The 43,921-nt window shown below is 44.4% G+C and carries 36 protein-coding genes, 2 tRNA genes and 1 other RNA gene; 12 read left to right on the top strand and 27 right to left on the bottom strand.

Annotated elements, in window-relative coordinates; genetic code table 11:
* Positions 1 to 77: 77 nt before the first annotated feature.
* Positions 78 to 151 (bottom strand) — tRNA-Arg (locus JXL83_00595).
* An 87-nt stretch (positions 152 to 238) separates the two neighbouring features.
* Here JXL83_00595 and rnpB point away from each other — a divergent pair.
* An RNA gene (gene rnpB, locus JXL83_00590) (RNase P RNA component class A) lies at positions 239 to 589 on the top strand.
* Here rnpB and JXL83_00585 read toward each other — a convergent pair.
* Positions 588 to 2,081: an FAD-binding oxidoreductase gene (locus tag JXL83_00585; GenBank protein MBN2362609.1), complete on the bottom strand. Its 1,494-nt coding sequence runs from the start codon at positions 2,079 to 2,081 to the stop codon at positions 588 to 590. The two genes, rnpB and JXL83_00585, sit on opposite strands and share 2 nt — an antisense overlap.
* 52 nt (positions 2,082 to 2,133) lie before the next feature.
* Between JXL83_00585 and JXL83_00580 the strand changes: the two genes are divergently transcribed.
* Entirely contained in the window at positions 2,134 to 3,462 is a 1,329-nt protein-coding gene (locus tag JXL83_00580) for an MBL fold metallo-hydrolase (GenBank protein ID MBN2362608.1), read from the top strand.
* Here JXL83_00580 and JXL83_00575 read toward each other — a convergent pair.
* From JXL83_00575 to JXL83_00485, 19 genes are all read right to left on the bottom strand, one after another.
* Positions 3,455 to 4,423 carry a hypothetical protein gene (locus tag JXL83_00575; protein ID MBN2362607.1) on the bottom strand — a complete coding sequence of 323 codons (969 nt, stop codon included), beginning with the start codon at positions 4,421 to 4,423 and terminating at the stop codon, positions 3,455 to 3,457. The two genes, JXL83_00580 and JXL83_00575, sit on opposite strands and share 8 nt — an antisense overlap.
* Positions 4,420 to 5,424 (bottom strand): UbiA family prenyltransferase, encoded by a 1,005-nt coding sequence (locus JXL83_00570; protein MBN2362606.1) that lies wholly within the window; start codon positions 5,422 to 5,424, stop codon positions 4,420 to 4,422. The genes JXL83_00575 and JXL83_00570 overlap by 4 nt, the downstream gene beginning before the upstream one ends.
* Positions 5,409 to 6,269, bottom strand: a complete 861-nt coding sequence (locus JXL83_00565; GenBank protein ID MBN2362605.1) for a polysaccharide deacetylase family protein — start codon at positions 6,267 to 6,269, stop codon at positions 5,409 to 5,411. The genes JXL83_00570 and JXL83_00565 overlap by 16 nt, the downstream gene beginning before the upstream one ends.
* Positions 6,235 to 7,482 (bottom strand): glycosyltransferase family 4 protein, encoded by a 1,248-nt coding sequence (locus JXL83_00560; protein ID MBN2362604.1) that lies wholly within the window; start codon positions 7,480 to 7,482, stop codon positions 6,235 to 6,237. Before JXL83_00560 ends, JXL83_00565 begins: the two co-directional genes overlap by 35 nt.
* Positions 7,449 to 8,303 carry a lysophospholipid acyltransferase family protein gene (locus tag JXL83_00555; GenBank protein MBN2362603.1) on the bottom strand — a complete coding sequence of 285 codons (855 nt, stop codon included), beginning with the start codon at positions 8,301 to 8,303 and terminating at the stop codon, positions 7,449 to 7,451. Before JXL83_00555 ends, JXL83_00560 begins: the two co-directional genes overlap by 34 nt.
* On the bottom strand, positions 8,282 to 9,346 hold the full coding sequence (locus JXL83_00550) for a glycosyltransferase family 9 protein (protein ID MBN2362602.1): 1,065 nt from the start codon (positions 9,344 to 9,346) through the stop codon (positions 8,282 to 8,284). The genes JXL83_00555 and JXL83_00550 overlap by 22 nt, the downstream gene beginning before the upstream one ends.
* Positions 9,315 to 9,752, bottom strand: coding sequence for a dUTP diphosphatase (dut, locus tag JXL83_00545; GenBank protein MBN2362601.1), 438 nt, complete (start codon positions 9,750 to 9,752; stop codon positions 9,315 to 9,317). The genes JXL83_00550 and dut overlap by 32 nt, the downstream gene beginning before the upstream one ends.
* Entirely contained in the window at positions 9,737 to 10,900 is a 1,164-nt protein-coding gene (locus JXL83_00540) for a pyridoxal phosphate-dependent aminotransferase (protein ID MBN2362600.1), read from the bottom strand. Before JXL83_00540 ends, dut begins: the two co-directional genes overlap by 16 nt.
* A gap of 38 nt (positions 10,901 to 10,938) precedes the next feature.
* Positions 10,939 to 12,204 carry an insulinase family protein gene (locus JXL83_00535; protein ID MBN2362599.1) on the bottom strand — a complete coding sequence of 422 codons (1,266 nt, stop codon included), beginning with the start codon at positions 12,202 to 12,204 and terminating at the stop codon, positions 10,939 to 10,941.
* Positions 12,205 to 12,223: 19 nt separating this feature from the next.
* Positions 12,224 to 14,323, bottom strand: coding sequence for a polyribonucleotide nucleotidyltransferase (locus tag JXL83_00530; protein ID MBN2362598.1), 2,100 nt, complete (start codon positions 14,321 to 14,323; stop codon positions 12,224 to 12,226).
* A gap of 45 nt (positions 14,324 to 14,368) precedes the next feature.
* Positions 14,369 to 14,638: a 30S ribosomal protein S15 gene (gene rpsO, locus JXL83_00525; GenBank protein MBN2362597.1), complete on the bottom strand. Its 270-nt coding sequence runs from the start codon at positions 14,636 to 14,638 to the stop codon at positions 14,369 to 14,371.
* Complete coding sequence (gene ribF / locus JXL83_00520) at positions 14,629 to 15,537, bottom strand: riboflavin biosynthesis protein RibF (protein MBN2362596.1); 909 nt, start codon at positions 15,535 to 15,537, stop codon at positions 14,629 to 14,631. Before ribF ends, rpsO begins: the two co-directional genes overlap by 10 nt.
* 24 nt (positions 15,538 to 15,561) lie before the next feature.
* Entirely contained in the window at positions 15,562 to 16,392 is an 831-nt protein-coding gene (gene truB, locus JXL83_00515; GenBank protein MBN2362595.1) for a tRNA pseudouridine(55) synthase TruB, read from the bottom strand.
* Positions 16,393 to 16,407: 15 nt separating this feature from the next.
* Positions 16,408 to 17,448 (bottom strand): PorV/PorQ family protein, encoded by a 1,041-nt coding sequence (locus JXL83_00510; GenBank protein MBN2362594.1) that lies wholly within the window; start codon positions 17,446 to 17,448, stop codon positions 16,408 to 16,410.
* Between the two features lie 95 nt (positions 17,449 to 17,543).
* Positions 17,544 to 21,617 carry a T9SS type A sorting domain-containing protein gene (locus tag JXL83_00505; protein ID MBN2362593.1) on the bottom strand — a complete coding sequence of 1,358 codons (4,074 nt, stop codon included), beginning with the start codon at positions 21,615 to 21,617 and terminating at the stop codon, positions 17,544 to 17,546.
* Positions 21,607 to 21,792: a Trm112 family protein gene (locus JXL83_00500; GenBank protein MBN2362592.1), complete on the bottom strand. Its 186-nt coding sequence runs from the start codon at positions 21,790 to 21,792 to the stop codon at positions 21,607 to 21,609. Before JXL83_00500 ends, JXL83_00505 begins: the two co-directional genes overlap by 11 nt.
* 175 nt (positions 21,793 to 21,967) lie before the next feature.
* On the bottom strand, positions 21,968 to 23,272 hold the full coding sequence (locus JXL83_00495) for a hypothetical protein (GenBank protein ID MBN2362591.1): 1,305 nt from the start codon (positions 23,270 to 23,272) through the stop codon (positions 21,968 to 21,970).
* Complete coding sequence (gene cdd / locus JXL83_00490; GenBank protein MBN2362590.1) at positions 23,215 to 24,414, bottom strand: cytidine deaminase; 1,200 nt, start codon at positions 24,412 to 24,414, stop codon at positions 23,215 to 23,217. The genes JXL83_00495 and cdd overlap by 58 nt, the downstream gene beginning before the upstream one ends.
* Positions 24,408 to 24,809 carry a hypothetical protein gene (locus tag JXL83_00485; GenBank protein ID MBN2362589.1) on the bottom strand — a complete coding sequence of 134 codons (402 nt, stop codon included), beginning with the start codon at positions 24,807 to 24,809 and terminating at the stop codon, positions 24,408 to 24,410. The genes cdd and JXL83_00485 overlap by 7 nt, the downstream gene beginning before the upstream one ends.
* A 112-nt stretch (positions 24,810 to 24,921) precedes the next feature.
* On the opposite strand from JXL83_00485, the gene buk reads away from it, so the two are divergent.
* From buk to mtnA, 8 genes are all read left to right on the top strand, one after another.
* Positions 24,922 to 25,989, top strand: a complete 1,068-nt coding sequence (gene buk / locus JXL83_00480) for a butyrate kinase (GenBank protein MBN2362588.1) — start codon at positions 24,922 to 24,924, stop codon at positions 25,987 to 25,989.
* A 133-nt stretch (positions 25,990 to 26,122) separates the two neighbouring features.
* Positions 26,123 to 26,473 (top strand): hypothetical protein, encoded by a 351-nt coding sequence (locus tag JXL83_00475; protein MBN2362587.1) that lies wholly within the window; start codon positions 26,123 to 26,125, stop codon positions 26,471 to 26,473.
* 84 nt (positions 26,474 to 26,557) lie between these two features.
* Complete coding sequence (gene rocD / locus JXL83_00470) at positions 26,558 to 27,751, top strand: ornithine--oxo-acid transaminase (GenBank protein ID MBN2362586.1); 1,194 nt, start codon at positions 26,558 to 26,560, stop codon at positions 27,749 to 27,751.
* A 15-nt stretch (positions 27,752 to 27,766) separates the two neighbouring features.
* Positions 27,767 to 29,002, top strand: a complete 1,236-nt coding sequence (locus tag JXL83_00465) for a glucose-1-phosphate adenylyltransferase (protein MBN2362585.1) — start codon at positions 27,767 to 27,769, stop codon at positions 29,000 to 29,002.
* Between the two features lie 11 nt (positions 29,003 to 29,013).
* Positions 29,014 to 30,300 (top strand): tyrosine--tRNA ligase, encoded by a 1,287-nt coding sequence (locus tag JXL83_00460; protein MBN2362584.1) that lies wholly within the window; start codon positions 29,014 to 29,016, stop codon positions 30,298 to 30,300.
* A 25-nt stretch (positions 30,301 to 30,325) separates the two neighbouring features.
* Positions 30,326 to 31,351 carry a glycosyltransferase gene (locus tag JXL83_00455; GenBank protein ID MBN2362583.1) on the top strand — a complete coding sequence of 342 codons (1,026 nt, stop codon included), beginning with the start codon at positions 30,326 to 30,328 and terminating at the stop codon, positions 31,349 to 31,351.
* Entirely contained in the window at positions 31,348 to 32,406 is a 1,059-nt protein-coding gene (locus tag JXL83_00450; protein ID MBN2362582.1) for a glycosyltransferase family 4 protein, read from the top strand. The genes JXL83_00455 and JXL83_00450 overlap by 4 nt, the downstream gene beginning before the upstream one ends.
* Complete coding sequence (gene mtnA / locus JXL83_00445) at positions 32,403 to 33,371, top strand: S-methyl-5-thioribose-1-phosphate isomerase (GenBank protein MBN2362581.1); 969 nt, start codon at positions 32,403 to 32,405, stop codon at positions 33,369 to 33,371. Before JXL83_00450 ends, mtnA begins: the two co-directional genes overlap by 4 nt.
* A 29-nt stretch (positions 33,372 to 33,400) precedes the next feature.
* Here mtnA and JXL83_00440 read toward each other — a convergent pair whose 3' ends face one another.
* The 5 genes from JXL83_00440 to JXL83_00420 all read right to left on the bottom strand — a co-directional run bounded on the left by JXL83_00440 (position 33,401) and on the right by JXL83_00420 (position 41,351).
* On the bottom strand, positions 33,401 to 34,096 hold the full coding sequence (locus JXL83_00440; protein ID MBN2362580.1) for a hypothetical protein: 696 nt from the start codon (positions 34,094 to 34,096) through the stop codon (positions 33,401 to 33,403).
* 4 nt (positions 34,097 to 34,100) lie between these two features.
* Positions 34,101 to 35,594, bottom strand: a complete 1,494-nt coding sequence (locus tag JXL83_00435; protein ID MBN2362579.1) for a trypsin-like peptidase domain-containing protein — start codon at positions 35,592 to 35,594, stop codon at positions 34,101 to 34,103.
* 214 nt (positions 35,595 to 35,808) lie between these two features.
* Positions 35,809 to 37,182: a nucleotide sugar dehydrogenase gene (locus tag JXL83_00430; GenBank protein ID MBN2362578.1), complete on the bottom strand. Its 1,374-nt coding sequence runs from the start codon at positions 37,180 to 37,182 to the stop codon at positions 35,809 to 35,811.
* A gap of 76 nt (positions 37,183 to 37,258) precedes the next feature.
* Positions 37,259 to 40,414: a pyruvate, phosphate dikinase gene (locus JXL83_00425; protein ID MBN2362577.1), complete on the bottom strand. Its 3,156-nt coding sequence runs from the start codon at positions 40,412 to 40,414 to the stop codon at positions 37,259 to 37,261.
* A gap of 19 nt (positions 40,415 to 40,433) precedes the next feature.
* A complete protein-coding gene (locus JXL83_00420; GenBank protein ID MBN2362576.1) occupies positions 40,434 to 41,351 on the bottom strand; it encodes a PorV/PorQ family protein in 918 nt (305 codons plus the stop codon).
* A gap of 158 nt (positions 41,352 to 41,509) precedes the next feature.
* Here JXL83_00420 and iorA point away from each other — a divergent pair, with 158 nt between their 5' ends.
* Positions 41,510 to 43,264, top strand: a complete 1,755-nt coding sequence (gene iorA / locus JXL83_00415; protein MBN2362575.1) for an indolepyruvate ferredoxin oxidoreductase subunit alpha — start codon at positions 41,510 to 41,512, stop codon at positions 43,262 to 43,264.
* Positions 43,251 to 43,838: an indolepyruvate oxidoreductase subunit beta gene (locus tag JXL83_00410; GenBank protein MBN2362574.1), complete on the top strand. Its 588-nt coding sequence runs from the start codon at positions 43,251 to 43,253 to the stop codon at positions 43,836 to 43,838. Before iorA ends, JXL83_00410 begins: the two co-directional genes overlap by 14 nt.
* Before the next feature lie 6 nt (positions 43,839 to 43,844).
* On the opposite strand, the gene JXL83_00405 is transcribed toward JXL83_00410, so the two are convergent.
* Positions 43,845 to 43,919 (bottom strand) — tRNA-Met (locus tag JXL83_00405).
* Between the last annotated feature and the right edge of the window lie 2 nt (positions 43,920 to 43,921).

The following is a 43,921-nucleotide window of genomic DNA, read 5'->3' as shown; positions in this document are numbered from 1 at the left end:
TGAGGGGACTTGAACCCCCAACCCCTGGAACCACAATCCAGTGCTCTAACCAGTTGAGCTACACCCACCATAGTATTCGCGCCTGGAGGGATTTGAACCCGCGGCCCTCGGATTAGAAATCCGATGCTCTATCCAACTGAGCTACAGGCGCGTAATAGAAAACTAAATTATATTTTATATTCCGTTCTGTCAAGAAAGATTATACATTTTTTATCCGGAAAAAGTATAATTGAGACAGCGAGAAGGAGAAGCGGCCGCCGGTTATGAGAAATAACCGGAGGAAAGTCCGGACACCGCAGAGCGGGATGCTGGGTAACGCCCAGGAAGCGCGAGCTTACAGAAAGTGCGACAGAAAAAAACCGCCGATGGCCGCAAGGCTCAGGCAAGGGTGAAAAGGTGCGGTAAGAGCGCACCAGATTTCCGGGCAACCGGGGATGCTGAGTAAACCTCATCCGGTGCAATGCCGAGTAGGAGAGAAGAAACTGCTCGTTTCGCCAGACTCTCGGGTAGGCAGCTCGAGGCAGACGGCAACGTCTGTCCCAGATCGATGGCCGCATAAACAGAATCCGGCTTATCTCCTTCTCGCTTTATACCTCGTCGAAAAGGACTCCCCTGCCGAGAAGATTTTCAGGATCGAAAGCTTTTTTCACCCGCTTCATGTCTTTTAGAATTTTGTCGTCATACATTATTTTCATGTAGTCTTTTTTAAGTCTGCCGAGACCGTGTTCCGCGCTGAGTGAACCTCCCATAGACACTACTTCTTTAGCAATTTCAGAGTAAATCGCTTTCGCTTTTTTAAGTTCATCCGGATTTTTGGGTATCACGTTTACATGAGGATGCCCGTCGCCTACGTGGCCGAAAATGAGGTATTGAAGGCCTGATCCGCCGAGTGACTCTTTGAAAAGACTCAAAAGACGTTCTGTTTTGTCGGGTGGTACAGACATGTCTGATCCCACCTTGTGGATTTCGGGATGTTCCCTTTTAATTTCTTTTATTCTGTGATTTACAGCTTCAGGAAGCGAATGCCTTATGTTGTTTACTGTCTCCGCCTCTTTTTTGGTGTCTCCGCCGAACACTTTGTCCATGTCAATACCTGTCTCTGACGCCGTCTCTTCAAGCTTTTCGTAAAACAGGTCGGTGTCTTCATCTGAAGCCTCAAAGTCCGCAAACAGCACATCGCAGTTATACACGGGTAGATAAGCCGTCAGTTCTTTTCTGTCGGCGTAAAATTTACGCAAGAATTCAATTGAGTAAGAATCCAGATATTCGACGCTTCTCAAAACCTCAGGCATTTTTGCTTCGAAAATTTTTATGAAATCGAGAAGTTTTCGTGTTTCGTCGAAAAAAAACATGCCGGAAAATACGAAATCGGGTATTTTTCTCATAATAATTTCAGCTTCCGTGACTACTGCGAGCGTCCCTTCGTTGCCGCAGAGAACGTCTATTAAATCAACGTTGCTCCAAAGATTGTAGCCGACGTTGTTCTTCCTCATTTTCCTCGGAAAACTGCCTTCGAGTTTAATAATTCCTCTTCCCGGAACGTTCATTTCGAAATCGTCGCTTAAAACGTGTTGCCCTCTTTTTATGTCGAAAAAAGTACCGTCGAAAAAATAACCTTTCAGCCCCGTTACGAATTTTTTTGCTGAGCCGTATTTAAAACTTCTCGAACCGGAAGCGTCCGTGGCTATTATCCCTCCCATGGAAGCACTGCTCTCCGTCGGATTAGGCACAAAATAAGCGTTTTCTTTCGCAGCGGAGACTTGAAGTTCATCCAAAGTTACGGGCGAGCTTACAAGGCTTCTTATTTCTTTTTTTTCAGTGAAGAATTCGATAGATTTTTTCATCTTGGCAAACGTCAAAAGGGCGCCGCCGAAAGGCAGGGCACCGCCGACCAGACCTGTCCTCGCTGAAGAAACAGTCACGGGAACACCTTTTCCGGAGGACGCTTTAAGCGCTTCACCCACCTCTTCACTTGTTTCCGGCATGTAGACGATATCGCACCAGGAACCGGGCATGTTAGATTCGTCAAAAAGAAGATCCGGATCAGACTTACTCAATTCGGAACCCGCTATAATTATCATGTGCCTCCCAAAATAGCTTGATGTTTTGAACTCGTGGCTTTTTAATAATAACATGGATAATGATTACTTAAAAGTATTCGGAAGCGGAAACGAAATAGGAGCAAGTTGTTTTCTTCTTTCCCTCAACGGAACCGGCATTCTCCTCGACTGCGGCATGCACCCTAAAAAGACAGGCAGTGAAGCTCTTCCGGCAGTAGATTTTTTCTCATCTTATCCCGACGTCGGTTTGATAACCCATTCACATCTCGACCATATTGGTTCCCTGCCTCTATTTTACAGACAAATCCAGTTTTACGCGAGTAAGCCGACTATAGCCATAAGCAGATTCATGCTTGAAGACTCGGCGTCTGTTCAGGAAAGACGCTATTACGAAGATCCTGAAAATTCTCCCGAACCTTTTTTCACTGAAAAAGAAGCAAAAAAAGCCGTAAAGTCCATAAAACCTTTCAATAAATCGCAATGCCTCAGGCTCAGAGGCAACGTAAATATCTTCGCGTATCCGGCCGGACATATACTCGGAGCCAGGTCTTTTTTCATCGAATCTCCGAAACTGTCCGTCCTTTATACGGGTGACATATCTCTTTTCGATCAGCTGACTGTACCCTCTGCTGAAATCGAATCATTGAAGCCTGACGTCATGATCATGGAAGGCACTCTTGGTCTGGAGAGCGACGCCGCGTCGAGACGGAACAAAGAGATAAAAATATTCGCCTCAGAATTGTCAAAAATTCTTCTCGAAAGACAATCCGTCCTATGCCCCACTTTCGCTCTCGGAAAAACGCAGGAAATTTTATGCATCTGCGACAAACTCATGTCGGAAGGTAAAATTCCCTATGTCCCCATAGTTCTGGCAGGTCTCGGCAAGAGGATAAAAAGAATATATTCGAGATTTCTGGGAGGTTCGTTCAGGACAAACAGCGCGGTGGAAATTGACCTCAGAGGAAACACTTCTTTAGACAAAATCCTCGAATACGGTCCGGCGATTTTCCTTATGACGAGCGGAATGGCCGTTCCTGGAACGCCTTCGTACAAACTCGCGAAAAGAATAATGCAGAGGGAGGAAAACGCCATTTTCTTCGTAGGATACATCGATCCCGAATCGCCTGCTCACAAAATATTAAATTCAGAAATCGGCGAAATCGTAGAACTGGACGGAAAAGGCGATCACGCCGCAAAACTGAACCCGAATATAAAATCCTTCAGAATAACTTCTCATTCCGACAAAACACAGTTGATAGAACTTGTGGAAAAAATATCTCCGTCAAAACTTATTCTCGTACACGGCGACGAATCAGCCCTCGACAGTCTCAAATCAGAATTTTCAAAGAAATTTGACGTGAGCAAGCCATGCCGAGGAGAGACAGTCGGTATATCTAACTGATTTCACTCAGTTTATTAAGTATGGATTCTTTAGCCCCTTTACCGCAGAAAGCGTAATTCGCGGTTTGTTTGGAGATGGAAGTGATTTCTTCGACCGAGAGTCCGAACGAGGATTTGAGGAGGACTATCTCGTTTTCTATCGAAGAGTCTGTCAGTTCAGGATAACCGCTCGACACTACAGTCTTGTACCCTTTTCTGAAGTATTCGACAAATGGATAATCGACAAGGGAAAAATTCGAAAAAAAAGCGAGATCTGACGCTGGTGATATCTGAACGGCTATTTTGTTTTTCCTGAGATCTCCGAGAATATCTTCGAGTCTGGCGTTGTAGTGAATTCTTCTTACTCCATCCATGTGTATTTCGTCTAAAAATCTACTTTTTTCGATTTTACTCGTGAAGTCGAGAACAAATAAAAGTCCTGATTCTGAAAGCCTTTTGGCGTAAGAAGTTATTGATGATTCACCTTTCCTAATTAAACTCGAGCCTTTTATCCAGCCTTTATCCATAATTTCGCAAGCATAGTCGAGAGCTCTTAAAAATACAGTTTCTTCGACCGATGTGTCCAGTTCGGGCACTATTGAAAAAAAACCGCCAGTCCTTTCCGACGCCTCCATCAGCGAGTAATAAGATGAAGTGATAACGTCTTCGAAACTTTTCTGATCCTGTGTCGCGTTGGTGAAATTTATTACAAATTCGGTGTATATAACGTGATGAAGAGTCTGATACGCGAGAATTTTTGAAAGGGTCACTGGCAGGTTTCCTTCTTTGATCATTTTAGGAAAAATCTTTTTTTTAAAAGCGAGCAAGTCCCTGCACGAGTCGATATGTTTGTCCGTCTCGTCAGTAAATTCGCCGAACACAGCTTCGACGTGCATGCCTATGTCGAGCAGATACGGCCATCCATGGCGTTTTGAAATGCCTCCTTCTCTTAGAACGAGTTTTCTGTCATTTCTGTTGTTCATTTGGTAAGCGACGGGTAATTAATGCCGAATCTTTTCAAATAGAATATTTTTGTAATTGTAAAAACTGTCAGAAAAGCCGCTGTCAGGACGGGAAACAAAACGAATGAAATCAGGACAAGACCGGCGTTGCTTATCCGCATGGTGACGAGAGCTGATTTTTTTGTTTTTTTTAAGAGTCCGAATAAATGAGCCGGAATAGCGATCGCCGAGGCGAAAATACAGGGAATGTTTCTGAAAATAATTGAAATCACGAGGGCGGCACAATAAAGAACTATGGAAATTATGTAAGTTCCGGTTTCTCCCAGAAAAACGCCTATTGAATTCTTGCCGTCTTTTCTGTCGCCTTCGATGTCCGCTATTGTAGTAGATCCGAATCCCGCAAGACCTATGAGAACTATAGGAACTGCGGATTTTATAAGAAAACCGTCGAAAAGCGATACGGTCAGAAATCCTGCGGCGAGATTGAGAAAACCGTACCCGAAGGCGTTGGCAATCATATCCGCCCCGGGTCTCGCGTTTAGCCTGAAAGGTTTGACTGAATACATGAGCCCGAGGGCTACTGACGACAGGATTACATAAAAATAAGCCATTCCTCCCGCGAAAATTTGTGCAAATGAGAAATAGAAGGCCGCACAAAGAACAATAAAATAAATTACAGAGGCTTCAAAAACAGCTGACCACGTAGAAATGTGCCCGTCTGAGACGAAAAAATTCTTTCTGTTAATAAGATCCGATTTTTTATCGGCTATCTGATTTATTATGTACGTCCCGCCCATCAACAGATAAAACAGCAGGTACGATACAAGTATTTTCCAGTTGAAAGCGTTGGCTTTAATAAAAACCGCCCAAAAGCCTCCATCGCCTTCCCTCTGCACCCCGTAATGATAACCGAGCATAAGTATACCGGAAAAAGGAAAATGCATGAAAATTCTCATGACAAAAATTCTGTCCAAAAATTTTTCAAAAAAGCTTTTTGGAGCTCTGGTCAGTTCCTGAGGCATTTTTCTATTTTTTCTTTGTAAATGCCCACTCCGCCGGCAAAGAAATTTATGTTCCTTCCGACAAAATCGTACGGCAGATTTTTCCATCGTGATCTTTCAACCCTGCGAAGAACGTCATAAGCGCTGTCGAAAAGATAAACGGGCCTTCTCCCCGCTCTGAACGGATCGAAAAGCGGGTTTTCGGGAGAATAGGACGAAAACGCACACTCGTATCCGGATTTCCGGATTATCTCTGAAATTTTACAATTTGCCCTTCCGAACGGATAACTGAAAAATGACGTTTTTATTCCTGTTTTTTCAAAAATAGTCTCTCGTGATCTTTCAGCTTCTTCGCTTATCTCGTTTGCTCTCAGTCTCGTCAGGTCCCTGTGAGTGCATGAGTGGGACCCTATGGTCCAGCCATTTTCAGCGAGGAAAGCGATTTCGTCCCAATTCATGTGCCGTTTAACTTTACCTCCCAAGTTCACGTCCCAATCGCTCAATTTTCCTGCGTAATCCGTGACGACAAAAACCGCAGCCTTGAATCCGCACTCTTCGAGCACAGGAAAGGCATTTTTGACAACAGAGATCAAAGCGTCGTCAAAAGTTATTGAAAAAGTCGGTTCGCCGGATACTGGAGCGGATATTTGGCGCAGATGTACAAAATGGTAACTTTTATTCGCCAGAAGCTTCATTTGATTTTTAAACATCCGAGTCGTCGATCTTGAAAGAGTCCAGTAAAATTCATCAGTGATGTCATGATAAAGAAGAACGGGCAATGAATTGGGATCAAAAAATCCTTTCCGCATCAGATATAATGAAAAAGAGGCGCTAAGAATTGCCGCCGCGGCACGATTTTTGTTCATTTGATTTTTTTTCAAGCACTTCGTAATAGTAATCCTCGATGGAGTCTGTCACCTTGTCCCAGGAATATTTTTCAAGCACTTTTTTTCTTCCGTTTTCACCCATTTTTTTCCGCAATTGGCGGTCTTTTGCAAGGGTAACAACTTTTCTCGCCAGGTCTTTTATGTCTCTTGGTTTGAACAACAATCCGTCTTTGTTATCCGAAACCACCTCTTTGTATCCCGCTATGTTCGAAGCGACAACAGGCGTTCCGCAGGCCATTGCCTCTATGAGGACTATGCCGAAACTTTCTCCGCCTATAGCAGGCGAGCAGAATATGTCGGCGCTGGCGAAATACCGTGGTAATTCCGCGTAAGGAATGAATTTGAGGTATTCTACCCTTGAGGCTATGACGGGATTTTTAGCTTTGAGCCTCGACATAATGAAGTCCAGACCGAGTTTTCTGTACTTGTCTCCGCCGCCAATCCAAAGCTTTGCATCTGGCACAAACTTCAATATGAAATAAAAACCCTTGACCAGATAAGTGACGCCCTTCCTCGGGTCAAACCTGCCGGCAAAAAATATGTTGAAGTCATTTTCACTGAATTTATCCACTCTCGGAAGGTCAGGATTAAAATAATTCGAATCCACCCCGTTGGGAATTATCCTAAAATTTCCTTTAAGATATTTCTCTACGCTTTCTTTTGCCTCTTCGCTGACTGCTATGAGGCCGTCTATTTTTGAAAACGGCTTCTGCAGAAAAGCCTTAAATATTTCATAAGGCAAAACTCTTCTGTAGCTGGCGTGAAAAGTGGCGATTTTTGCCGTTACGTGATCCCCCAGCAAAGCGGACCTGCAGTTGAATTTTTGACCGAGATACGGCAAGACCGGAGCGTACGGTCCGTGAGTGTGTATGATGTCCCAGTTTTCCGATCTGACAATGTCTTTTACTTCCCAGTACAATCTCGCGCCTACCGTGACCTTTGCAACGCTTTTGTTTGCTCTTACCGGAACGGCTTTTCCGGCTCTGAGTACGTCAAAATCGTGTTCGGGGGATTTTTTGCGGGAGACTTTCGGCGCAACAATAACGACTTTGTGGCCTCTTTGCCGCATGTTTTTCGCGAAATTGTATATGTGCTCGCTGACTCCGCCGGGAGTGGGATAATATACGTCCGAAAGAATAAGAATTTTCAGTTTTTTTCTCATTTTATCCACGGCGGGTAAAACATGATCCACTGATCCGGATTTTCCCTTATTATTTTTTCCAATTTAATTTTTATTTTTTCAAAATACATTTCAGCTAAAATTTCCATTCCGAATTGACGGTCTGCCATAAAGAACGGTTCCGAGATGTAAGCTCTGTAATTCCAAGCTTTCGTTCTGACAAGGTACCCTATAAATACAGGTATGTCAAGGCGGGCGGCCAAATGAGCCGGTCCTTTCGGCAGGAATGATTTTCTTCCGAAAAAAAGGGTCTCTTTTCCGCTTCCGGAAATGTCCCTGTCGCCTATCAAAGCGATTATTCCTTTAGTCTTCAACGCGAATTTTGCCAATTTCAAAGATGTTGAAGGACTTTCGAGAGGCAGTATTTCTACGGATCCCGAACCTCTGACTTTTTCCATGAGTTCGTAGTGAAAGGGGCTGACATTTTTGAATTCAGCGACCGCGCAGACTTTACGGGCCAAGTAATGAGTGAGGAACCTTGCCGCGAGGTCCCATAAACCCAAGTGGCATGTCATCACAATACAGCCTTTGTCCTGCGGGAGTTTATCTAAATGCCTTAATCCGACTACTTTTGTCCGGGACAAAACTTCGTCCATCCCTTTTTCAACAGTTCTGAAAAAGATTACAATGTTGAAAATCATGTTGTAAAAAGTTTTGTAGACCAGCCGATTACAGGGTTTCAAACCCATCGCTTTTAAATTGTCTTTAACCGTGTTTCTCTTTCTAGAGTTGAACAAAACGAAAAATATTGCAAAAACGGATACCGCGGCTTCAATTATCCAGGGATCGGTTTTTGAGCACAGATAATATGCTATCTTGAGTTTTTCGGCCATTTCTCAAGTGCTTCCTTTATCGCAGTGACTACATCTTCCACACCTATGGTGTCCATGGCGGGACAATAATTGAACCATCTCAGCCTGAGACCCCAAAAAATACTCATGTAACCGGGAAAATGGAAACAGGGCGAACATCGTGTTTTGGGTCTGACTATCACCGCTTTTTCAGTCAGCGGCCTGAAATTCGCCGGATTTGACGAGGCGAATATTGCCACAACAGGTGAAAATATTGAAGCCAGGTGCGTTGGGCCGGAGTCGTGACCCAAATAAAGATCGGACTCGGAAAAAACAGCCGCCGTCTCGCGCAGATTTGTTTTTCCTACAAGATTTACGTTTTTGTGTTTTAGAGCCGATTCGATTAATGAAGCGTTCTTTTTGTCCTCGGCTCCGCCGATTGTTATTATAACGCAGTCGTACATTTCGGCGATTCTGTGCAAAACATCTATGATTTTATTTATGTCCCATCTTTTATTTTTATTGCATCTCGCTCCGGGGTGGACAGCAATTTTTATTTTTCCTTCAAAATCCTTTAAAATTTCTTTTGCCCGGTTTTTCTCGTCTTCCGACAGAAAAAGGTCGTAGCCCTTGCCGTCTCTGAGTTTTTTTCCGTCTATCTTGTCTATCGCGAGAAGGTATTGTTCACTTGCGTGCAGAAGCGCGTTCTTTTTATCTGAAAAATGTCCGAGCCACCAGAATAAATTGTCGGCAAAACTGACTGATTTTTTCACGTTTATAAGCTTGAAAAACCAGCAAACAGGAAAGGATTGCTCTATACCTAGATCGAAATTCTCCCTTTTCAGCCTTTTTGCCAATTGAAAGATTTCTTTGGGACCGGAAAAAATCACATCGTCTATGTAAGGGTTCAATTCGAGAAGTTTTCTGCCTGCTCCTCCCCAAAGACTGATTACTGTTATACGGGCTTCAGGTTTTTTTTTTCTTAAAATTCTCAGTGAAGGTGTCGAAAAAAGAATGTCACCGAGTCCGGGCCAGATGCTGAAAATTATTTTTTCAGTTGATTCCCGTGTGGCCGAATCCGCCATCACCCCTCCCTGTCGATGTCAGCGAATCGCACCTGATGAAAACTCCCTTTTGTGATTCCGATATAACCATTTGAGCTATTCTGTCGCCTCTTTTGACTTGAAAATCCTCGTCGGAAAAATTTATGAGAATGACTTTTACTTCTCCCCTGTAATCCGAGTCTATCGTTCCGGGCGAGTTCAAAACAGTTATGCCGTTATTTAGAGCCAATCCGGACCTAGGTCTTATCTCAGCATGAAAACCCGGCGGTATCTCCAGAGCCAGGCCTGTCCTCACCTGTGCCCATTTTCCTGAAGGGATGAGCAGATTTTCACAGCTTCTCAGGTCGGCTCCCGCCGCCTGATCCGTTTTGTATTCCGGAGGAAAAGCGGACGGGTCGAGAAAGGTGAATTTTACCTCGAATTGAATTCTTCTATACCTTTACTCAAAACGTGAACGGCGGTTTTAAGACGGGCTTCTTCGAGGACGTATGCAATACGAATCTCATCCCTTCCCTTACCTTTTGTCGCGTAAAAACCGTTTGCAGGAGCTACCATTGTAGTCTGTCCGTCTAATGTGAAATCAGTTAGCATGAATTTTGAAAATTCGTCGGCGTCTGAGACTGGAAGTTTTACGACGCAATAAAACGCTCCCTCGGGTTTTAAAGTGAAAGCGTTGTCGATTTTCCCGATTTCACCGAAAACGACGTCTCTGCGTTTTTCGTACTCTTTTATCATTCCGGGTATAAATTCATCGTAATGCTGAAATCCCGCAAGAGCGCCAATCTGTTCCATCGTCGCGGGACAAAGTCTTGCCTGGGAAAATCTCAGAAAAGCGTCGGCGAGCTTCGGATTTTTTGTAGCGAGGAAACCGATTCTGGCTCCGCACATCGAAAAACGCTTCGAAACGCTGTCCATTACTATCGCTCTGTCGGAAATTTCTTCAAAGTCCATTATCCCGACGTGTTTCTTTTTGTCAAAAACAAATTCCCTGTACACTTCGTCAGACAAAATGAACAAATCGTGTTTTTTAGCCAAAAAAACTATGCGCGACATCTCTTCGCGAGTGTAAACAGTTCCCGTCGGATTGTTTGGGGAACAGATAATGATCCCTCTTGTCTTCGGAGTAATTTTTTCATCTATTACCTTGTCTGCGGGAATCCTGAAACCGTCCGCGACTGAAGTCTCAATTGGCACAAGTTCGACATCAGCCATCTTAGAAAATCCCAGATAATTGGTGTAAAAAGGTTCAAAAACGATTATCTCTTCGCCCGGGTTGCATATTGACTGCATGGCAAATACTATTGCTTCGCTTCCACCCTGGGTTATCACTACCTGAGACGGTAAAAAACTGTAATCGAACCTTTCAAAATAGTCGCAGACTGCTTTCCTGAGTTCAACTATTCCATTTGAAGGACCGTAAGCGAGGACTTTACTTTCCCAATTGTGCATTGCTTCGAATATGCAATGTGGTGTTTGTATGTCCGGTTGTCCTATATTCAGATGATAAACACCTACACCCCTCGATTTGGCGTCGTCCGAAAAAGACTGAAGTTTTCTGATAGGCGACGCAGGCATTTCAACGGCTTTTTTTGACAACCTGTCCAAACTCACGACTACCTCGCTTTCGGAGTTAAATAAGTCCTCATGATATTATTATCTGAAAAGAATTTTTGCGCCTCTTTATTTATGTCGTCGAGATTAATTGAAGAAATTGCGGTGTCTATATCGTCCAGTGATATCCATTTTCCTCTGTATATCTGGTCGTTTAGAAGTTTATTAACTCTCGCCCTGCTGGATTCGAGACCGAGAATGATGTTTCCCTTTAACTGCTCCTTTGAAAATTCGACCTCCGACCGTGAAATGTCCCCTTCGAGAATTTTTTTAATTTCTTCATTTAAAAGCTTTTCGACTTTGTTCAAATTGTCCGGAGTTACGGACAGATAGAGACCTCCCACTCCCACATCGGAATATGGATAGTAAAATGAAGAAACATTGTAAACAAGAGGGTTGACTTCTCTAAGAAGCTGAAAAAACCTGCTGCTCAGACCTCCGCCTAAAAGATTCATGAGTATCTGGAATTTGTAACGATCCAGACTCGAAGCGTCCGGAGCAATTCCGCCCAAAACTAAATTTATCTGCTTTGTTCCACTTTTACAATATGTTTTTTCACCACTGTAAGCCATTTTAAATGGAACTCTTGATGGAGGCGTTCTTCTTTCAAGCTTGAAGTTTTTATTTATAATTATCGGTAAATCGAGGCATATATTTCCGACAACACCTACGTAAGTATTTTCGTTAGTGTAATTAAATGTAAAATGATCGAGAATTTTTTTTCTTGTCACGTTTTTTATTGATTTAAAATTTCCGAGAACCGAGCGTCCCAAAGGGTGTCTCGCAAAGATGTCTTTGAAAAAATGGTCAAAAACAATCTCCTCCGGACAATCCAAATTACTTTTTATTTCCTGTCTTATTACTTCTTTTTCATCTTCAATGCTCTTTTTTCCGAAAAGAGAATTTGACAGCATATCACCTACGAGTTCAATGACCTCAGGAAGCTGGTAGTCTATACATTTTGCTTCTATCCATGTGTTCTCGTAACCGGTCATGGCGTTCAGATAACCGCCTTTTTTCTCGAGAGTCGAGGCAATAGTATAAGCTTTTCTCTTTGCCGTACCTTTAAACAGCATGTGTTCTATGAAATGAGAATAACCCCAGGAATCTGAAACTTCATCTCTGGCGCCTGTGTTTACAGCGACAGCTAGCGAACAAGACCTGATGTGCTTGAGTGGTTCCCAACAAACAGTAAGGCCGGCGTTTAATACAGCCTTTTCGCATTTCAGTTCCTGTTCCTGACAAAAATGAAAGTTTTTTACCGGCATCTTATAGCCGAATTTTCCGTTATTTAGAAGGTTTTGGAAGCAGCTTTTTTCTCGATAAACTTATTTTTCCCATCTTGGGATCATAGTTTATGCATTCGACTTCGACTTTGTCTCCTGCCTTGAGAACGTCTTCGACATTTTCAACTCTTTTCCAGTCGATTTCGGAGATATGAAGAAGACCTTCCTTTCCTGGAAATATTTCGACAAACGCGCCAAAATCAGTGGTTTTAGTTACTTTTCCGGAATAGATCTCACCGACCTTCGCCTCTCTTGTCATTCCCTTTATGGCTTCCACTGCCTCTAGGGCAGATTTTTCATCTACAGCTGTGACAACAACCTTGCCGTCGTCGTTCAATGAAATCGTCGCTCCCGTCTGGTCTTGTAAACCTCTTACAGTTTTTCCGCTGGGACCTATTACAAAACCAATTTTCTCTTTGGGGATAAAAAACGTGTACATTCTCGGGGCGTTTGGCGAAAGGTTTTCTCTCGGAGCGGGAATTACCTGTTCCATTTTATCGAGAATCTTGTCCCTTGCGTTTTTAGCTTTTAGAAAAGCCACTTTCAAAAGTTCCACGGATATACCTTCGATCTTAGTGTCCATCTGAAGTGAATTTATGCCGCTTTTAGTTCCTGCGACTTTGAGGTCCATGTCTCCCTCGTGATCTTCCTCTCCGGCTATATCGACCAGAATGATATCTTTGTCGCCTTGGCTTCCCGCACTTATCAAACCGAGAGCTATTCCCGCTACGTGACTTTTAATGGGGACTCCAGCGTCCATCAAAGCGAGAGAAGATGAACACACCGAAGCCATCGACGATGAACCGTTAGATTCGAGGATTTCAGATACTATCCGTATGGTATACGGAAATTTATCTTCGGGCGGCACTATGTTGGCGACAGCTTTTTCAGCTAAATTTCCGTGTCCAATTTCCCTTCTTCCCGGCCCTCTCTGAGGTCCGACTTCACCTACAGAGAACTGTGGAAAATTGTAGTGAAGCATGAAGCTCTTTGTCATGTCTCCTTCTATATCTTCTATGCGCTGTTCATCGGAGGGGGAGCCCAGTGTAATAACGGCGAGAGACTGGGTTTGGCCCCTTTTAAAAACAGCTGATCCGTGGACCCTGGGCAGAACACCGAGTTTTATATCAATATTCCTTATGTCATCTTCTTTCCTGTCGTCGGGGCGCAAACCTTCATGCCTTAATCTTTCATGCCAGGCATCGCTCCAAAAAGATGATATCATGTCTTTTATCAAAACTTCGTCATCAGGTCTCGTTTCTTTATAAGCTTCCCATGCTTCCTCTCTCAACATTTCGAAGGCTTCCGCACGTTCCTCTTTTGTTTTCATAGTGTCCGAAGCCTGCTTAACTTTAAGCCTGAATTTTCCGTCAATCTCCTTGGCCAACTCTTGCGGTAGTTCAGCAGGTTTTTCCAGAGTAATTTTTTCTATTTTCACTTCTTTTAAAAATTCTTCCTGACGCGAAATCAATTCTTTTATAGGATTCTGCGCAAATTTTATAGCCTCCAAGATGTCTTCTTCTTTTATCTCTAGAGCGGATCCTTCGAGCATCGTTATTTTGTCCTTGTTTCCGGCGACGACCAGAGACAAGTCGCTGTTCACTATCTGAGAATACGTCGGGTTTACAATGAACTGCCCGTCTACCCTGCTCAACCTTACAGCAGCTATCGGACCCATAAAAGGAATCGGACTCAGGCAAAGAGCCAGGCTCGCGCCGTTGAGACCGAGAATGTCCGGGTCCATTTCAGGGTCAGCCGAAAGAACCGTGGCAATTATCTGAGTTTCATTTTTGTAATGCTCAGGGAAAAGAGGTCTTATAGGCCTGTCTATCAACCTGCTGGTTAAAACTTCCTTGTCGCGGGATTTTGCCTCTCTTCTCGAATAACCACCCGGTATTCTTCCGAAAGAATAACTTCTCTCTCTGTAGTCAACCATCAGCGGGAAATAATCTCCTTCGAACTTTTGTTTAGAAAAACAAGCCGTGACAAGCACGACAGAGTCTCCATATCCAAGCCATATACTGCCGTGACTCTGTGTTGCGTAATTACCTGTGTCAAAAACCATTTTCCGGGAATAGAAATCAAATTCAAATACGGGCATTTTTATCTCCAAACAATATTAATGAAAAAACCAATCAAAAAAAGCTTATCTCCTCAAGCCCAGTGTCTTAATTACATCCGCGTATCTGTCGTAGTCTTTTTTAAGAAGATAGTCAAGATGTTTTCTTCTTCTGTTGACCATTTTCAAGAGTCCGGTTCTGGAATGATGGTCTTTCTTGTGTGTCTTCAGGTGTTCGGTCAAAAGTTTTATTTTTTCGGTGAGAATAGCAACCTGAACCTCGGGTGAACCGGTGTCGTTTTCTTTTCTCGAAAATTTCTTTATAAGTTTGTTTTTATCTGTTGAAGTCATGGGCACGTTAAACCTCCTGATTTCTTTTTTACCCTCAACTGCTCGACATCTTTCTCTATTTGTCTTTTCAGCTCCTGTATGCTATCAAATTTTAACACATCTCTCAATCTCAAAATGAAATCAATTTCAATACATTCCCCGAAGACGAAAGGTTTCCAATCCGGTATGAAAACTTCAAATTTCCTGACGTCTGAGAAAGTCGGAGAATTACCTATGAATGCTAATGCAAGATACGGTTTTAAGTCAAGATAAATTCTCACCACGTAAACACCCTCTCCAACTTCCGTCATATCGGGATTTAAAGAGATGTTTATTGTTGGGAAACCAATTTTACCGCCTCTTCCGGCTCCCCTCGTGTGAATGCCATCCGTTTTATAATGCCTTCCCAAATGCTTTGCGGCAGTTTCTACATTCCCCGAATTAAGAATGTACCGTATATAGGTGCTCGAAACCACAACACCATCTATTATCTTGGGTCTCACTGCCGTAAAATCCATATCGAGTTCGGATGCGATCTTTCCCATGGCGTCACTGTCTGCTTCCCTGTTTTTACCAAGGTGATGATTGAATCCGACAACCAGGTGATCTGTTGAATATCTCTTTTTCACGATTTCTCTCAAAAATTCCTCTGCTGACAACAAAGATAATTTTTCGTCAAATCGGATTACTTCGATGTTTTTTACGCCTAAACTTCTGATTATTCTGTATTTATGATCATAATCTGCTAGCAGTGACGGTGATTTACCCGTCAGAAATTTTTTAGGATGAGGATAAAAAGTTATGAGCACAGGCAAAAGCGACTTTTTTTCCGAGACGGCTACAAGTTTTTCAATTATTTTTCTGTGCCCCAGATGAGGACCGTCAAATATTCCTATCGTGACGGCGCTTTTTCTTAATCGTGACATTTTTAAATTACAAAATGATTTTTTTCACAAAAAAATCTTGTTGATCTTCAAAACACCGTCGTCTCTTTCGAGAATTGCCGAAAGAGCGCCTTCTGTATCCAGGACAATCGCGTATTTACAGGTTTCGTCTTTAAATTCAATAAAATCTTTCTCGGTAAAATCGTCGCCAATGCACGGTAAATGGGACAAAGCTTTTTCGAACGGAAAATATTTAATCTCACCGTCGAGTGAAATAGCATCTTCGATATTCATGTTGCCGATCGAAATTCTTCTTATGTCCTGGCAATATGCGCCGACACCGGTTTTTTCGCCGATATCCCTCGCCAGAGAGCGAATATATGTTCCGGAGCTTACGACAGCTTCCATTTCAACTACGGGCCAACTGAAATCTCTTACAGAAAGGGATCGGATACGGACGCTTCTTTCCTTGAGAACCGGTTCACAGCCTTTTCTCGCAAGTTTGTAAGCTCTTTTTCCGTTAACCTTGACCGCTGAGTGAATTGGGGGCTTTTGTGCTATGTTTCCCCTGAAAGCATTTAAGATTTCTTCGAAAAATGAAACGTCCGATTTTCCGGGATCTTTCTCTGAAATTATTTTTCCTTCCGAATCATCGGTCTCTGTTTTCTTCCCAAAAAGTACACTGAATCTGTAAAGCTTGTCTGCCGAAAGAATGTACCTGTTCAATTTGGTTGCTTTTCCGGAAAGGATCACAAGCAAACCCGAAGCGGCAGGATCAATAGTCCCTGCGTGACCGGCTTTATCAAGATTAGCTCTCCTTATTATTACGTCGAGAGCTTTTCGGGACGATATCCCCTTGGGTTTATCTAAAAGTATTATTCCTGAGTTTCGGATCAATTGACGGTCTCTTCATCACCACCAGACATTCAGTGTGAATCTGTAATTGCTCGTGGGGAAATCGTAGAGCGGGGAATCCACGCCGAGGTCGAAGTTGAAGTTTCTGAATTTGACTCCGCCGCCGTAAGTGAAGCCTTTTCTTGATCCGGCTTCGTCTATGAAATATCCCAATCTGAAATATATCATCTCGTAATAACCGAGCTCCAGACCGGCGGCTTTCCATGTGTCGTCCCAAATATAACTGTACTGTTTGTCCTTCATCTCGTCGACTATCCCGACAATGACTTTTATTAAATCGAGCGAAAGTCTCGCTTCCCATAATTTCATAGGAATTTTTGTCGAGTCCGTAGGCGCGTCGTACGAAGCCCAGAGATAAGACGCACCGAGACGCACGGTTTGAGGGAGAGGATCTTTTTCACCCGTTTCCGTGTAACTCAGCCCCGGCCCCAGATTCTGCAAAGCCGCACCCAAAGTCAATCCTCCGAAGGGTTTGTACAAAATTCCTCCGTCGAGAGCCCATGAAGCTCCGGCTCCTCCGCCTTTCGTGTTCAGCAGTCGACTGACAAGCCATGAAGGTGCAAGATAACTGTATATAAACTTGAGTCCGAGACCGACAGAAAGTCTGTCTGAAAGTGCTATGCCGTAATTAGCTGTGGTGGCCAGATCGAAAGTACGAAATTTGGCTATTTGATTTCCGTTTTCATCCGTGGCTTCTGTCTCGCCTGTCGTCAAGTATATAAGATTAAATCCCAGAGTGCCTATGTCGCTTACAGGCATTGCGAAACCGAGATATTCGTAATACATGCTAGGATAAAGCCCCGGAAGCCAGTTGGCGTGCATCAGCGAAAATACTTTTGTGTCTATGAATCCGAGTCCGGCGGGGTTGTAGTAACAGGCAAAAGCGTCGTCGGAGACTGCCGTGTAAGCCCCTCCCATTCCAACGGATCTTGCTCCGGGAAATATTGTAAGAAATATTGCAGCGGCTTGATTGGTGCTCGCTGAAAGCGAATTAAATAAAGCAATGGAAATCATCAAGGTAAGTAAAATCTTTTTCAAAAATTCCTCCTCTGTCTATTAGCTAAACTCTCATCCAAAAGTAAAAAATGTTTTTCCTTCAATAAACCTGATTTTATCTAACGATAAACTGATTTTTACCGTACGATAAAAATCTTTCCCACTCTTGACACTTCTCTTTCGGAACCGGCGGTTTCTGTACTTCTGGTCACAGCATTTATCCTGTAAAGATAAATCCCGTTCGCAGGCCTGTCTCCCTCAGAATCCAAACCGTTCCAGTAAACGCTGTTGAAGCCGCTTGTCACCTCCCCGGCTTCAATCACTTCTATCAGTTTTCCTGTTACCGTGTATATCTCTATAGTGACGTCAGCGTATCCTGATGTCAAAATAAAAGTAAAGTTGGTTGAATTCTCCATCGGGTTGGGAAAATTCATGACGTTGGTGATGTCTGGCGCGGATGAACTCTCCACATTGAAACTCCATGCGAAAACACCTCTGTTGCCCATGTTGTCCGATACGGCCACAGTGAGTTCGTGTTCTCCGGATTCATTTCCGAAATCGAAAGTCTTCTTTATTCTGCCTCGCACACTGCTAGAAACGTCGTATTTGAAAAATCTGCCGGCCAATGTGTCCAGCGATCCGTTGTCTATCCTTAAAAACAGCACGTTTTCAGGCAATGGCGTAAGATTTATTCCGCTTTGATCCTCGAACACTATCTCCATTTCGAGAGGATTCTGGACTATGTCGCCTGAATCCGACAATATTCTCCCTTTGACAAGAACGTAAACTTTAGGAGCCGCACTGTCTCCCGACGGCTGTTCATCGGTCCCGGAACATGGAAGCTCGAGATGGCCTCTCGCCTCTTTTGCCGAGTTCCAAGCATAGGCATATATCATGAAGCGCCTCATGTCGCTTTGATCGCCCGACCTCAGCATTTTGGAAGGGGTCGTGAACGTTGCGGTGAAAGAGTTGCCGTCAACAGTTGTCAAAACTTCGTAAACAGGCAGTCCGGGTATGAACTGGTCCGAAAAATAATATGTGAAATCGTTTGGTAAGGGAATTGCCCTGTGCATGTAATCGTGACTGTCCGGCCTCTGAGGTGGTATCACTATCACAGAAGCCCAGCCGTCTCCGAACGATGGATCGTCTATTGTTCCCGTCAAAGTGTAGGTCACTCTTCCGTCAACCGTGTCCACCGGAGCAAGTGAAAGAGAGGTCAGAACAGGAGAACTCACTGACGTAAGAGTACCGTTTCCCGTGGTTGAACTGATGTCGGACAATCCTGAGGCAAGCATTTTGTCTCTTCCGAGGTCCATTGATATTCCTATTGTGTCTTTGAAAGGAATCAACGCCGGATCGCCGAAACTGAGATAATGCCAGCTGTTTGCGTGAACTGTGTTTTTTACAACTAACGTCACTTCTCCTGTGGAGAGGTGATCGCCAAGGACACTCAGCATTAAATTAACTGCGAGCGGGTAATTGTCGGAAGGAAAAGTCGCTCTTGAAGCGCCCCATGTAAAAATGGCGCCTTTGTCTGGTTTTATCTGTATTCCGTCCGCCATAGAACTGTATGTAGTCCTGTCAAAAGCCCCGACTCCGCAGGAGCCGAAATAGCATATTGGCTGTCTTATCTCGTTCTCGAGGGCGTCGACGTCAGAAGGGTTCCTGAACACCGCTTCGTGCGTTAAAACCGTCAAATTACCGTGCCCCATGAATAACAGCATGAAACAACCCTTGTTAAGTTCCTGTCTCAGATCCTGAGCGGCGAGAGGTTTTTCGCCGGGACTGTAGTTGTACGGAGGTCCCGCTGTCTGTGTCGTGCCCAGATAATTCATCAGATAGACTTTCACCGGCTGGTAATCCTGCGACAAGAACCTCGAAATGCTCTCTGTCTGGTAATTATGAATATATTCATTGTAAGATTGGTCAACTCTCGAAGCGTATTCGTCATCGGCTAGAAACAGCACTCTGCTCTTCCACGAACCGAAAGACGATGAGTTTTCATATCTGATAATCTTTTCGACGTTCTGGTTTATGTCGACGTTCGTCAGAGCGGTTATTCTGCCCACGCACATGTCGGGATACCGGTTCCCGTCGAAATCTACGTACCAGTCGTCAAAGCACGAATTGAAATTCTGCATGGAGAAATATTTAACAACACCGCCTTCTTCGTGTGCCGGAAAAGCGCCTCTGAAGGGTGTTCTTCTCTCGATGTTCCTGTAATCATATGTGCCGCAACCCATAAACAAAACGTAGCCGGGTATTGGATCATAGTTTTCACTCGCCCATTTGAGGTAGTTCCTTATAGCCGTCGGATCGGACATCCCGTGCCCAAAATTGTCGTAAACCTCCTGAAGTTCGACGACGAGCACCTGAGGGTTTATGCCTCCGGGAAAATGCGACCTTCTGTATGAAGCGAGTTTCTCTGCGGCGTTCAAAAACTGATGCGGGGTTATTATTATGTAATCCGCACCTGTTATCCTTTTTAAAGCAAATGGATCGGCATATCTTATGTTTACAGGTTTCATCAGGGAATTCGAAACGATGAATCCGGAATTTGAATCTCCGGGCCATGCGAATTTGACAGTGTCTCCGGACACTGTGTAATTCACTATTCCTGTAGGATTGTAAGGATCGTCAATGTTCCAGACATAAAGACCGCCTGAGCTTACTCCTTTTACGTTAAAACCGAGAACTGTGTCCCCCGCGCCTGCATTCACGCCGAAAACGAGCATGCCTTCGTGTGTCTGATACTTTCTCTGATAAATCACGTCAGTCAAATCGTACATTATAAAATCGCTGGAATTCTGATAAACCCTGTAAAGTTGTACTTCCTGATTGTTCGTCCCTTCCCTCAAAACTCCAGTGCAGGGAAATGAAATTATCCTCGGGCTTATCGAATGCTCGTCGGCCCATTCGGCCGTTCCTATCTGTGATCCGTTTAACCTGACACGCATTCTATGCATATTGACCGAGTCAGTCGAACCCGAAAACACGTGGAGATTCATCTGAGCCTGTCCGGCAGGCGATTGGACATTGTAAGATATTGAAAAACCTGCAACTTCGTCGCCGGGATTTCTGGATATCTCTCTGTGTATAAATCTGAGACCTGACTGCGAAGGACTCAGACTGTCCGTCTCAACGTGAACGGTGTCGAGAAACGACGTCTGAATAAAAGACCCGGTCATCGGCAGGGAATTCTGATTTACCAGCCTCCTGCCGTTTTCTCCGCCCCACGTCAGCCAGTAAACTACCGTGTCCGACCACGGGCTGTGATACGAGGTAACGGAGTAAGGAAAATTATTCTTGTCGTAACCTTTGAGAGACGACGCGTAAAATATTATCCTGTCCCCGGCATCGAATTTGTTATCTCCCCCGTCCTGGACTATTATGGGGATCTCGTACTGAAAACTGTCGTGTATTGTGTCCGCCAGGTACCAGCTCAAAGCTTTTGCCTCCCCGCAAAACACAGATAGTGTAACCGGATCTATGGCGTCCAAATTGACACCGGCGTTCTCGAGATCGGATCCGCTTACTTCATACAGCCCCTCCTCGATAAGCGAAATCCTGTAATAAGGCTGGTCGGAAAATGTACGGATCCTCTCTGTGTTTCCTTCTGCGAATATTGAAGCGTGAGTATAGTTTTCCGCCATGAAAGATATTATCCTCAGCCATGACTCCGAAGGCACGACTGATGATGTGTTGTCTGAAAATGTCGCTTCTATTTTTATGTTCTCGGCAAAGGTTATCCGTCCGTCCGCATAAGTGACAGGATACGTCTCTATCCTCACCAGCCGCCAATATCCAATTTTAAAAGGTTCGGATTCAATGTATGAATAACCGGGATAAGCTTTGGTGTAATATTTATTGTCGGGTTCATAGACAAGATTCTCTTCTTTCCATTGCGGAACAGGAAGAACCGGATTGACGAGCTGTCGAGTCCTGCCGCCCGAAAACGATACGTCGAATGAATAACTCCCGCGCGGAGGAACTATGAAAATAAAAGATTTTGATGGCAGCTGGGGCGCTCCTGTCTCAGCAAAACAGGAAAGACCTGGACCCGGCTTAATAAAAGAATAAACTCTGCCGGAAACAAAAAAATCGCTGATTTCCATCTCCGGGACCTGGTAATTGACAAAATATTTCTCGGAAATCAACTGATTGAAAAAAGAAAATAAAATGAGTAATCCTGTAATGCATTTATTTTTCATAAATTTGCCTGTCCGCCCTTTCAGCTTCATCTATCAACATGATAGGTATGTCATCTTCTATCTTGTATGCCAACTTGCAGTTTTTACACAAAAGCCGGTTGATCCCGGATTTATATTCGAGTTCGCCCTTGCATTTAGGGCAAACTAATATGTCGAGAAGCCTTTTGTCGAGCATAACTTAACTCCTTTACAGGCAAAATATAACCTTTAATTCTGGAAAGGCAAAAGATCTGCAATATTTTACATAGAATGAACTTATCTTTATCAACTCCTGTAAGAATTCTATTTCCGTAAAGTTAAGCTGTCAAACAATTTTCATCAGTTTATACAAACATCAGGTTTTTTCAAGATCACTCTTTTATTCTCACCTGCCCGGAAAGAAATGGCGAATTCAAAACAGATCTTATAAAATCGATGTCGAAATCCCCCCCTCTTTCCCAAATAAACGAATAGCTTCCATCGGCAGTACGCGAATCTGCGACAGCCACCAAAGAGCCGTCTACCACCAGTCCGATTGCCGCACCTTCATGCAAATTGCGGATTTTTTCACCCGATTCGTCTGAAAATAAAATTTTAAGAGAAATCCTGTCTATAGCGCTGTATGAAACATCCGATTCCATAATTACGTCTTTCCGGCAGTCCAACACTGGTTTTAAGAGTATCGCCGGTTTGTAAGGTATTCCCGCAATAAATCCAATCCTGCTGTCAGAGCCGAATTCCTCTCTCAGCAAAACACTGTCGTTGATATACTTTCCCGGGTCATCATGTATCCACCTGACTTCTCTGATTTCCCAATATCCTTCCATCGTCAGCAGATCTCTCATGAATGGGGATTCTCTTTCCGACATGAATTCGATTTCACTGCTTCTTCTGAAAGAGGAAATTTTAATCTCCTCGCAGCCGCAGTTTCTCAGCCTTGAACTTATAGCCAGGGTGTCCTGCATGCTGTCTATCTCAACTTTAAAAAAATAATAGAAAAGAGAAGGTGCTCGAATTTCGCCGGAAATTCCAACCCCCGTGATCTCAAAACTCCACAAAAACGAGGAATCCGGACTGAAAACTTTTACTGATTGTATCAATGTGTCTTTGACGCCAATAATTATTTCACCCGTTGTTATTATTTTTCCGAGCGGGTCAAAAAGAGGCAGGTTCGGTTTGAAAGCGAAAAAATAAATCTCTGCCCCGGCGGATTTTTCCGGGAGAAAGACAAAATTGCTATCCATAAGTACGAGGTCAGTTTGGAAATAGAGATCCGACATGTCAGTCCTCGGATACTCTTCCCATTTTTCTGAAATGAAATGATATTCTCTGGAACCAAGCGCGATCACTTCGTCTGAAAACTGGCCTTCGGTGATATATTTCGGTTTCAGATGAACTCTGTCGGGAAACTGGAAGCGAACAGAATAATACATCTTCACGTCAGGATACATTTCAAAACCTGTTCGTTCAATCGTCAGATCTGCGCTGAAACCCGTCAATCCGAAAGTTTTCTCAAGCGCTTCGAACACCAGGGATCCGTCGATCTGAACTGAGTCGGCAATAGATTGGGGTCCGCTTTTAGGTCCGCAGGAAATAACAGTTGCCACGGGTACAACGATCAGTGCAGCAAGTTTTCCTTTGAAAATTTTACCGGATAAAGTTCTGAAAGTTTCCATGTTTTTCTTTCCCCGTTTTTGTTTATTGTTATTATAGAGGGATCTTCTGAAAACTCGGCGATGACCTGAAGACAGGCTCCGCAAGGAACGAGTCCTTCGTCCGAGGCGATGCATAAATTTTTAATCAATTTTCCGCCGGAAATAATCATGGCCGAAACGGCTGTTCTTTCCGCGCATATAGTGAGGCCGAATGAGGCGTTTTCGACATTGCATCCGCAGAAGACTTTTCCCCTGTCATCTTCGATAGCGGCTCCGACTTTTATGCCGGAATACGGAGCGTAAGCGAATTCTTTTGCAGAATGAGCTTTCGCAGAGAGGTCTTCCCGGATTCCGGCAAACTCGTCTGACCACTTGATGCTATAGATGTCTGCTCGTCTGTCGTTGAAAATATTGTTTGTCCCAGTGACGTTTTTATCAAGTGCCAGAGACGGTTCTATGTCTGCTTCGAGAAGTCCTTCTTCTTGATCAAGAGACGAGATCACCGTGCCTGATACGTCTACAATCTGGGATTGTCCTGTGAACTCGTAATCATCCGTTCCTTCCCTTTCCCGTCCGGTTCTGTTAGCCGTCGCCACAAAAACCCTGTTTGTCACGGCTCTCTCCTTCATCGCAGTATGACACCATGGCAAAACAAGATTTGCGCAATGAATAAAAACCTGAACTCCGTCGAGGGTTCTCAGTCTGAAAAGTTCGGTGAAAAACCAATCAAAGCAGATGAGAACACAAAAAAGCGTTCCTTTGAAAAAGATGACTGGCGGAGGTGTATCACCTTGAGTAAAAATGGATTTTTCTCTCGAGAAAAGATGAAGTTTTCTGTAAACGCTAATTTCGCCGTCCGGAGTGAATATTCCCGCAGAGTTGAAAACGCACTCACCTGATTTTTCAGCAAAACCTGCGACTATCATGCAGTTTTTTTCAAAGGAAAGCTTCTTGAATGTCGAAGCAGTTTCATTATCTTCTCCAAAATCATCGGAAAAGGGCATTATTGATTTTTTACTCGGATATGCGTAACCTGTAGTAGCAAGTTCAGGAAATACAACGACGTCTCCAGTGGCCTTTGATGCTAATTCTCTGATATTAGAAAGATTGCCGTCCTTGTCGCCGACTTTCGGGGCGAACTGGACGAGACTCAATCTCACCATGAACCTGGAACGCCTGTACTCTCGCCTAATTTTATTGCGGGGGCGATAACACTGATGTTTAGAGTCAGTTTATCGCTCATAAAATATGTCATTCTTCCCGCTGATACCAGGTAATTGCCTCTGTTTTCTCCGAAATGCCTGACGTAGGATACATCGACATCTACCAAAAGATTACTCGAAGGCATAAACCTTTTTGTCGCTCCTGCCCAGGAATACATATAACCGTCCGATGAACCTGCAAAACCAAAGTTATAATAAATGCTTTTGGAAGGAAGACGGAAGTTGGATATGTCCATATTTTCCACTGTGTTTCTTGGAGTAAAATCATCGGAAAGCAGCTTTACAGGCAACGCGAGTGAAAAAAATATTATTGACGCTATCAATGTAAATCTCATTTTTCCTCCATTTTGCTTTTATATTAAACTCCCTGGCCTCCACTGTCAAATATCATTTTTCTTGAAAAAAACTCTGCGATAATGTAATTAGAAGTAAAAAAGCGGAGGTGTTATGTTTAAAATTCTAGCAATCAATCCCGGTGCGACTTCGACAAAAATCGGTATGTTTCACGACGACAAACCTGTTTTCGCCGACATCATCAGACACGAAGGAAATGAAATTGCCAGGTTCAATCGTTCCGTCGATCAGTATCAATACAGGAAAAAAGTCCTTCTCGAAGCGCTGAATTCCAGGAAAATCGACCTGAAAGAAATATCCGCAGTGATTGGAAGGGGAGGCCCGTTCAAACCTCTGGTGGGAGGCGTTTACGAAGTCAACGACGCCATGATAAATGACGTTATGAACGGAAACGTCCAAGCCGAGCACGTCTCATTAATAGGATGTCTCCTGGCCAGAGAAATTGCCGCTCTCGCCGGCTGCCCAGCTTTCATAGCCGATCCCGTCTCTGTAGACGAGTTCGAAGATCAGGCGAGAATTTCCGGATTTCCTGATTTGCCGAGGAAAAGTCTGTCTCACGCTCTGAACATGAAAATGGTCGGCAGAAAAGCGGCGGCGGAACTCGGTAAAAAATACGACGAGGTCAATCTCGTCATAGCCCATCTCGGAGGCGGAATAAGCGTCTCTCCCCACAAAAAAGGCAGGATAATAGACGCTAACAACGCCAACGACGGAGGCCCCATGTCGCCTCAGCGTTCCGGCTATCTGCCCGTGACGGGACTTGTAAAAATGTGTTTCAGCGGGAAACACAACGAAAAGCAGATAATGGACATGATACTTAAAAACGGAGGATTGAAAGCTCATCTCGGCACCGACGATTTGAGGGAAGTCCTGAAAATGATTGAAGGAGGAGATTCCCGTGCCGAATTGATTTTTATGTCGCTCGTATATCAGATATCAAAAGAGATTGGCGCGATGTCGGCGGCGCTCAAAGGAGAAGTTGACGCCATAGTCCTGACGGGAGGGATGGCTTACCAGAAAGAACTCACGGAAAAAATCGTGGAATATGTATCCTGGATAGCTCCTGTGATGACATTTCCGGGAGAAGATGAACTCGAAGCTCTGAATTTGGCCGCCCTGATGGCGCTTAAAAAGGAAACCGAACCTGCAAAATACGCCTGACAACAGAAAAAATTCCAAATCAGCCGTTTTTCTGTCAGCGGCAGCACTGCTGTATGGCATTATAGCTTTGTGCGCCGGATCATATTCAATCTTACCGGACAATATAGATTTGAGTCCCGTTTTTCAGAAATTGATGACCGTAAACAGAGGACTCGTACTCAGTTTGGGAATTTTTTTCATCATCTCCGGTATTTCGGCGCTGCTTCGCCGGAAATGGGCACTCACACTCATTGTTTCAGCTTCCTGTTTCAGGATATTGCTGCTTTTTGTCTCACTCGGCATGACTGTAACTCTCCTCAGAAGCCCATCTTATCTCGGAAAAATTGAAACTGAAACAGGTACTTTCGGGTGGACAGCAATTTACCTGACTTTGGCCGGAATATTCTTGTTGGAAGCGTCAATCCCCGTTATGTTTCTTGTAATGGCTTCATTAAAATCGGTCAAAGAGTATTTTGAAACGCCTGCCAAAAACACAGAACCATGAAACGCCTGTTTTAATGAGTTGATTAAACCGCTCAAAAGTATTACATTTACTTAAAACACCGTTAAATAGCAACCAGGAGGAACTGTGAACACCAGTGATTGCATTGCCGCTGAAGAAAAATTAGGAGCCCACAACTATCATCCGCTGGACGTAGTCATCGAAAAGGGTTCGGGAGTTTGGGTTTGGGACGTCGACGGAAACAAATACATGGATTTTCTTGCGGCATACTCCGCTTTAAATCAGGGCCATTGCCACCCAAGACTTGTCAAGGTCATGCAAGAACAGGCGTCAAAACTCACCCTGACATCAAGAGCGTTCAGAAACGACAAACTGCCTCTTTTCTACAAAGAATGCAACAAACTGACAGGATACGAAGCGGTATTGCCGATGAACTCAGGGGCAGAAGCGGTCGAAACGGCTATAAAGGTCGTAAGAAAATGGGGTTACGACATAAAAAAAGTCAAACCGGGTAAAGCAAAAATAATAATTAGCGCAAATAATTTTCACGGCAGGACAATTACAATAATAAGTTTTTCCACTGAACCTTTGTACAAAGAAGGTTTTGGACCCTTCACCGAAGGCTTTGAAGTGATCCCTTTCGGAGACATCAAAGCTCTCGAAAAAGCCATGGATGAAAACACGGTGGCATTTATGACAGAGCCTATTCAGGGTGAAGCCGGAATAATAATTCCTCCGGACGGATTTCTGAAACAGGCTCAGGACCTCTGCAGAAAAAACAACGCGTTGTTCATACTTGATGAAATTCAATCCGGCTTGGGCCGAACCGGAAAACTGTTCGCCTATCAGCATGAAGAAGGCGTTAAACCCGACGGAATAATTGCGGGCAAAGCCCTCTCCGGAGGATTTTATCCGGTTTCGGCTTTCATGACGAGCAGAGAGATAATGGACGTCATAAAACCCGGCTCACACGGCAGCACTTTCGGAGGCAGCCCCCTTGCCGCAGCCGTTGCAACCGAAGCACTGAAAATAATCGCTGAAGAAGACCTGCCTGGCAATTCAGATAAAATGGGCAAATATCTTCTGGAAAACTTGAGAAAAATGAAAATAAAAAACCTGAAAGAACTGAGGGGAAAAGGACTCTGGATAGGCCTTGAGTTAAACGAAAGCGTCCGCAGTAAAGCAGAATTGTTGAAAGAAAAAGGAATCCTTTGCAAAGAGACTCACATCACGACGCTCCGTTTCGCTCCCCCTCTCGTAATAACCAAAGATGAGATTGACTGGTCTCTCGAAAGGATGTCTTCGGTTCTTGAACAATAATTTCAAGGAGTCGCCATGCCAAAATCACAGGTAGTCGCCGTAATAATGGGCGGAGGTCAGGGGACACGTCTTTTTCCCCTGACTTTGGTGCGATCTAAACCGGCCGTACCTTTCGGCGGTAAATACAGGCTCGTGGATATTCCTGTCTCGAACTGTCTCAACTCGAGATTCAATAAAATTTTCGTTCTGACTCAGTTTAATTCCGAATCGCTGAACAGACATATAAACGAGACCTATCAATTTGACTCCTTCAGCAGAGGATTCGTTTCCCTGCTCGCCGCCGAACAGACTCCCGAAAAAAGCGATTGGTTCCAGGGCACAGCGGACGCTGTAAGACAGTGCCTGAGACATATTAGAGTTCAAAGACCGAATTACGTCCTCATTCTGTCGGGCGATCAGCTCTACAACATGGATTTCAGAAACCTTCTCGATTTTCACATTTCAAATGAAGCAGAGTTGACAATTTCGACAATACCTGTCGAAAAAGACAAAGCCGGATCATTCGGGATAATGAAACTTGGCGAAGATTCGAAAATCACCGAGTTTCAGGAAAAACCGGGCGCTGATAAACTCGAGAATCTCAAAAGTTTTGAAAAAAACGGCAAGAATTACCTGGCGAGCATGGGAATTTACCTTTTCAATTACGATTTACTCGAAAAAATCCTTCTCGAATCCGATTTCAATGATTTTGGAAAACATCTGATACCTCACGCAATTGAAAATTTCAAAGTATTCGGTTATGTTTTTGACGGATTTTGGGACGACATAGGGACTATTGACTCATATTTCAAAGCCAACATAGCGTTGACTGATATTCTCCCCCCTTTTTCTCTCTACGATGAAATCAACCACCCGGTTTACTACATGAGAAGATACATTCCGCCGGCAAAAGTACGCTCGTCGCGTATAGACGAGAGTATAATCGCCGATGGAGCCATTATAGAAGGCGCGACAATTATTAAAACGCTGATTGGAATAAGGTCCTACATAAAAAAAGACACGACTCTGATAAACACGGTCGCCTTCGGCAACGACTACTATCAGGTGGAAACAGGAAAAGAATTGCTATCCATCGGCAACTCCTGTCACATAGAGAGGGCGATAATAGATAAAAACGCCATTATCGGGAATCACGTAGTAATAAGAGATCACAAAAACGAAGACGATTACAAAGGCGACCTTTTCTGGATAAGAGACGGAATAACAGTCGTGAAAAAAGGCGCGATAATACCTTCCCACACAGTGATTTAAAGGGGGTGAAATTGGATCTTTTCAGAGAACTCAAGGAAAGAGGTTTCATATACCAGACTACTGACGAAGAACAGATGAAAATTATACTCAACGAGAAAAAGTCTGTTTATTATTGCGGATTCGACCCCACGGCTGAAAGCCTTCACATAGGCAACCTCCTTCCTCTGATGGCTCTTTCATGGTTGAAAAAGTCAGGTAATGAGGTTATCGCTGTTATAGGCGGCGCCACAGGATCCGTAGGAGACCCCTCCGGAAAAACAGAAACAAGAAATCTGCTGGACCGTGGCTCGATAGACAGGAATTGCGAAATCATTTCGGCTCAAATTGACCGATTTCTCGGCAGTCAAGGGCACGCGCACAGGATAGTCAACAATTACGACTGGTTCAAAGACCGGAAATTCCTCGACTTTTTAAGGGAAATCGGACCTCTTTTTTCTGTAAACAAGATGCTCGCGGCTGATTCTGTGAAACTTCGACTCGAATCGAACACCGGCATCACTTTCCTTGAATTTTCTTACATGATACTTCAATCCTACGATTTTTATTTTCTCAGAGAAAAATACGGGTGCCTTGTCCAGATAGGCGGACAGGACCAGTGGGGAAACATAGTCACTGGAATCGATCTGATAAGAAGACTTAAATCAGAACAGGTTTTCGGTTTCACAATCCCGCTTCTCCTCAACGAATCCGGCGAAAAATTCGGCAAGACCGTAAAAGGAAGCGTATGGCTTTCATCAGGTATGCTGTCGCCTTATGATTATTATCAGTACTGGAGAAACGTTCCGGACTCCATGGTCGAAAGCGCACTTAAAAGATTCACTTTTCTCCCTCTTGAGGAGATCAAGCAATTGACCAACGAAAAGATATGCCCGATCAACAGGGCAAAGGAAATACTCGGCTTTGAAGCGACCTCAATTTTACACGGATTCGAAGAAGCTTCCGAGGCTTATTCATCATCCGTAAAGGAATTCGGTTCAGCAGACAAAGACAACAGAGTGCTGACCAGTTCGGCAATTCTCAGCGCCGGATCGTCCGGAGCCGAAATTCCCTCTTATAAAGTGCCGAAATCATCTTTCGCAGAAAAAGGAGGCATTGACATAGTGTCGCTTCTAGTCGCTTCTTCGCTTTCTGTCAGCCGCTCTGAAGCAAGACGCTCGGTGTCTCAGGGAGGAGTCTTTCTCAAAGACAAAAATATCGCGGATTTCGATCATTTGGTCAAGCCGGAAGATTTGGAAGGCAGGAACGCCGTCCTCAGGATCGGTAAAAAGAGAAGGAAAAAAATAGTCATATCGGATTGAAAAACTTGGGTCAATTTCATTTATAATGATTATAAACGGCAGAAAAATCAAAACGGCTTTCGTGCATCAGCTTCCCCATCCCGCCCACCGCGCCTGGGCACGCGGAATTGGAGCCAAATTCATGTATTTCCGGGGCAACAAAAAACTGAGGGAAAGAGGCAACAGACATATTTTGCTTAACCTTCTAAGGCTCAAGTTCACTCTTTGCAAACCGGATGTCATAATTTCGGAAGGCGGTGCGCCTCTGTTTCCTTCCGTCGTTCTGCACAATTTTTCCACTTGCGCGAAAATAATACTGATAATGGCCGATGAGACCGGTATTTACGTCAAAAAAAACGACGACGTATACGCCAGGGACATAAGAGCTTTCCTCACCATGATAGACGGAGCAATAAGCGTTTCCTCGCTGACAGCAAAAACTTTTGAAGGTTTGATCCCCGGTACTGTCCCGGTGAAAACAGTTAGACCTTCCATAGGAGAAATTTTTCTTGGACAAACGTTTCCTTTTTCAGGCGACAGAAGAAAAAACACCGTAGGGATAGTATCAAAAGGCGGAAAAAGAGGCATAATGAATAAAATCCCCGGATGGCTTGATGAATGTTTTTATCTGATGAAAAAGAAGCTTCCGGACCTCCAGGTAATAATAGCGGGTGCGAACGACTCTCCCTTGAAATTCGAAAACACCAAATATTCCGGAATAATAGATTACAAAAAAATGCCCGCATTTTACAAAAATCTGGGCGTTCTTTTCCACTTTCCTGATTTCGACCCCTTCCCCGTCTCGCTGATGGAAGCTTTAGCCTGCGGATGTCCGGTACTGGTCGGAAAAGGAGCCGGAAATTTTGAATACTTCCAATCGAAAAAATGGACCGAGCTCATGTGCGAAGATCAAAATCCTTACTTCATAGCAAGAAAAGCCGCTGATATTCTGTCTGGAAGCGTGACCTTTGAAAGGTCGAGACTGTTTTCTGAAACGGTTTCAAAAGAACTGTCTCCGGAGAGGAGCTCTCTCGAATTCAGAAAAGCTCTGGAAGAAATTCTCGCCAGATGAGAATCGCTTACGACGTCACAAATCCCTATTCTCCGGGTTCCACCGGGATTGGAACATACTCCAAAGCACTCGTAGAAGCTATGAAGAATACTTTTCCGGAAAATGAGTACCTTCTTTGCGTCAGAGACAGCAGACTTAAAAAAATCGCAAGAGACAAAAAGGCGTTCATAAACAACAGGATAAAGGGCGCCAACGTATCTCACCACGCCGCTTTCAAAGGTTTTTTGATGCCTATGAAAAAGCCGGATATCTGGCACGGCCTCGATGTATGGCTTCCCGACAAATACACGGGAAATTCGAAAATCGTTTTTACAGTTCACGATCTCGTCGTTTTTTCACACCCCGAACTTTTAAAGCCGAATTATGTCAGGGCGATGAGAAAAAAATTCGAACGATATTTCAACGAGGTCATCCCGGACGCTGTAATTGCGATATCAGAGCAGACCTCCAGAGAGATAAAGTTATTTTTCCCTTCCATTTCAAAAAAAGTCCACGTTGTTCATCAGGGCGTTTCATCATTTTGGAGACCTGTAGCGACTGTTCACCCTTTCAGGAATGATTTCAAATATTTTCTGTTCGTCAGCACTCTCGAACCCAGAAAAAACTTTAGGGCCGCGCGCGAAGCCTTTTTGTCACTTTCACCGAAGGGAGTGAAACTTGTCGTAGTCGGCAAGAACAACGATGAAAAAGAGGAACTTTTTGACAGCAAAAACATAATTCAACTCGGTTACTGCGACAAAAATCACCTGAGAATCCTTTACAATCATTCCGCAGGACTTCTGTTCACTTCCATCTACGAAGGCTTCGGTCTTCCTCCGCTCGAAGCCTTGTCCTGCAATTGTCCTGTCATAGCTGAAAGGTCCCTCCCCTGTTCAGATTTTCTCCCCGAAATGTTTAAAACCGACTGCAAAGACATTGAAAGCATAAAAGAGAAAATGAGATTTTTCCTTGAAACACAGGAAAGAAAAAACCTTCACCTTTACGTCAAAGACCTCACGTGGACCTGCACCGCCGAAAAGACTTTCGCTATTTACAAAAAACTTCTTAACAAATGAGAAATTCACAGGATTTTCCAAGACCTCTTTTCTGGCAAAACAACTGTTTGCTCATTCTCGATCAGCGAAAGCTGCCGTTCAATGAAGACTATCTAAGAGTGAACACTGTAGAAGAAGCCGCCGCCGCAATATCGGAAATGGCGGTCAGGGGAGCTCCGGCCATAGGAATAACAGCCGTTTTCGCATGGGCTTTGGGTATTTTTCAAAAGTATCCACGGGAAAAAATTGAGTACATTCTATCGCGCACAAGACCGACTGCAAGGGATCTTTTTACGGCACTAGGTTTCATGAAAAACTGGCAGGGCGACGCTCTCGAAGGAGCGGAAAAGTATTTGAAAATAGCTGTCGAAAACGAGGAAAAACTGGTCATAAATGCTTCTTCACTCATACCGGAAAAATCGTTTTTAATCACACACTGCAATACTGGATTTCTGGCATATTACCGCTGGGGCACCGCCTTCGGCGCCGCGGCATGGGCTCATGAAATTGAAGGAAAAGAAGTGTTTTTGTGGGTGAAAGAGACCAGACCCAGACTTCAGGGAACTCTCACAGCCTGGGAAGCCTCCAAGAGAAACATTCCTCACCGCGTTATAGTCGATTCAGCGGCGGCTCATGTTATGAAAACCGAAACAATTGACGCAGTAATCATCGGCGCGGACAGAATATCTAAAAATCTCGACGTCGCGAATAAAATCGGATCTCTGGACCTCGCTATATGCGCAAAACATTTCGGTGTACCTTTTTACGTCGTCGCCCCGGAAACCACTTTCGACAATAACATTTTTTCCGCTTCGGATTTCGTCATAGAGGAAAGATCATCAAATGAAATCAAGAGCTGCGGCGGTTCCGGAATTTTCGCGGTAAATGAATCCGGTTTTTTCAACCCGGCATTCGACGCCGTACCCAGCGAACTGATCACTGCCGTAGCGACTGAAAACGGCATACTGCACCCTCGCAGAGATTGAGGAATAATATTTATTTGCCAGGGTTAAAGTTATTTTCTCTTAAAAATATTTCTGATGTACGATCCGTGCCAAGCCATGTGAAACAGCGATATGACGGCCATCGCCGATGCGGTTTCGACGTGCCAGTAGAGCAAGTCAAACCACGCGTCAAGCCTTTTTCCTGAATTGGCCTGTAATATCAGCATTATCGCGAGAATGAATGAAACGGCGAATGTCAGGAATAATGCAAAATTCCATATCTTCAGGTGGAACTGACGGGAAATGATTTTCAGTTTTACAAGAAGCCTCGAAAAAAAGAATATTAAGGTCAAAACGACGGCGATCGGAAGAAAGTGATACTTTTTTCCGAACAGATCTCCCTTGTTTTCTTCGTCGTTTGATTCAACAATCTGCAATGATTCGGATTCGGAAGCCGGATCATTTGACAGCACGGCGGAATAACAGTCGGAAACCGTGTCCGCTTGAGCCTCTGTAGTTTCGGTTGAAATCCGGCCGCCGTTTTCAGGAGTCATGATTTCATTCTGAATTTCCGAAGCAGTGTCTTGAAGCTTTTGAGCAGTGTCGGGGATCATACGCCTCTCTTCCGGAGAGAGCTGAGAAAAGTCGCAGATGCCGTCTGAGTCGGAATCGAAAAACCTCCCGCAGAGACCCGGGCAATCAGTTTCACCGTAAGGACAGGTGTTCCATGCGGAATTAATAAGTAAAATCAGGATTGCATAAAACACGGTCTCACTCGGTTCTGACGGCAGTGAAATGATTTATGCCGTTTCTTATGACTTGAAAAAGAAGAGGCTTTGTCCCGTTTTTATAAAGTTCGGCGGCTCTTTCATAGTCGGCAAGACTTTCAATTTGAATTTCTCCGACTTTTACTATGATGTCTCTTTGAGCGAGGCCTGCCCTGTGTCCTGCGGAACCCTGGCGCACTTGTGCGACATAAACAGCTTTTCCGCTGAGATTCAGGTTTTCAGTCTGTCTTTCGTCAAGCTCGCGGATTTCAATGCCGAGCCATGGGCCGGCGACATCGACAACTTCGGGGACCGGAATTTCCTTCTGCAAAAACTCTTCAAGAAATATTTCCAAATTCAGATCTGAATTACCCCGCTTGACAGAAAGTAAAATTCTCTCGCCGGGTTCCCTCTGAGAAACGTCTATTCTGAAACTCGTCACGTTTTGAACCGGGACTGAATTTACCTCATATATTATGTCTCCTGTTATCAAACCGGCTTTCTCTGAAGGAGATCCCTTGACTGTCCCGGTGACTATTATACCGGACTGAAGGTCTTCGGCTCCCATGGCGATTTTAAGATCGAACGTCAGGTTTTCAAGCATGACACCAATATAGGAACGGGTCACTGTGCCCGTGTCGATAAGTTCATCGGCTATTTTGGATGCCATGTTTATGGGAATGGCGAATCCGATGCCGATGTTAAGACCTGTCGGAGAAGTTATCGCGGTATTTATTCCAACGACGTTACCCCGTGAATCGAGAAGAGGCCCTCCTGAATTACCCGGATTAATTGATGCGTCTGTCTGAATGAAATACTGGTAAGACGGCCCTTCAGGCAGAGGGATTTCACTTCTGCCGACTGCACTGACGATGCCGGCTGTAACAGTCTGGGAAAATCCCAGCGGAGAGCCTATTGCTATTACCCATTGACCCGGTTTAAGTTCGTCGGAATCGCCTTTTTCCAGACAAGGCAAAGGATACACGGATTTGATTTTCAAAACCGCCACGTCTGTCTGAGGATCCGTTCCGACGAGTTCGACGTCTCTTCCCTCAAATACAGTGCCGTCCGGAAAAACAACTGAAATCCTGTGGCTTCCTCCCACTATATGGTTGTTAGTCAAAACATAACCTTCGGATGATATGACAAAACCGCTGCCTTCCGATTTTTCAAACCTTTCGCCTTTTCTCTGCTGGGGCTCTTCGAATCCGAAACTGCGGGGACCGAATATTCCTAAAGGATCCATACTGAAAGGCATTATACCGAAAGGATTGACAGTGTATGTAAATTCAACTCTTTTTTCCGCGATGACGCTGACGACAGCAGGCATAGAATTTTCGACGACTTCGCTGAAGGAATATTCGGATTGAAGGCGGTTTTCTTCGGACAATACTTCAGAAGAGTCCGGGAATGAGAATCCGCTTAAAAAAAAGGATTGAGTATAAGCTGATATCAGCAGGAAAATAGACGACAATTTGAAAAATTTACCTTTTTTCATCCTTTGCCCCTTTCGGCGGTCCTTCACAAACACTCATGTTTAAGTTATAAACCTTCAAAACTAAAAATATTCTAAAAGAGAAAAATGTCAATCGGGAATTTTAATGTTAGGTTTAATGATACACGAAAGATTTCTTGATAATTAACTGTTTTCCCAAAATGGACAGCGGGAAGGGCGGTTTCCGGGAAATAACCGTTACCGTGGAAAAATTCGTTCAATCTCTTATTAACGGCGGTTTTCCCAAAGAGAAAAAACTGAATCCAATGTCGAAAAGCTTCTGTCCGTCCAAAATGTTTCTTCCGTCAAAAATGAATGAGGGCTGGGACATACTGTCGAAAATCTTTTTGTAATCGAGCTTTTTATATAAGTCCCACTCTGTCACGACGGCTATAGCGTGCGCTTTTTCAGCCGCTTCGTAAGGGTCCTCAGTCAACTTGATTTTATTTACGTCATCTCCAAACGCCAGCGAAACATTCCTCAGCGCTTTAGGATCCGTAAGTGTGACCTCGGCGTTTTCGGCAAGAAGTTTTTTAACTATGTAAATTGCCGGTGATTCGCGGGTGTCGTCAGTGTCGGCTTTGAAAGCGAGACCGAAGACTGCGATTTTCTTTCCCGCGATAGTGTTGAACATGGATCCCAGCATTTTCAGGAAAAACCTTTCCTGCTGATATTCGTTTATTCTCAAAACATTTTCCCAGTATTCCGCAGTTTCTTTGAGAGAATAATTCTCACAGATATAGACGAGGTTCAAAATGTCTTTTTTAAAACATGATCCTCCGAACCCGACGCTCGGCATTAAAAATTTACCGCCAATCCTCGTGTCCAGGCCGACGGCGCGGGAGATTTCGGATATGTCTGCTCCCGTCGCTTCGCAAAGAGGAGTTATGGAATTTATTGAAGAAATTCTCTGGGCGAGAAATGCGTTGGAGATCAGTTTCGACAGTTCTGCGCTCCAGATATTGCTCGTGAAAATCTTTTCTTTGGGCACCCAGTGCGAGTATATCTCGACAACTTCTTCCCTCGCCTTCATGGCTTCATTTGAAGAGGCGGATCCTATCAACACCCTGTCAGGGAATTCGAGATCTCTTATTGCCGAACCTTCTGCGAGGAATTCGGGATTGGAAATGACTTCATACTTGAGCCCTTTCTTGTTTGATTCCAGTATTTTTTTCATGGCTTCGGCGGTCTTTACAGGCAGAGTGCTCTTTTCGACGACTATTTTTCCTTGGTCGGAAGATTCGAGAATATCCCTCGCGGTCTTCTCCCAATACTGCAGGTCGACGCATTTACCCGCACCTTCTCCAAATGTTTTCGTCGGGGTGTTGACGGAGACAAATATTATGTCAGCATCCCTTATTCCGGATTTGACATCGTCAGTGAAAAAAAGATTTCTGCCCCTGGCCTTTTTTACTGTTTCAAGAAGACCCGGTTCATAAATAGGAAGATCATCGGTGTTCCACCTTTTTATCTTTTCGGCGTCGACATCCGTCACAATGACTTTATAATCCTCGCACTTCTCGGCTATTACAGCCATTGTAACTCCGCCGACGTAACCGGCTCCTATACAGGTCAGTGTTTTTCTACTCACCGGAACTCCTTTGATTTTGAGAAAGAGCCCGCGGTTTTAAAACCGCGGGCAGGATATCATGTTTTCGTGATAAAGATTATCTGCCTTTTTTAGTCCTCACGGATTTTGACCTTTTGGGAGATCCCTTTTTGACCCCTGTCTTTTTTATCGCAGCTTTATTAATCAAAGGCTTTTTGGCTGAAGGTCTCTTGGTAGAAATCTTTCTGGACGCCGTTTTTTTTATCACAGGATTTTTCGAAACGGCTTTTTTTGCGGTCTTTTTTCCAGCCAAAGGTTTTCTGACGGCAGATTTTTTAACCTTTATTTTCATCGCGCTCTTCTTCCTGGAGACGGGCTTTTTAGTTAAGGTTTTTTTGCCAGCCTGCTTCCTGGCAGCGGTTTTTTTCTTTGAAACTTTTTTCTGCGCTTTATCCGCTGTTTTTTTCCTAACCGGTCCCGCCGTCTTTTTGGTTTTCACCGGTTCGGCTTTTTTTGAAGAGTTCACAGAAACTGCCTGCGCCGCGGCGAGTCTCGCTATGGGCACTCTCATAGGCGAGCAGGAGACATAATCCATACCGACTTCGTCGCAGAAATATATCGATGAAGGATCTCCTCCGTGTTCCCCGCATATGCCGATTTTCAGGTTTTTCTTCTTCTCCCTTCCGAGCGCGACGGCTATTCTTATCATTTTACCAATACCCGTCTTATCGAGTGTCTGGAAAGGATCTTTTTCGTATATTCCCATACTGACATATTCACCAAGAAACTTTCCGGCATCGTCTCTTGAAAATCCCGATCCCATCTGGGTCAAATCGTTCGTTCCGAAAGAGAAGAAATCAGCGTATTCGGCAATTTCGTCGGCAGTGAGAGCGGCTCTCGGCACCTCTATCATCGTGCCTATTAGATATTTAATGTATCCCTGTTTCAGGCCTTTTTCCAGAAAAACCTTGTCTATGACTTTCTGAGCGAGCTCTCTCGAAAGCTTAAGCTCCTTGTAATCGCCGACGAGAGGTATCATGATCTCCGGAAGAGCTTCTATGTTTTTACTGCTTTTCACTTCGATTGCCGCCTCGATTATCGCTCTGACCTGCATTTCGGATATTTCGGGATATGTGAGACCGAGCCTGCATCCCCTGTGTCCCAGCATCGGATTCTGTTCGTGTAGTTCCTCGGATATCTGTCTTATCTTTTCAACAGGCATTCCGGTAACAGAAGCGAGATTCTCCATGTCATTTTGGTCTTTCGGAAGGAATTCGTGAAGAGGCGGATCGAGAAGTCTTATGGTCGCCGGTCTTCCTTCGAGAGCTTCGAATATACCGGCAAAGTCGTTTTTCTGATAAGGCAGGAGCTCATCCAGAGCCTTTTTGTACTCGGTGAAGGACAAGTTGTGCTGTTTGCGGTATTCTATCTGTTCGCTCTCTCCCGCTTTATCAATTAATTTCTCGAGGCGTTTTGATTCGTATGCGAAAAGTATGAGTCTTCTGAAAGCGCTTATCCTGCCTTCGGCAAAAAACATGTGTTCGGTTCTGCAAAGTCCGATTCCTTCCGCTCCGAGAGATACCGCTTTTTTTGTGTCCTCAGGTGAATCCGAATTTGTTCTTATGCCCAGTTTTCTCACTTCGTCGGCCCATTTCATGATCGTCTTGAAATCCTCCGACATGGCTGTGGATCTCGTTGGAATCAAACCTTCATAAACATTACCGGTCGAACCGTTAATGGAGATGTTGTCGCCTTCGACGAAAAGCTTTCCGCCGATTTTCATAGTTTTTTCATCGTAATTTATGTTTACGTCGCCTGCGCCGACAACACAGCATTTTCCCCATCCTCTCGCTACGACAGCTGCGTGGCTCGTCATTCCGCCTACTGAAGTCAGGATGCCTTTGGCTTTATGCATTCCAGCCACATCTTCCGGGCTTGTTTCGACTCTGCAGAGGATTACGCTTTTTCCTTCTTCAGCCCATTTAACCGCGTCTACAGCAGTAAAAACCACCTGTCCCACTGCCGCTCCCGGTGATGCAGGGAGCCCTTTAGTGAGAGCGGTCGCTTTCTTGAGGTCTTCTTCTGCGAAAGAAGGATGCAGAAGCTGGTCAATATAATCGGCGTTCAGCCTCATCAGCGCTTCCTGTTTGGTAATGAGCTTTTCAGAGACCATTTCGCTGACTATCTTTACTGCGGCCGTTCCGTTCCTCTTGCCGTTTCTCGTCTGAAGCATGTAAAGCTTGCCCTGTTCTATCGTGAATTCGAGGTCCTGCATGTCCTTGTAATGATTTTCAAGCCTGTTGCATATTTTTATAAGCTCGTTGTAGTTTTCAGACAGTATTTTTCCGAGCTCTTCTATAGGCAGAGGAGTCCTTATTCCTGCGACAACGTCTTCTCCCTGAGCGTTCATCAAAAATTCACCGTGTATGACTTTTTCGCCGGTTCCCGGATCCCTCGTGAAACAAACTCCCGTTCCAGACGTCTCGCCCATGTTGCCGAACACCATTGCCTGAACGTTTACTCCGGTTCCGAGAAGATGTTTGATGTCGTGAATCTCTCTGTATTTAACTGCTCTTTCGTTGTTCCAGGATTCGAGCACCGCGTTTATCGCCTTGAAGAGCTGATCTTTCGGGTTTTTCGGAAAATCTTCTTTTGTGAATTTTTTGTATATACTTTTAAAACCCTGCACCGTCTCTTTCAATTCTTCGGTCGTAAGTTCGACGTCGAGTTTTTTGCCGTACTGGATTTTGACTCTCTTCAATTCTTCTTCGAAAGCCGAGTGAGGGACGCCCATGACTACATCGCCGAACATCTGTATGAAGCGCCTGTATGAATCCCACGCAAATCTGGGATTGTCTGTCAGGCTGGCAATGGCTGCAAGTGATTCGTCGTTGAGGCCGATGTTCAATACTGTGTCCATCATGCCCGGCATTGAAGAAGCCGCGCCGGATCTAACCGAGATCAGAAGAGGATTCTGATTGTCTCCGAATCTTTTACCTGTCGCTTTTTCCAGTTTTTTAAGATTTTCTTCAATCTCCGTCTGAAGACCGGCGGGCCATTTTTTACCCGCTTCGTAATAAAGTTTGCATACTATAGTGGAAATTGTGAATCCCGGAGGAACGGGCAGTCCTATGTTAGTCATCTCCGCGAGGTTGGCTCCCTTACCTCCGAGTATTTCTTTCATTTTGGCGTTTCCGTCGGCTTTGCCTTTGCCGAAAAAATAAATAAGTTTGTTTTTTTCGGAAACTTTTTTTGTTTGATTGGTTGCGGGCATAAATTCCTCCTTAAAAATATTACAGACTGAAGTTCAGGCCTATTGTGTGACTGTATCCGAGATCTTTCATCGGAACAAATGAATAGTCGAGAGAGAGGTTTTGTATGAAAAAACCCGCTCCAAAACTAAAACCCGACATGAGGTCGTTGGAATCTCCGGTTTTATATTCTGTCCCTTTTGTCGAATAACCAGCCCTGAACGCTATCATCTTGTAAGGCTTGACTTCGCCTCCAAAAGCTATGATAAATCTCGTGTCCGAGGCTTTCGAAAAATCGGCGTTCAGCGTGTAAAAATTCCTCGAAAATGATATTCCACCGGTGAATTTGACGGGTAAAGGATCTTTTTCCTCGTCATATGCTTTGAGCGTCAATCCAAGATTTTCAACCGCTATACCGGCTGATAAACCATCAATGTCTGAAAAACCGTAAATGGCTCCCGCGCCTAAAGACAAAACCGCCGCGTTGAATTCGTCAACAGAACTGTAAAGAAATTTCACCTCTGCTCCGGCGCTTATGTTTTCCGACAAATCTTTAGCGAATGCAAGGCCAGGCATTATTATCGAATATGAGAACTCCCCGAGTATATTGCCTTGCTGGTCCGTCTTGTCTATTCCCGGAGAAGTGAGATAGTCGATACCGCCGGAAACTATGCCGAAGGATTGAGGGTGCGTGTACGAAAAAGATCCCGTGTGAGTGGAAAACATAAGATAGCAGTAAGAAGTGCTCAGAAATTTCCCGGATTTCGAGTACGAAGCCGGATTCAGTCCGAACGACGCGTCTCCTGCTATACCAGTTCTCGCCATAGCTACGGATTTAGCAGATCCGGTGATTTTAAGAAAACTGAATCCGCTGGTTCCCGCTCCGGAATATGGGTCTGTTGAAAAAAGCGGCGAAAAAACCGCGAGGGCCAAAATTGCAGATAAAATAATCGGTTTCATTACATCCTCCAGAATTGCTGAAATTCTCCTTCTAACTACATTATATCGACTGAAAAATCAACTTTTTTTTAAAGTAAAAATGTTTTCTCCCCAAAAATTCCTCGACTGAAACTGCTGTTCCGTGGTATTTTTTAAAAAACTTCAAGAATGAGGTGAAAATGGAAAAAGTACTTCTGTCCGGCAATGAAGCAGTAGCCCGAGGAGCTTACGAAGCCGACGTGAAAGTCGCCGCGGCGTACCCGGGAACACCCTCCACTGAAATTATGGAAAATATCGCACAATACGGCGATATTTATAAAGAATGGTCGGTCAACGAGAAAGTCGCCCTCGAAGTAGCCGCAGGTGCTTCGATGGCTGGAGCCAGGGCTCTTTGCGCCATGAAGCACGTCGGCCTCAACGTAGCCGCCGACCCCCTCTTTTCAATGAGTTACATAGGCGCAACAGGCGGTTTTGTCGTAATCACCGCCGACGATCCTGGCATGCATTCCTCTCAGAACGAACAGGACAACAGACACTACGCGAGAGCCGCTAAAATACCATGTCTCGAACCATCAGACAGCCAGGAATCAAAAGACTTTGTTATTGAAGCGCTTGATATCTCGGAAAATTTCGACACGCCGGTCCTCATGAGAATGACAACCCGCGTATGTCACTCAAAAACAGCAGTTATAATCGGCGATAAAAAGAAACATGAAAATAAAGTTTACGTAAAAGACATAAAGAAGAGAATTATAGTTCCTACGCACGCCAGAGTCAGACATGCTTTCGTCGAAGAAAGGACAGAAAAGCTGATCGAATTTGCAGGAAAATCCAAACTCAACCGAAAACCCGTAAAAAAATCCGATTTTCTCGTAATAGCCTCGGGAATATCATATTTTTACGCCAGGGAGGCATTTCCCGAGATGGACTTCATGAAAATCGGAATGAGCTGGCCTCTCAATCTCGACGTAATAAAAGAAGTGACTAAAAAATATAAAAAAGTTTATGTCGTCGAAGAAAACGATCCTTTCATAGAAAACGAATTGAAAACTGCCGGAATTAAAGTAATAGGAAAAGACGTATTTCCCATGGTGGACGAGCTCGATCAGGAGAAACTCCAAAAAGCTCTCAAAAAAGAAAAAACCTTGAAAGTTCCTGTTCAGGGTCTTCCTCCCCGTCCTCCCGCCCTTTGCCCGGGATGTCCTCACACCGGCGTTTTCTACGCCATATCAAAACTGAAACTGCCGGCCACCGGAGACATAGGATGTTACACTCTGGGCGCATTTCCGCCGTTGAACGCCCTTGACACGACTGTCTGCATGGGTGCCTCGATATCCAACGCCCACGGAATGGAAAAATCAGAAACGGTCGAACTGAGCAAAAAAACAGTGGCGGTAATCGGAGACTCGACTTTCTTCCACAGCGGAATGACAGGTCTCGCCAACATGGTCTACAACAAGAGCCGCGGTATAGTCGTCATTCTCGACAATTCAACGACAGCCATGACAGGTCATCAGGGACATCCGGGAACAGGAAAAACGCTCAACTACGGCGACCACGTTAAAATTGACATAGAAAAGACGGTGATCGGTCTTGGAGTCAAAGATATTCATAAAGTTGATCCCCACGACATACCGGCGGTTTTAAATGCTTTTGAAAAATCTCTTTCTCACGACGGAGTATCTGTAATAATCGCCACGAGACCCTGCATTTTTCTCGTACCCAAACGCTCTTACGGAAAAATTTACATTGTCAACCACGACGAATGCGTGGGCTGCAGGATATGCGTGGGACTTGGCTGTCCAGCGATATCTTTCAGGGAGAATAAATCCAACATAAATCCCATGTTCTGTGCGGGATGCGGACTCTGTGCCTCCTTGTGCCCCAAGAAAGCGATAAAAATCAATGAAGGAGTCGAAAATGGCCAGGAATAAAAGCATTATGATAGCCGGCGTCGGCGGCCAGGGAATTCTTGTGGCGGCTGACATTATAGCTCTCGCCGCACTCGATTCCGGATTCGACGTAAAAAAAAGTGAAATACACGGAATGTCACAAAGAGGCGGAAGCGTGACTTCTTCCGTAAAATACGCAAAAAAAGTGTTTTCTCCCGTAATAACCTGCGGTCAAGCCGATATACTTCTTTCATTTGAACTTCTCGAATCACTGCGTCAGCTCCATTTTCTTAAAGATGGGGGGTTTCTCGCGGTCAACGAAATGCGGATAGACCCCCTCCCTGTGGCGGTCGGCAATTTTGAGTATCCCGGCGACATAAAAGAAAAACTGACGTCCATAGTCGGGGCAAAAAACCTTCTGTTTGTCAATGCGGTTGAAGCGGCTCAGACTCTCAACGACATGAGGACAATGAACGTCTTCCTCATAGGAGCCGTATCTTCAAAAATGCCGGAAATCACTCAAAAATCCTGGGAAAAAGCAGTCAGGGAAAGACTTCCTGAAAAAGCGTTCGAAATAAACATGAAAGCTTTTGAGATGGGGAAAACAGGCAGTTAGATTTTTTGGTTGCGGGAGAGGGATTTGAACCCTCGGCCTCTGGGTTATGAGCCCAGCGAGCTACCACTGCTCCATCCCGCGAC

This window comes from candidate division WOR-3 bacterium (genome assembly GCA_016934535.1).
GTDB lineage: Bacteria > SDB-A > SDB-A > SDB-A > SDB-A > JAFGIG01.
The sequence above is the reverse complement of the archived record's forward strand: the minus strand, read 5'-3'. Positions and strand labels throughout refer to the sequence as shown.

Excerpts from the sequence above, each read along its gene's own strand:
- JXL83_00420 (MBN2362576.1), bottom strand. The coding sequence starts at position 41,351 with ATGAAACCGATTATTTTATCTGCAATTTTGGCCCTCGCGGTTTTTTCG.
- JXL83_00425 (MBN2362577.1), bottom strand. The coding sequence starts at position 40,414 with ATGCCCGCAACCAATCAAACAAAAAAAGTTTCCGAAAAAAACAAACTT.
- JXL83_00465 (MBN2362585.1), top strand. The coding sequence starts at position 27,767 with ATGCCAAAATCACAGGTAGTCGCCGTAATAATGGGCGGAGGTCAGGGG.
- JXL83_00435 (MBN2362579.1), bottom strand. The coding sequence starts at position 35,594 with ATGAAAAAAGGTAAATTTTTCAAATTGTCGTCTATTTTCCTGCTGATA.
- JXL83_00555 (MBN2362603.1), bottom strand. The coding sequence starts at position 8,303 with ATGGCCGAAAAACTCAAGATAGCATATTATCTGTGCTCAAAAACCGAT.
- JXL83_00540 (MBN2362600.1), bottom strand. The coding sequence starts at position 10,900 with ATGCCTGCGTCGCCTATCAGAAAACTTCAGTCTTTTTCGGACGACGCC.
- JXL83_00495 (MBN2362591.1), bottom strand. The coding sequence starts at position 23,272 with ATGGAAACTTTCAGAACTTTATCCGGTAAAATTTTCAAAGGAAAACTT.
- cdd (MBN2362590.1), bottom strand. The coding sequence starts at position 24,414 with ATGGTGAGATTGAGTCTCGTCCAGTTCGCCCCGAAAGTCGGCGACAAG.
- JXL83_00575 (MBN2362607.1), bottom strand. The coding sequence starts at position 4,423 with ATGAACAACAGAAATGACAGAAAACTCGTTCTAAGAGAAGGAGGCATT.
- JXL83_00450 (MBN2362582.1), top strand. The coding sequence starts at position 31,348 with ATGAGAATCGCTTACGACGTCACAAATCCCTATTCTCCGGGTTCCACC.
- ribF (MBN2362596.1), bottom strand. The coding sequence starts at position 15,537 with ATGTCACGATTAAGAAAAAGCGCCGTCACGATAGGAATATTTGACGGT.
- JXL83_00550 (MBN2362602.1), bottom strand. The coding sequence starts at position 9,346 with ATGGCGGATTCGGCCACACGGGAATCAACTGAAAAAATAATTTTCAGC.
- JXL83_00475 (MBN2362587.1), top strand. The coding sequence starts at position 26,123 with ATGACCGTAAACAGAGGACTCGTACTCAGTTTGGGAATTTTTTTCATC.
- JXL83_00500 (MBN2362592.1), bottom strand. The coding sequence starts at position 21,792 with ATGCTCGACAAAAGGCTTCTCGACATATTAGTTTGCCCTAAATGCAAG.
- JXL83_00570 (MBN2362606.1), bottom strand. The coding sequence starts at position 5,424 with ATGCCTCAGGAACTGACCAGAGCTCCAAAAAGCTTTTTTGAAAAATTT.
- JXL83_00485 (MBN2362589.1), bottom strand. The coding sequence starts at position 24,809 with ATGAGATTTACATTGATAGCGTCAATAATATTTTTTTCACTCGCGTTG.
- mtnA (MBN2362581.1), top strand. The coding sequence starts at position 32,403 with ATGAGAAATTCACAGGATTTTCCAAGACCTCTTTTCTGGCAAAACAAC.
- JXL83_00580 (MBN2362608.1), top strand. The coding sequence starts at position 2,134 with ATGGATAATGATTACTTAAAAGTATTCGGAAGCGGAAACGAAATAGGA.
- JXL83_00455 (MBN2362583.1), top strand. The coding sequence starts at position 30,326 with ATGATTATAAACGGCAGAAAAATCAAAACGGCTTTCGTGCATCAGCTT.
- iorA (MBN2362575.1), top strand. The coding sequence starts at position 41,510 with ATGGAAAAAGTACTTCTGTCCGGCAATGAAGCAGTAGCCCGAGGAGCT.
- JXL83_00505 (MBN2362593.1), bottom strand. The coding sequence starts at position 21,617 with ATGAAAAATAAATGCATTACAGGATTACTCATTTTATTTTCTTTTTTC.
- buk (MBN2362588.1), top strand. The coding sequence starts at position 24,922 with ATGTTTAAAATTCTAGCAATCAATCCCGGTGCGACTTCGACAAAAATC.
- JXL83_00565 (MBN2362605.1), bottom strand. The coding sequence starts at position 6,269 with ATGAACAAAAATCGTGCCGCGGCGGCAATTCTTAGCGCCTCTTTTTCA.
- JXL83_00585 (MBN2362609.1), bottom strand. The coding sequence starts at position 2,081 with ATGATAATTATAGCGGGTTCCGAATTGAGTAAGTCTGATCCGGATCTT.
- JXL83_00535 (MBN2362599.1), bottom strand. The coding sequence starts at position 12,204 with ATGCCGGTAAAAAACTTTCATTTTTGTCAGGAACAGGAACTGAAATGC.
- JXL83_00410 (MBN2362574.1), top strand. The coding sequence starts at position 43,251 with ATGGCCAGGAATAAAAGCATTATGATAGCCGGCGTCGGCGGCCAGGGA.
- JXL83_00530 (MBN2362598.1), bottom strand. The coding sequence starts at position 14,323 with ATGCCCGTATTTGAATTTGATTTCTATTCCCGGAAAATGGTTTTTGAC.